Source organism: Paraburkholderia jirisanensis, from assembly GCF_054782355.1.
Genome location: NZ_BAAGSQ010000026.1, coordinates 506550 through 562424, shown reverse-complemented (window position 1 = coordinate 562424; position 55875 = coordinate 506550). Strand labels below are relative to the sequence as shown.

Genomic DNA, 55875 nt, shown 5'->3' with positions numbered 1-55875 from the left:
ACGCCGGCTACAACCGTCAGAACCAGCACGCAGGCCAGATCGCGCCGCATCGCGCGGCGACTCGTAGACGGCGATGACACGGCGGAGCGATCCATTGCGATGGGCGGCATGTCGGTGTCGGGTGGCGGCGGAAACCCATTCTACTCACGTCGCGCAAACCATTGCTTACGTTCAGGAAGGCTTCCTGACTGATTCAGGAAAACTTCCCGGGTGCATTTTCGGCCCAGCGTGCGACGCTATCGATGACAAGGCAGGCAGAACACATCAGCCATGATCGATGCGGCCGCAACCAGTTGTGTGTGTCATCTCATCCCCCGAAAAAAGAAAAACAGGCAGGAGACAGCAACGATGAAGAACATGCCACGTAAACGGCGGCACACGCAAGCGCCGAAACACCGGGTTGCCTTGCGGCTTTCGGTCGCCGCGGTGCTGGCGGCATTTGCCGCGGCGTCGTGGGCGCAGGGCCAGGATGCAAACCCGGCCAACCCGCCCGTGAATGCGCCGGCTGCGAATGCACCGGCCGACAATGTTCCGGCCGATACGTCAGGCAAGCCGCAAACCGCTACACCCGCCACCGCACAAACCGGTTCGGAAGGAACGGTGCTGCAGCCGATCGTCGTGATCGGCACCACACCGCTGCTTGGCGTCGGCACACCGATCGAACTGGTGCCGGCCAACGTGCAAACCATTCGCGGCCGCGATCTGGTCCGGCAGAATTCGCATACGCTGACCGACTACTTTGCAGCCAACCTGCAGAGCGTCGACATCAACGAAGTACAGGGCAATCAATCGCAGGTGGACATCAATTATCGCGGCTTTACTGCGTCGCCGGTGCTCGGCACGCCGCAGGGGTTGTCGGTGTTCATGGACGGCGTGCGCATCAACGAGCCGTTCGGCGACGTGGTGAACTGGGATCTGATCCCGCAGGCAGCCATCGACACGATCCAGCTGATTCCCGGCTCGAACCCGACCTTCGGCCTCAATACGCTCGGCGGCGCGATTGCGGTGACGACCAAGAACGGCCGCGACAACCCCGGCGGCGAAGCGGAAATCCAGCTCGGCTCGTGGGGCCGCAAGCTGGCGCAGATCCAGCAGGGCGGCACCATCGGCAGCAATCTCGACTACTACTTCACCGCCAACACGACCAACGACGACGGCTGGGCCGACCACAATTCGAGCCAGCTGCGCCAGGCGTTCGGCAAGCTGCGCTACATGGATTCGTCGACCACCCTCTCGGTGTCGGCGGGCGGCGCCGACAACACGTTAAACGGCTCGCAGACGATTCCGCGCTCGTTCCTCGATAACCGCTCGCAGGCGTACACGTTTCCGGATACCAACGAGAATACGGTCGGCTATCTGACGATCTCCGGCGAGCACTACTTCACGCCAGATGTCGAACTGAGCGGCAATGTGTACTACCGGCACTATCGCAACACGAACGTCAGCAGCAACGTGAACGACGATTTCGGCCAGCAGGAAGGCGACGACGATGACGATATCAACACGATACAGGCGAACAACGCGCAATCGGTGATCGTCACCGACAGCTACGGCGCGAGCCTGCAGTTGACGCTGCTGCAAAAGCTGTTCGGCAAGAAGAACCAGTTTGTCGCGGGCGTGGCAGCCGATATGGCGAATTCGCACTTCACGCAGTCGCAGCAAAACGCCTTCTTCACCGACTCGCGCGCGACCATCGGCGATGGCCCGTTCGTGCAGCAGACCGATGCGAAAACCCGCAACGCGAACTACGGCATCTATTTCAGCGATACGTTCTCGTTCAACGACCAGTGGTCGATGCTGGTGGCGGGTCGCTACAACTGGTCGCGCGCGACGATCGGCGACGAAAGCGGCATCCAGCCGCTGCTCGACGGCCGGCATACGTTCTCGCGCTTCAATCCGGCGGTAGGCATCAACTGGAATCCGACCAAGTCGTTTACCGCGTACTTCACGTATAACGAAGGCATGCGCACGCCGACGTCGATCGAACTGGCGTGCGCGGACCCAGCCTCGCCGTGTTCGCTGCCGAACGATTTCGTGGCCGACCCTTCGCTGAAGCCTGTGATCTCGAAGACTTTCGAAGTGGGTGCGCGCGGCAAGCTCGGCGCGCACACGCAATGGAGCGCGGCGGCCTACAACACCACGCTCGACGACGACATCCAGTTCATCAGCTCGAACGGCGCAGCGAGCACGCTTGGCTTCTTCCAGAACGTCGGCAAGACGCGCAGACAAGGCTTCGAACTGGCCGGGCGCACACAGTGGGGCCCCGTCGGCGTGGGCATGAGCTACAGCTACGTCAATGCGACCTACCGCTCGACGTGGACCGAGAACAGCGCGAGCAATTCAAGCGCCGATGGCGACGGCAACATCACCGTGAAATCCGGCGACCGCATTCCGGGCATTCCGGCCAATACCATCAAGATGCGGCTCGATTATCAGGCATTGCCGCGCTGGACGATCGGCGGCAACCTCACGTATCGCAGCAATATCTTCGCGCGCGGCGACGAAAACAATCAGGACGTAAACGGCTCGATTGCGGGCTATTTCCTGATCGACCTCGATACGACCTACAACGTGACCAAGCACTTTCAGGTATTCGGATCGATCCAGAACCTGTTGAACAAGCGTTATGCGAGCTTCGGGATTCTCGGGCAGAACTTCTTCAATGGTCCGAATCACACGTTCGACGGCGACAGCATTTCGAACGAGCAGTTTCTTGGGCTGGGGGCGCCGCGCGGGTTCTGGGTCGGGGCGCGCTATTCGTGGGATTGAAGCGGGAGCGGGAGTAAGAGTGCTGGGCGGCGGCACGCACCGCCGCCCAGGCTGTGCATCACGTCACTTCGCTGCAGCGATCGAACCGGCGCTCGGCGGCGACGTCACAATGCCCCACGCAAGCGGCAGATTGCCGATTTGCCCAACCGTCTGATAGTTAGTCGCATCGAGCACGTACACCGCGTTCGATCGGCCGCAGGCGAGCAGCAGCTTCGAGCCATCCGGCGTAAAGCTGAAGTGCCAGCAACGCTGGCCGATCGGCGCATCGGCAATGTGTTCGTAGGTCTTCGCATCGAACACCTGCAGCGTCTTGTCGCGCGCGGCCGCTACCAGCAGGTGTTTGCCGCTCGGATCGAACGCAACGCCATACGGCCCCAGCTTCGTCGCGACAGTCTTCACCGGTTTCAGCGTGTGCCCATCGAGCACGACGAACTTGCTGGTGTTCTCGAGCGTCACGACATACTGCTTGCCGTCCGGCGAAATCTTGATGCCGCGCGGCCGCGAGCCTGCATCGAGCTTCAGCGTGCGCACGGGCTTGCCGGTGCCGGTGCGGTAAACGGACACCGTGTCGTCGCCTTCGTTGGTGACGAGCATTTCGCTACCATCGGGCGAGAACTCGACGCCTTCCGTTTCGTGACCGCTCTTCACCGAGTGCACCACTTTCATCGTCTTCAGATTGACGATCGCGATCTCGGCTGGCGGCTCGTTGGCATCGTCGTCGTCCTTGCCGCCTTTACCTTTTCCACCCGCCTGCTGATCGCCTTTTTCCGCAGGCTTGCCGGCTTGATCGCCACCTGGCTGCGGCCCGCTGGCCTGCTGTCCGGCCTGGGCTTGCATGTGCGCGAGTGCCTCCGGCGGCGGCCCGCTCTCACCCGGCTCGTAGGTCACATACGCAAAGCCGCGATGCACGCGCACGAACTCAGGGTTTTTGCCGATCTTCACACGCTTGACCACCTCGCCGGTGGCCGTATCGATCGCGGAGAGTTCGCCGGACTTGCCCGCCACCAGCAGCAGCTTGCCGTCGTCGGTCAGGCTCAGGCCGCGCGGGCCGGCATTGCCGAGCGGAATGGTCTTGGTTAGCGTCATGCTGCCCAGGTCGATCACGCCGACACCGTTCGTTTCACTCGTCACATAGGCGATCGGCTCGGCAACGGCGTAGGCAGTGCTCGCGCTGAGCGCGGCCGCCACCCATAGCGCGGCGCGCGCGCTTGTTGTTGTGCGATGCATCGTGTGTCTCCAGCAGTTGTTCTTTGGTCGGCCCGAGAGGCGCAGGAGCGCCTGCCTGCGAGCAGGCACCCTGCATCCCAGTGTGCGCATTGTGCGAGCGGTTGACAACGGAAGCAGGCGGGAGTTTTTCCCGAATTGGACGTGTGCTGCGGGACTGCGGCGCATGGCCGCACGGGGTGCGTTACGCCTGCGCGAACATCGTCTGCCGGCGCCCTTGCGCCTTGGCCGCGTACATCGCGCGGTCGGCGCGCTGCAATGCCTGGCCGACATCGAGCGTGCGTGCGCGACGCGCTTCCGGGTACAGGCAGATGCCGATGCTGGCCGTCACGCTGACCGGCAACCCGATCGCGGCGTTGATCGATTCGATCGCCGCATGGATGCGTTCGGCAATCGCCATCGCGTCTGCCTCGTTGACGATACTGCGGGCAAACACCACGAACTCGTCGCCGCCTAACCGCGCCACCGCGTCGCCGCGCCGGCTCATGCGCGACAGTTCGTGCGCAAAGCGCCGCAGCATTTCATCGCCGGCAGCGTGGCCGAAGGAATCGTTGACGTCCTTGAAGCCGTCCAGATCGATGACCAGCAAGCCGACCTGGTTGGCCTGCTGCCGGCGCGACATATGCGCGTGGCCGACCGCCTGCACGAGACTCGTGCGATTGAGCAGGCCTGTCAAAGGATCGGTCGCCGCACGGCGCTCGAGCTTGTTGACGAGCACGAACAGATAAAACGAAGTGGCCACCACCGCCAGCAACAAACCGACGCCGACCGGCCGGTTCATGATCCACCAGGGCTCGTGCGCCATCAGACCGACAAAGCCCGTGACCGCCATCGCGCATGACAGGATCAGCGGCCGCTTGCCGTAACGGCAACCTGCGCCGACCAGGAACCAGAATACGATGAATAGCAGCGGCAACGCGGCGCGCCCGCCGAGCGCAAGCGCGGCGATCGCCATGCCCTGATCGACGAGCGTAGTGATGATCAGCCGCAGCGGCGATTTGCCCGGCTGCAGGCGAATGGCCAGCCAGCTGGCAAAACCGAAAAGTACATAAAGCGCCATCACCGCGATGGTGAGCCGGGCCGGGCGGTCCAGATCGGTCAACGCGAACACGCAATAAATGGCCAGCGCGACGCTTCCCAATGTAAAGCGAAAAACTGCTTGTTCTTTTTCTGGCTGGCTTTGATAACCGTCGATAACGGTCGTTCCATGCCACGCCCCCGTGCCTAGCCACGACATATTGCATCTCTCGACTTTCAAGCGACGCAGAATATTAGCGCGGTGACAGAAATCGAGGCTACAAATAAACTGACTTAATAAGAATTGAGATTCATCGGCATGAATCGCCCCTAAAGAGTTAACCGGTGTTGCGCTCAATACGCCGGATTTACCGGAAAAAGGTCCCGCCACCGGAAAACCGATTTCATATGCAACTTACAGAACGGTAATTCAGGCGCTCCAGATACCCGAGCTGCCGCGCCGATGGCTGTCGACCAGATGGGTGTCGATCATGCCGGTGGCTTCCATCAGCGCATACATCGTCGTCGGACCGACGAAGCTGAAGCCGCGCTTGCGCAGCGCCTTGCTCAATGCAATGGATTGCGCCGAGGTGGTCGGAATTTCCGCCATCGTGCGCGGCGTCGGCGTGACCTCTGGTTTGAACGACCAGATCAGCTCGGCAAGACCACCTTCGTTGCGCAGCGCGATGGTTGCGATCGCGTTGTTGATGGTCGCGACGATCTTCGCGCGATTGCGGATAATCGCGGCATCCGCCATCAGGCGTTCGATGTCCTGTTCGGTGAATTTCGCGACCTTGTCCGGATTGAATTGCCTGAATGCGCGCCGGAATGCCTCGCGCTTGCGCAAGATCGTGGCCCACGAAAGACCTGACTGAAACGCTTCGAGGCTCAGACGCTCGAACAGGCCGTGCTCGTCGTGGATCGGCATGCCCCATTCGGTGTCGTAATACTCCCTTAGCAGCGGGTCGGAAGCAGCCCATGGCGGTCGCGTCAGGCCATCTTCGCACCTGATTGCGTCGATCGGCTTCACGCGTTTGACGCGCTCGGCAGAGGCATCGGCCGATGAGGGTTTGCGGCGCGCAACGGCCGTAGAATCCGCGTTTTTCTTCATGACTTCACGATGGCTTGGAGGCAAGTGCCGCATGTATAGCGAGTCGGGCATGCGTCTGTCAACCGGCCATCGTTTGATGTGTCTATACACAATACGATTCGCCGGGCTTTCGCAGCGACACAGCGACGTTGCTCTTTCATTCGCAACGCACCTGGTGATGGACTTTCAGCGGCGCGTTCCGGTGTATTCTTTGACGTTCGCGAGAACAATTCCGCATTGGAGCAAGCAATGGAATGCGAATACACGTTTGTCGATTCACCGGTCGGCCAGCTGCAGCTGGTTGCGCGTGGTGACAAACTGGTCGCCATCCTGTGGGAAAACGATCGGCCGAATCGCGTGAGGCTCGGCACGCTGCGTGAAAACAGCACGCATCCGGTGTTGCTCGAAACCGCGCGGCAACTCGGCGAATATTTCGCAGGCAAGCGCGAGCGCTTTGACGTCGCGCTCGAATTCACCGGTACCGACTTTCAGAAGCAGGTGTGGGCCGCGCTGCTCACGATCCCCTACGGCGAGACCCGCAGCTATCTCGAGATCGCCGAACAGATCGGCAATCGCAACGCTGTGCGAGCGGTGGGCGCGGCCAACGGCCGCAATCCGATTTCGATTATCGCGCCCTGTCATCGTGTGATCGGCTCTTCCGGCGCATTGACCGGTTTTGCCGGCGGTCTCGCTGCGAAGGAACGGTTGCTGATGGTCGAAACGGGCAGCGAAAAGCCTGCCCTGCCGGCGCGAAAACCTAAAGCCGTCGACAAGCTGCGCACGTCCGCCGTCCAGCGCTCGTTGTTCTAGGCGATCTAGTGGTGGTGGAACAGGACGCTCGTCAAACTGCGGTCGAACTCCATCTGCCGTTCAAGCCACCGCTCGCGTGGTCCCGGTTGCTGGCGTTTATCGGCGGCCGTGCGTCCGCGGGCGTCGAATCGGTCGAAGACGGCATCTATCGCCGCGCGATTGGCTGGAACGGTGCGGAGGGTACCGTCGAAGTGCGGTTGCATCCGCGCAAGCACTGCCTCGTCGCGACCGTCGACGGCGGCTTGCGCGAGCATGCCGGCGAACTCGCCGCACCGCTCGCACGCATGTTCGATCTGCATGCCGATCCGCGCAAAATCGCCGCCTGCCTCGGCGCGGATCCCTGGCTGGCGCCGCTGTTGAAGCGCACGCCCGGCTTGCGCGTGCCGGGCGCGTGGTCGGACTTCGAACTGGTGGTCCGCACCATCGTCGGGCAACAGGTCAGCGTAAAGGGCGCGTCGACGATCATGAGCCGCATCGTGCAGCGTGCGGGAAAGCGCATCGACGGCCATCCTCACGAGGCCACTGCATGGCGCTTTCCGACGCCGGCGGAACTGGCCGTGGCCAATCTCGACAAGATCGGCATGCCGACCCGACGCATCGCGACGGTGCTGCGCTTTGCCGAGGCTGTCGCATCCGCTGCGCTGCCGCTAGACGATCCCGATGCAGACCCGTTCAAGCTGCAGCGCGATATGCTCGCGCTGCCTGGCATCGGGCCTTGGACAGTGGGGTATGTGGCGATGCGCGCGCTGCGCGATCCGGACGCGTGGCCCGAAGCGGATCTGGTGTTGATGCAGGCCATCAGCCAGCGCGATCCTTCGCTGGTGAAGTCCGCGCAGCAGCGCGCGCGCACCGACCTGTGGCGGCCGTATCGCGCTTATGCGGCGTTGCATCTGTGGAATGGTGTCGCGCTGGAAAGCGGCAAGGCCAAGGGCGGGTAGGGTTTGTGGCGCACGGCTAGTGGCGCACGGCTAGTGGCGCACGGCTAGTGGCGCACGGCGGCGATGCATCGTGCCGCCGCAGCCGCGTAAATCGTGCTGCCTGACGCGCATACGTCGCAGCGCACCTGCGTGTTTCAGGGCTTAAGCGCCGCGCACCAGATCGTTCACCACGGTCGCCAAAGGCACAACGCCCTTGACGATCTCCTCCTTGCGCCCCTCGAAGTCGATCCAGCCTTCGTTGAAGCCGTCGAGCATCTGGATGCGCGGCGCCGGATGTTTCATGCCCTGCCCTTTGAACAACGTTTCCCACGTTTCACGCGGCACTGCACGTGCATGCACCGCCTTGCCGAGCGCCTGCGCGAACGCTTCGGCAATGTCGTGCTGGCTGATACGCGCGGGCCCTTCCAGTTCGACGACGCGCTTGCCCTGCCAGTCTTCCTGCAATAGCTGCGCGGCGACGCGGCCAATGTCCGCGGTAGCAACCATCGGAATCGCGCGGTCAAGCGGCTGAAGAAACGCGTGGATCACGCCTTCATCGCGGGCCGACGCGACATCCCATGCGCAGTTCTCGAAGAACCAGCCGGGACGCAGGAACGTGACCGGAACCCGCTGCTCGCTGAGCGCCTGCTCCATCAGCGTGCGCTGCGTGAGCAGATTGGTTTGGGTGGCCTGCGCGCCGATCGTCGAAAGACAAAGAACCTTGTTCGGTTGCGCCCGGCCGATAGCAGCTACGACTGCGTCGATGACTTCGCGAGCCTCAGGAAAGCCCGGCGCGGGATCGAATTCGGACGGCGGCAGGATGAACACGCCCTGCACGCCTGCGAATGCATCGGTCAGTGCATCGGCGTCGCTCATGTCGGCCAGCGCGACGTCGCAGCCCCGCGCGGCCCACGATTCGCCCTTGCGCGGATCGCGCACCACCGCGCGCACCGGCTGCCCTGCTTCGAGCAGCGCCCTGGCCAGTGCACCTCCCACCTTACCGCTGATACCCGTAATTGCGTACATGTCCGCTCTCTCCATCAAATAGGTTGCGACGTGCATGCATCGTAGTCGCCGCCGTTTGTTGATGGAATGGCGCGGCTGTCACTACATTGATGACATCAAGTCACCAGTAGCGAATGACGGGTTGCTGTCGCGCGTCGACGAACTTCAGAACAACGTGCGAACGCCGCCGCCAACGGTGTAACCGGAAGAGAAATGCGTCGCGTGGTCGCCGAGCACCGCCGTATAGACGAGCGTGCGTTTCGACAGCGGATAATCGTAGCCAACCGACCAGGTATTGCGAAACTCATCACGCTGGCCACCGCTTTTCGACATGCCGTCCGACATCAACACCGTGCCGAGGCCAATACGAATCGCCGCGCCCAGTTCGCCGAAATTCACGTGATACCCGCCGCCCGCGATCGCATTCGACACATACTGATACTGCCCGTACAACTTGACGATGCCGACCTCGTAAGTTGCGCCCGCCTGCACCGCCGACTGCGTCGACAGACCCGGCACGCTCGCCGACAAATCGCCAGGCGTAGTGTTGAACTTGATCTGCTGATACACGACGTTCGCGTTCAACGGACCACCGCGATACTGCACCTGCCCGGCCCACTTGTTCTGCCCCGGTTCGCCGGCTGCGTTGCCGAACGCGTATTGCGCGTTCATCTGCCAGCCGCCAAACGGCGCAGACGAGTACGTCACCGCATTGCTCCACTCGCCACCCCCGCCACCGACACCTTGCCCGTTCACCGCCACGTAGGTATGAATCACCGCCGGCGAAAACACGAACGAATTGAAGAACGGGTTATAGAAGATCGTCGAGTTCCAGTACAGCGGACCGATCTGGCCGACTACCAGCTTGCCCCACGGCGCGTTGACGCCGACCCACGCGTTGCGCGAGAAAAACCCGTCGCCGGCGAAGCGTCCGAAGGTGCCGTTCTGCACCGAGAAGTAACTCTCGAGTTCGAACACGGCCTGATAGCCGCCACCGAGATCTTCAGCACCCTTGAGGCCCCAGAACGACGCGGTCGAGCCGCCGTTGCCGACCATCCACGCAGTCTTGCCGCCCAAGGCCTTTTTCGCGCCGACGAACGCGTCGACGTCGCCGTACAACTGCACGCTCGATTGCGCGGCGGCATGGCCGCTCCAGCACAAGGTGACGAGCGCCGCCGCAGGGAACGCGCGCAGCAGTTTCCTGTTCATCTGATACCTCCGTAGCGTATTGTTTTATCGTTGCGAAGCGGCTCAGTGCAACGCGGCGCGGTAGTAGGTCGAGTCGTAGTACTTCGACGGGTCCTTCAGCGTCTTGTGAGGCGTCGCATAGCGGCTGCGCAGCGCAAGCACGGTGCGGATGCCGGCCACGTTCATGCGGCCTTTGCGGAAGAAGCCCGCTTTCGGATCAAGCAGTTCGCCGTACGTCGTCGCCGCGAGTTCGGGCGACATCTGCGGCACGTTCTTCAGCAGGATCTGGATCGCTTCATCGTGGTTCTTCGGGTCGTACAGCCAGTCGATCGCTTCGACGTAAGCCTGAATGAAGGCCACCACCTTCGCCTTGTTATGGCGCGCCCACGAGCGGCGCGTCGCCGCGACGTTGCCCTGATACGGGCCGATCACGTCGGTAGCGGCGGCCAGTTGATGGAAGCCTTCATTGCGCGCGAGAATGTTGAACGGCGTCGACAGCAACGTCGCAACCTGCTTGTGCTGCTGCAGCGCAGCCCAGCGCTGCACCATGCCGCCTGCTGTTTCGATCTGGTAGTCGTCGGGCTTCAGCCCTTTGCGCGCGAGCATGTCGTACAGCACGAACGCGTAGCCGGTGGTGCGCGCATCGACCGACAGCGTCTTGCCGCGCAGATCTTCATAAGACTTGATGTCCGGCGCCGCAACCAGCGAAAGGAAGCTGCTGTCGCTGCCCATCACCGCGACGAAATCCGGTTGTGGACCGATCGGTGCCTCGCCCTCGCCTTCCACATACGCGACGATGTTGTCGATCGCCGTCATCGCGATGTCGAAGCGTCCTTGCGACAGATCCGTCATCTGGTTCACCGAACCGGTGGTGCCCTGCAGGATCACGTGAATCCCGTGGTTGGCGAACAAGCCTTTCTCTTCGGCCACGTAGCTTGGCCAATTGAAGCCGCCGGGGAATACGTTGACCGTCACGTCTCCGAGCGTGGGTGCGGCTGCCGACGCGGGTTGCTGTGCCGCTACGGGGTCTATGCCGCACGCGACGAATGCAGCGGCCACGAACGCCGCGGCGAATGTCTTTCCAAATGCTTTCATCGATCAACCATCCTAAGTATGTATTGCAACGAATTGCTGAAAAGAGGGATTCAGAGCTATTTCACAGTGACCGCGCCGGCGGCTGCCGCGTGGCCTGCGGGCTGCGCCATGCGCGACGGCTGCAGCGCGAGGGCCAGCAGCGCGCCGGCACAGGCCAGCAGCGAGATCTGCACGAGCCCGGCAGTCGACCAGCCGGCGGAAGTCGCGAGCCAGCCGATCGTGTAGCCCGCGATCGACGCCGAACCGTACAGGCTCGACACGAACACGCCGGAGGCCTTGTTGTTCAGATGGCTGCTGACCGAACGGATGTGATACCCCGCCAGATTCACGTAGATCACCCCGCTGACCACCAGACCCCACGCGAACGACAGCAGCGCCTGCGCAAGCAGCGTCGTCGCTGCATAGAAGAGCCCGTAGCCGAGCAATGCCGCAATCAGGAAGCTGACCGTCAGCACCTTGCGCGCCGATACACGGTCGCCGATCCAGCCGCCCGCGATCGATGCGAACACACCGAATCCGTACGCGCTCATCACACGGCCGGTCATCGCCGGCGAAAAGCCGAGGTGTTCGCGCAGGAAGGTCGGGTACATGCCCAGATAGCCGTAAATGATCAGACCGCCGATCAGGCTCAGCACGGTGAGCAGCACGCTATTGCGGTTCAGCAGCGTGTGCGCGGCCGCTGGCAGACCGCGCTGCGGGTCGAGCCGGGATTCGTTGCGATCTTCCGCTGCGCGCGTCTCGCTGAACCACGGGCGCACCGCGACGAAGATCAACGCGATCGCGACGAAACCCGACAGGCCGAACACGATCATCGGAAAGCGCCATACATGCTGGATTGCCAGCAATCCACTACCGGCAACCGGCCCGATAATCGCGCCCACGCCGAACGAAAAATTCACCGCACCAACCGCGGTCGAACGAAAACGCGTGAAATAGCTGGTGCCGATCGCGATGATCACAGTCAGTTGCATCGCTTCGCCGATGCCGGTCGCCGCGCGATACAGCAACATGTCGGCAAAGCCATGCGCGCTCGCCGTCAATACCGTGCCGACCGAAAAGATCGCGATGCCGATCACGGTGGCGGTGCGACGCGACAGTCTTGCAAGCAGAATGCCGGTCGGCACGCCGGCAACCGCCATACCGAGCGTGAAGATGGTCGACAGCAAGCCGATCTGCGCGAGACCAAAGCCGAACTCGTGACGCACGTCGGCGGCCAGCAGCGGGAAGATCTGACGGTCCATTGCATTGATCGAATACGACGCGAGCAATACGACGAAGATCGCGACCGCCGCCAGCGTCGAACCCGACGGACGTGACCCGGCCTGCAGCGCACGCTGCGAAGGAAGACTATTCATGAACGTCTCGAAGAATGCGGCCGCCGCGCGGGCGCCGCGTAACACGGGAGCGGCGCAGGCCCGCACGAGCCTGCGCGCGCGACGCTGCTGCGCTTAGCCCGGCTGCGGTGTCGACGCCGCGAACGCGTCGCAGATCGCGCTGCCGGTCGTGAACACCACGCCCTGACGCGCGCTGATATGCGCCAGTGCCTCGCGGAAGTAACGCAACCGGTGCGGCACGCCCATGATGTACGGATGCACCACCAGCGCCATCACGCGCGGCTCTTTCTGCGCGTCCGCATACAACTGTTCGAACTGGTCGATTGCGCGGTTGCGATATTCGGCGGCTGCGTGATGCTGGATCAGCATCATCGCGACGTCGTTGCATTCCTGCGTATACGGCACGCTGACGATCGGTTTGGTGCGCGTCTTCAGATACAGCGGCTGATCGTCGAGCACCCAGTCGCACACGTAGTCGTAGCCTTCTTCGACGAGGATGTCCGGGGTTTCCCAGGTTTCCGTCAGGCCCGGTCCGAGCCAGCCGCGCGGCGCCGTGCCGGTGAATGCGCGGATCGCCTCGGTGGTCTTGCGGATGTCGGCGCGTTCGTCTTCGACCTTCTGCATGTTCTTCTGGCTGTAGCCGTGGCCGACGAACTCCCAGCCGCGCTCGAGCGCCGCGCGCGAAATCGGCTCATAACTACGAATCGCCGAACCGTTGATCGCCAGCGCCGCGCGAATGCCGAGCGTGTCGAACACGTCGAGCATGCGCCAGAACGCCACGCGGTTGCCGTATTCGTGCCATGCCCAGTTCGGCACATCGGGCGTCGGCGAACCGCCGGCAGGCGGCGTCAGCACGGTGCGCGGCATCGTCTCGAGCGGGTTCCATTCCTCGATGTTGACGATCACCCACACGGCGAGCCGCGCGCCTTCCGGCAGCGCCAGCTTCGAGCGATCGACGATCGGCGAATAGGCGAGACGGTCGTTCGGTAGCATGTTCATGATTTCCTCGAGCCGATAGTGAAGTGGATCGTGTCGAGCCCTTCGATCGCCCCTTCGATGCGATCGCCAGGCAACACAGGGCCGACGCCGGCAGGCGTGCCGGTGAAAATCAGATCGCCGGCCTTCAGTTCATATTGCGTCGACAGGTTCGCGATAATCTCGGGCACGTTCCAGATCATCTGCGCGAGGTCGCCCTTTTGACGCGCTTCGCCGTTGACCGTCAGCGAGATCGCACCACGCCCGATATGTCCGACGCTCGCGACCGGATGCAGCGGGCCGCACGGCGCCGATTCGTCGAACGACTTACCCATCTCCCACGGCAGCATCCGTTCGCGCATTTCGCGCTGGCGGTCGCGGCGCGTCATGTCGATGCCGACCGCGTAACCGAACACATGCGCGAGCGCATCGCCCACTGCGACGTTCGCCCCGTCCTTGCCGATCGCGACAACCAGTTCGATCTCATGCTGGAAGTCTTCGGTGCACGGCGGATACGCAAGTTCAGCGCCATTTGCGACGATCGCATCGGACGGTTTCTGGAAGAAAAACGGCGGGTCGCGCTCGTCGCCCTCTTTCATCTCGCGAATATGCTCAACGTAGTTGCGACCGACGCAGTACACACGACGTACCGGAAACGCGTGGGCGTCGCCTGCGACCGCGAGGACGGGAGTGGCCAACGGAACGGCAAATGAAGCAGTCAAGCTTGTCTCCTGGTCAAGGTGGGTTGAAGCGATAGTCTGTGTACAATAACGCCTTGTCAACGACAAAGTGTATTCACTTTGGACTGCACCGCAACATTTCCCTCTATGCCTCAATCAGACGCACATGCACCAAAAAGTGGGATCAAGCCGTACTGGCGCGGCTATCGCGTGCTGAACGCGTTCGTGCTTTTGCATACTTTTAGCGCGCGATCCAGCCATAAGTGTGCGCAGCTGTCATCTATAATCGGGCTCGTCTCAAGTCCGAGGACCCTATGATCGAAAAAGCCGCTGCCGCCACACTGTCGGGCGAACTCGCCGAGCGCATCCGCCAGGATCTGCTCGATGGCCTGCTCCCGCCCGGATCGCGCATCAATGAGGTGTCGTTGAGCCGCGAGCTCGAGGTATCGCGCACACCGCTGCGGGCCGCGCTGCAGATGCTGGCGGGCGAGGGCCTGCTGAACTACACGCCGAATCGCGGTTTTACAGTGCGGGCATTTCCGTTGTCGGAAATCGTCGATGCATATGAGATGCGTGCACTGGCGGAAGGTCTCGCGGCACGGCTCGCGGCGGAACGCGGGCTATCGGCCGAGGCTTGCGTGGAACTGGAGAATGCGCTCACGCGCGGGGATCAGATTCTGTCGAGCAATGCAGAGCCGAATGAACAGCGCGCCGACTATGCCGAGGTCAACGAGGTCTTCCATTCGGTGATTCATGACGCAGCAAGCTCGCGGCTGGTGGCGGATGTGTTGCGGTTATGCCAGCAGATTCCGCAGGCTTCGGCGCACAACATCCTGGCCTTCGAGATCGACGACATTCGCGAGCGGCACCGCTTTCACCATCGCATCTACGACGCGATTCTCGCGCGCGAACCGCGTGAGGCAGAGAACCTGATGCGGCAGCACGTGGTGAGTGTGAAGACGTCGCTGATTCGCGCGACGAGCCGGCAGCTGACGGCGCATAGCGAGAGTGCGGCGAAGGAAAGGCGGCGGTGAGCTAGTGTTTGTGTCGAAGTAACCCAGCCTTCGCCGAGCTCCGACAGCATCGACTATTGGCCGAGGCTTTTCGGTGTCTAGTGCTCAAGAAGCGCGCCGAGCGCGAACTCGTCGGCGATCTTTTTCAGGCGCTTGTCCCGCGTCCAGATGGACACACCAGGCTGAAGCTTTGCAGATGCAAACAACGACGCATCGACGTAGCCGATGCCTCGACTAAATAACCGCTGCTGCTCGATCAGGTACAACACTTCGTCGGGTGTGGCGACCGGCACGCGAGGCAGGTCGTTCAACGCACGAAGTACGGTAGCGCGATTGCGCAAGCTGCCTAGCGACAACTCGCCGATTACATAGGGATGGATCCGGACACGGTCGTGAAGCAGGAGGTCGACCATGATCGGCTCGGAATGGTCGATGTGGTCGATCCACACGGACGTATCGACGAGGATCATTCGGCTTCCTGCCGACGGCGAGGCGCAGCGGTGATGCCAGGCTGGCTGCCGCCCAGGGCGGCGAGCCTGCGCGCGGCTTCGCGTTCGATAAGTGCCCTCAGCGCCTCGCGCACGAGAGCGGACTTCTCGCTCAAACCCGTGTAGTCCTGCGCCCGAGCAACCAGATCATCGTCGAGAGCGATTGTGGTTCGCATAATGTCTCCATTGGTTGAGCACGATAATAGCATCGTTTGATGTCAAAATATGTGCCTTCGTTTGATCATCCGTGTACCGGACATCATCTTTAAAATTGTACAGGTACTGTACAGGCTCACCCCGATAAACTGCGGTCACTCCCATCAGTACTGTGAGACGGCCCATGTCCTACGAACTCCTGAGCGCGTTGCCGGCCGGCATTCTGTTCGCGCTCGTCACCACCATCACGCCTGGCCCCAATAACACGATGCTGCTCGCATCCGGGGTTAATTTCGGCTTCCGCCGCACGCTGCCGCATTTGTTCGGCATTAGCGCGGGCGTCGTGCTGTTGATGCTTTCGGTAGGGTTTGGCCTCGGCGAAGTGTTTCATCGCGTGCCGCGTCTCTATACGTTGCTCGAAGTAGCCAGCGTCGGCTATCTGCTGTATCTCGCATGGAAGATCGGCACCTCCGGCGAAGTGCGTGCGCGGCAGGGCAAGCAGCGGCCGATGCGCTTTCACGAAGCGCTACTGTTCCAGTGGATCAATCCGAAAGCGTGGATGATGGTGCTCACCGCCGCAACCACGATCCATATGACCGAGGACGTCGGCATCAACGCGCTGTTGATGGCGGCACTGTTCTATCTGATCGGACTGCCTTGCATCTGTTTGTGGGCCGCGGGTGGCACAGCGTTGCGGCAAGTGCTCGCAAAACCGGTCTGGCTGCGCGCATTCAATATTTCGATGGCCTTGCTGCTGGTGCTGTCGCTCTATCCGATCGTGTTGCACGTGCTCGAATAAACCCGGGCGCTGTGCAAAAGCAGCATCAAACATGGCTTTATTCGCGCGGCAGTGGGCAAACGCGCAAAGCGCCGCAATTGGCGGATGCACACGGAATTCAAGCGTGCTAATGTTGGTTTGTCGTCGTGTACAGATCGCAATGCGTGCACGGCGTGCAACGTCGACATTCCCTGTATCCGTACTTCGCGTTACCGGCAGCCATGTTACGACTTCGACAACCGTCGCCGCACGACACAGTAACGGTGCTGCTCCGGCGCTTGAGCCGGCAGCACCATCTGGCCGAAAACAAGAATAGCTTCCTTACCCGCGTTCCCGCGAGTGACGGCCCTCCAGATGCAACCCTGCCAAGCCGCGTGCGCGCCGCGCGAGCCGCATTCGATCTGGTCGACCAACTCGACGAGCAGCAACAGCTTACCGAGTCCGACAAAGAAATTTTGATGTTCTGGTTGCTTGCGCATTCGACCCTCGAACTTCGCGACGCGATGCATGCGTTCGGCGTCGTGCCGCGCGCCACTGCAACCCGAATTACCGCAGCCGCCTTGCATTTACCCGACTATCTGGTTGAACTGGCTTACGCCGAGCAAGGCAATCTGCAACGCGCAGGTTTGTTGATCGTGAGTGGTACAGCCGGTACGTTGTTCGAAGTGATTCAGCTAAACGAAGGTCTCGTCGCCCGCGTTCAGCAATGACGGACTACAGCAACGCTGCAACGCGCGCGCGTAGCGTCGGCACGACTTGCGCGTCGAACCACGGGTTTCTCTTCAGCCATATCTGATTGCGCGGCGACGGATGGGGCAATGGCACACACGCCGTCGACTCATATTCTTGCCACGACGCCACTGTCTCGGTTAACGTCGTCTTGCGCCGGTTGCCGAGAAAGTACGCCTGCGCGTACTGGCCGATCACAAGCGTCAACTCTACGCTGCGCAGATGCGCGAGCAGCTTGTTCATCCACAATGGTGCGCATTCCGGCCGAGGCGGATTGTCGCCGCTCTTGCCGCGCCCCGGATAACAGAACCCCATCGGGATAAGTGCGAAATGGTGTGCGTCGTAAAAGACTTCCGGCGTCACACCCAACCATTCACGCAAGCGCTTGCCGCTCGCGTCGTTCCATGGCACTCCCGTCTCGTGCACTTTCGCGCCCGGCGCCTGCCCGACGATCAGGATTCGCGCGCGCGCCGCGACTTGCAGTACCGGGCGCGGACCGAGCGGCAAAAAAGGCGCGCATACATTGCATGCCCGCGCGCTGGCGAGCACGCTGTGAAGCGTCTTGCTGGGATCTGAATTCATACTGCCTGATTGATGGGCTGTGCAGCGCCTGCATGGCGCGCGAGGCTGGTGAATGCGCGTGCAGCGTGCAGTTGCGCGTTCGTGAACGAAGTTGCGCGCCTCACGCAAGCACGAACATGGAATATACCGCGTCGTCGTACGTCTTAGAGAAACAACCCTTTCGACGGAGTGCCTGATGAGATATGTGATGGCGGTGTATGACGGCTCTCCCTGCTCGTATCGCGGTGTGCTCGTTGCGGCGCAACTCGCAGCCAGTCATCAGGCGAGGCTGCATATCTTGTCGGTCGTGCCGCTGCCGAGGTACGCGCTCGACATCGCAACGGACGCCACAATGTCGGCTAGCGTCGACGCATACCAGCACCTGCTCGGCAAGCTGGAATCCGATCTGGCGCAACGCGGCCTGCAGTTTCAGCTAGCGCTCAAGTTCGGCAATCTGGTCGACGAAACGGTTCGCTATGCAGTCGACTATAGCGTTGGCCTGATCGTCGTGGGCTGTTCGTTCCGATCGCTGGTTAGCCGCTGGAAGGCACGCACCTTTATGCAAAGGTTGGTGTGGCTCGCGCCGTGTCCTGTCACGATGGTCAATGAAGCTCGTACGCCAGACCGGTAAGTCAGGCTGGGATGCCCGGAGGCACGTTTCAGGCTATGTTTTGTCCTGTTTGGTACACATCCGGCATTGACGGATTTCCCTAGCGTGATTAGCTCACGGTCTACGTAAACTCAAAATAAATATCAGGCCTGTCAAAAATAAGCGAAAATTCGGACTTGATAGAAAATGAGTTTATCGCGTGGAATAAGCCTCTTGGTGAAGTGTCTTTAGCAGGTGGTGGCGCGCCCGATCTCGCATCGAGACATCGGGCGCTATTAAATAACACCGCTTCCTTCACTACCAGGTGCTAAACGACACAATGAGAAAACTCACACAACAAATTTCAACTGCCGCCGCCATGACCTTCGCCTTGTATGGTGGCGCTCATGCGGATGAGACGGTGAAGATCGGTCACGTCGCACCGCTGACCGGTGAAATTGCGCATCTTGGCAAAGACAATGAAAACGGTGCACGCCTTGCGATCGAAGAAATCAATGCAAAGGGTTTGACGATCGGCGGCCAGAAGATCACGCTGCAGCTCGACTCGCAGGACGATGCGGCCGACCCGCGCACGGCCACGCAAGTCGCACAAAAGCTGGTCGACGACAAGGTCGTTGCAGTGGTCGGTCACCTGAACTCCGGCACGTCGATTCCTGCGTCGAAGATCTATAGCGACGCCGGCATCGTGCAGATTTCGCCTGCCGCATCGAATCCGGCGTACACGTTGCAGGGCTACAAGACCACCTATCGCGTGGTTGCAACCGATGCGCAGCAGGGGCCGGCGCTCGCGAACTACGCGGCGAAAAGCCTGAAGGTGAAGAAGGTCGCAATCGTCGACGACTCGACCGCATACGGCCAGGGCCTCGCCGGCGAGTTCGAGAAGACTGCGAAAGCGCTGGGCATGCAGGTCGTGTCGCATGATGCAACCAACGACAAGGCCGTCGATTTCCGCGCGATCCTGACCAAAATCAAGGGCGAGAGCCCGGACGCGATCATGTACGGCGGCATGGACGCCACCGGTGGCCCGTTCGCGAAACAGGCCAAACAACTCGGCCTGCGCGCGAAGGTGCTGGCAGGCGATGGTGCATGTACCGACAAGCTGTCGGATCTGGCCGGCAACGCGACCGACAACATCGTGTGCTCAGAAGTCGGCATGGCACTCGAAAAGATGCCGGGCGGCGCGGCCTTCGAAGCGAAGTACAAGAAGCGCTTCGGCCAACCGATCCAGATCTACGCACCGTTCACGTACGACGCGGTGTATGTCGTCGTCGATGCGATGAAGCGCGCGAATTCGACCGATCCGGCAAAGATCCTCGCGATGATGCCTAGCACCGACTACAAAGGCGTGTCCGGCGAAATCACCTTCGACGCTAAGGGCGATCTGACGCACGGCGTGATTTCGCTGTACGACTACCGGAACGGCAAGAAGATGCTCATCGACGTGGTCAAGATGTAACGTAAAGGCGGGATGGCCGTCGCGGCGCGCAACCAGGCGCCGCGACGGCCACGCGCAGCGGCCGCACGGTAGCCGTGTTCATCAAGCAACGCATATGCCTTGTTGCCGGGTACCGGCGCGCACGACGCTGCGCAATCGCGTACGAGCGTATCGCAGCATGCTGCATGCCCCTGCATTATGTGTAAATGCGCGTTGTTTCGGCATAAAACACATGGGAGCACGGAACAACGGGTGCATCTCACGCGACGACAGCGTATGTTTACGGCAAGCGTCGGCGCTTCGTGTCCGGCGCGCCGGGAGACGCCTCATGAAGACACCGTCAGTCAGGGCAGGCGCCCATATCGAAGGGATCCACTGGATCGCCGAGTACGCCGAAAACGTCCACGAGATCCGCATCTTTCGTGAAGGACTGGAAGTGGACGTGCACAATGCCCCGTCCACGCTGTTCGGCGACGAAGAGAACGCCGGGTCGAAGAGCTGTGCGGATCACCGTGCGGCGGAGGCTGCGGTGATCGCGTATTTGCGGCGCTTCGTCGCGGAGCACGACGCTGAAGAGTAGCGGTGGCGCGTCATTCGCCGGGCGAGCGTACGTTGCCCGAGCCGCCGCGCAGGCTACTTTTTCGCTTCGTCTTCCTCGCGGAAAATCCGGTCGGCCAGATGGAACGCCGAATTGGCCGCCGGCACACCGCAATAGATCGCCGTCTGCATCAGCACTTCCTTGATCTGATCGCGCGACACGCCGCTATTCTTTGCCGCGCGCAGATGCAATGCCAGTTCCTCACTGCGGTTTAATGCGACCATCATCGCGATCGTCAGCATGCTGCGCGTGTGGCGCGGCAGTCCGTCGCGCGTCCAGATCTCGCCCCACGCATAGCGCGTAATGAAATCCTGGAACTCTTCGGTCAGCTCGCTGCGGTTCGTCAGCGACCGGTCCACGTGCGCGTCGCCCAGCACGCCGCGCCGCACCTGCATGCCGGCGTCGTAGCGTTCGTTGTCGTTCATCGTTGCTCCTTCAGGAAATCGAGCACCGTCCTCGTGAACGTGTCCGCCAGCTCGATGTTGGAAATGTGCGATGCGTCGAGTTCGACGTAGCGCGCGCCGGGAATCGCCGCGGCCAGTTCCTGGCCTTGCGCGGGCGTGGCCGCGACGTCGTGCGTGCCCGAGATCACCAGTGCCGGCACCTTGATGCCGGGCGCTTCGGCGCGCAGGTCGGCGGCATCGATCGCTTCGCAGTTGGCCGCGTAGCCGTCCTTGTCGGTATGCACGAACACGTCGCGGATAAAACCGAGCACCAGCGGCTCCCGCGCGATGAAGTCCGCCGTGAACCAGCGCGGCAGCACCGCTTCGGACAGCGCAATCATGCCTTCGTTGCGCGCCCGCGCCGCGCGCGGCACCCATACTTCAGGCGAACCGATGCGTGCTGCGGTATTGGCGAGTACGACGCGCCCGATACGGTCACCGTGGCGTGCGGCCAGCGCCACGCCGGTCAGCCCGCCCATCGATACGCCGCAGAAATGCGCCCGCGCGATCTTCAGCGTATTGAGCAGGCCCAGCACGTCGCCGCTCAGTTGCTCGATCGTGTACGGCCCTTTGGGCGCCTCCGAGTGGCCGTGGCCGCGCGTGTCGTAGCGCAGCACGCGAAAGTGCTGCGCCAGTTCGGCGACTTGCGGCGTCCACATCGACAGGTCGCTGCCGAGCGAATTCGACAGCACGAGCCACGGCGCGCTGCCGTGCCGGTCGCCGTCGATCCGGTAGTGCAATTCGATGCCATTGACTGCAGCGTAAGGCATGCGGATTTACTCCTTGTCAGGGGTGCGCGCGGGGGTGCGCACGGGTGTGCTCAAATTAAGCGCGGAATGAAGCGCCAGCACCGCGTCCACGAACGCGTGTGCCTCGCCGACATAATGCGCCGGATCGAACAGGCTTCGCAGGCGCTCGGCCGGCAGGTGTCGCGTGACGGCGGGATCGGCGGCCAGCACGTCGTAGAGCGTGCGGTTCGATGCGACTGCCTGCTTCGATGCGTGCTCAACCAGATGATGTGCGTCGAGCCGGCCGATCTGTTCGCCCAGCGCGAGCATCACCGCTTCGCCGAGTATCAGGCCGTGCGTAGCGTCGAGGTTGGTCGCGAGGCGTTCGGTGTTGACGTCGAGCCCCGCCGCGATCTGTTCGATATGCGCGAGCGCGCCGCCGGCAAGACGCGCGAGGTCCGGCAGCGCATCCCATTCGGCCTGCCAGCCGCCCAGCGCGCGTTCGTGTTCCTGCACCATGCCGGCCAGCACCGTCGCGACGAGGCCCGGCGCGCGCGCTGCGGCAGTCAGCACCGCTGCGCAGCCGACCGGGTTGCGCTTGTGCGGCATCGTCGACGATCCGCCCTTGCCTGCGGCGGCCGGTTCACCGAGTTCGCCGAGCTCGGTCTGCATTTGCAGCGAGATGTCGCGCGCGATCTTGCCGAGCGTACCGATCAGCATGCCGAACAGGGATGCCGCTTCGGCAATGCGGTCGCGTTGCGTGTGCCACGGCAGCGCCGGTTGTGCGAGGCCGAGTTCGCTTGCAAGCGAGCGGCTTACCGCGGGCGCCGCACTGCGCAGGCTCGCCAGCGTGCCGGCCGCGCCGCCGAACTGCAGTACCAGCGTGCGTTCGCGCAATGCATCGAGGCGCTCGCGATGGCGCAGCAGTGCATCGAGCCATTGCGCGAACTTCAGGCCGAGTGTGATCGGCAGCGCCTGTTGCAGCCATGTGCGGCCGATCATCGGCGTCGCGCGGTGGGTGCGGGCGAGCACAGCGATCGCGTCGCAGGTCGCCGCGAGGCCGCGCTCGAGCAACGCGTAGGTATCGCGCAGCTGCAGCACCGTCGCGGTATCGATGATGTCCTGGCTCGTCGCGCCCCAATGCACGTACTTCGATGCTTCGGCGTCGAGCTCCTTGACGCGCGCCGTCAGTTGCTTGACGAGCGGAATCGCCAGATTGCCGCCAAGCGCGGCGTCGTGTGCCAGTGCATTCGCGTCGAGGCGATCCGCATCGCAAGCCGCTTCGATTGCGGCCACCGCTGCCTGCGGAATCACGCCGTGCGCAGCCGACGCGCGCGCCAGCGCGGCTTCCACATCGAGCATCCGCTGCAGCGTCGCGCGCGGCGACCAGATGTCGTTCATCGGTTGCGTGCCGCAAATCAGGCCGGTCAGACGGGCGCTTGCTTCGAGCATGATGACGTTGTTCGGGCGAAAGAGGAGGAAGGGTTGAGGCGTCTCGAATGCTTGTATGAGTCTTGTGAGCCGGCGACGGCAATCTCGCGCGAGGCCGGCACGGCCGGCCGATTTGCGTAGGCACAACGGCACGGCGGCGCGGCGTTCGTGCGGGCGCTGGCCCGTGAACGCCGCGCGGCGAGCGCGCTTACGCCGCGCGCGCCGCTGCGTTGCCGTCGATCAATGGCACGCCAGTCAGTTTCTGCAATTCGGCGAAGTCGATATCGGAGAAGATCTCGCGCACCACGAGGCCAGCGGGCGTCACGTCGATCATCGCGAGGTCGGTGTAGATGCGGTTGACGCAGCCGACGCCCGTCACCGGGTACGTGCATTCCGCAGCGATCTTGCTTTCGCCTTGCTTGGTCAGGTGCTCCATCATCACGAATACCTGCTTCGCGCCGATTGCCAGATCCATTGCACCGCCGACCGCCGGAATCGCATCGGGCGCGCCGGTGTGCCAGTTCGCCAGATCGCCCTTCGCCGACACCTGGAACGCGCCGAGCACGCAGTAATCCAGATGGCCGCCGCGCATCATCGCGAACGAATCGGCATGGTGAAAGAACGAGCCGCCCGTCAGCAGCGTGACGTGCTGCTTGCCGGCGTTGATCAGTTCGTCGTCTTCTTCACCGGCTGCGGGCGCCGGGCCCATGCCGAGTACGCCGTTTTCGCTGTGCAGGAAGATTTCCTTGCCGGCGGCGAGGTGGTTTGCCACCAGCGTCGGCACGCCAATGCCGAGGTTCACGTACGCGCCTTCCGGAATATCCTGTGCAACGCGTTTGGCCATTTCATCGCGGGTCAGTCGTTTCATGTCGGATCTCCTGTCAGGCGGCGGCCGTGCCGGAACGCGAAATCGGGTGGGCAGCTTGCGGCACTTCGATCACGCGCTGCACGAAAATGCCCGGCGTGACGATTGCTTCCGGGTCAAGCGCGCCAAGCGGCACTACTTCCGACACCTGCACGATGGCCGTTTTCGCTGCGCTCGCCATGATCGGGCCAAAGTTGCGCGCGGTCTTGCGGTAGATCAGGTTACCCCAGCGGTCGCCCTTGTATGCCTTGATCAGCGCGAAATCCGCATGCAGCGGCATTTCGAGCACGTAATGCCGGCCATTGATCTCGCGGGTTTCCTTGCCTTCGGCGAGTTTGGTGCCGTATGCGGTCGGCGTAAAGAAGCCGCCGATGCCGGCGCCGGCCGCGCGGATGCGTTCCGCCAGATTGCCCTGCGGCACGAGTTCCAGTTCGATTTCGCCGGCGCGGTAGAGCGCGTCGAATACGTACGAGTCGGTCTGACGCGGGAACGAGCAGACGATCTTGCGCACGCGCTTAGCCTTCAGCAGCGCCGCGAGGCCGATGTCGCCGTTGCCGGCGTTGTTGTTGACGATCGTCAGTTCGCGCGCGCCGTGTTCGATGAGGGCGTCGATCAGTTCAGACGGCATGCCTGCCGTGCCAAAGCCGCCGATCATCACGGTCGCGCCGTCGTGTATGTCGGCCACCGCCGACTGAAGCGATTCGAAGATCTTGTTGATCATGTCCGATTCCTGTTGCGACGCTGCGTGCCCAAGCCGCGAGCCGCTCTTCTGGCTATGCGCGGGGTGGTCTGCACCTCCAGTCGCCCTGCTTGCCCATGCAGCCTGCCTCAAATCGATGCCGGTTGCCCGAATGTTCGACATACGAACACAGATTCGTTTAGCGAACGTACCGGCGCATTATGGAAGGCGGCCGGATGGGTTGTCAAGGTTGCGGGCCCACAACCGTCCCGCATGCGATAGGCTTCGCTTATGTCGCGCGCGATGAACACATAACAGGAGCGAAGATGACCACAAGCAAGAAGAAGACGAAGTCGGCCGCCGACGTGCCGCCCCGCCCGACGCGCACAGAGGCCGAAGAAGCGGTACGCGTGCTGCTGCGCTGGGCCGGTGACGATCCGCGGCGCGAAGGGCTGGTCGATACGCCGGCGCGCGTGGTGCGCGCATACGAGGAATTCTTCGCGGGCTACCAGGTCGAGCCGCGCGACATCCTCGCCCGCACGTTTTCCGAGGTGGACGGGTACGACGAAATGATCGTGCTGAAAGACATCCGCTTCGAGAGCTACTGCGAACACCATATGGTGCCGATCATCGGCCGCGCGCATGTCGCGTATTTGCCTGAGCATCGCGTGGTCGGCATTTCGAAGCTCGCGCGGCTAGTCGATGCGTTTGCGAAACGCCTGCAGATTCAGGAGAAGATGACCGTGCAGATCGCCGATACGCTCAACGACGTGCTGCAGCCGAAGGGCGTCGGTGTGATCCTCGAAGCGTCGCATCAGTGCATGTCGACCCGCGGGGTGCATAAGGCGGGCGCCGAGATGGTCACGTCGCGGATGCTCGGCACGTTCCGCACCGATCCGTCGACCCGCAGAGAATTTCTTGCGATCGTCGGCCGTACGGCGGCGGTGAGCGTTACGCATACTTGAGCGGGCTTTGAAACGCGCTGCGGCCCCATGCGCCGTGCAGAGCTGCACCTGGGCGCGCGTCGACGCGCCATACCTGCAGTGCAGCGGCTAGCGCGCAAACACGCTCAACGCGCGCCGTCGTCACTGCGGTCGCGATTGCGTTCGCCTTCGCGCACCTTGCCCTGCGATACGCTGCTGCCCGGTGGCACGCTGTGCGTAAGCCACACGTTGCCGCCGATCACTGAACCGCGCCCGATCGTCACCCGGCCGAGAATCGTTGCGCCCGCATAGATCACCACGTCGTCCTCGACGATCGGATGGCGTGCATTGCCTTTCACGAGCGAGCCGTCGGCATCCGCGGCGAAACTCTTCGCACCGAGCGTCACCGCCTGGTACACACGCACGTGTTCGCCGATCACCGCGGTCTCGCCGATCACCACGCCGGTGCCGTGGTCGATGAAGAAGCTCGGGCCGATCTGCGCGCCCGGGTGAATATCGATGCCGGTGGCCGAATGCGCGATCTCGTTGATAAAGCGCGCGAGCAGCGGCACGCCGAGCCGATGCAGTGCGTGCGCGAGCCGATGATGCGTCATCGCCCACACGCCCGGATAGCACAGCAGAATCTCGGTGATGTGCTGCGCTGCCGGGTCGCCTGTGTACGCAGCCTGAATGTCGCTGACCAGCAACGCGCGAATTGCCGGCAGTTGCGTGCCGAACTCGCGCGCCACTTCGAATGCACGCTGGCCCATGTCCACGTCCGGCGTCTCGGCATATTCCGGCAGGAAGCGCAGCGCGCGGCGAATCTGCTCAGCCAGCAGCCGCAACGTGCTCTCCAGTGTGTGGCCGACATAGTAGTCGACGCTTTCGTCGGTCAGATCGGGCGCGCCCCAATGCGTCGGGAACAACGCCGCACGCAAACCTGCAACGATGTTGATCACCGCATCGCGCGACGGCAGTTCGCGAATCCCGCGCGGGTGGCGCGTGCGATGCAGTTGCTCGCGCGAAGCGCGCAACTCGCCGACGATGTGTTCAAGACCCCAGTTGTTCAACGGAACGTTTGACATGGCGCGACCACACCCGTGCACGTGCACGGTCAAAGTGAATTGTCCCCAGAGGTTACCGCGTTTTGCGCGGCACCGTGCACAGGCATGGCGCGCACGTCGGCGCTGCCTCAGATCGTCATGCTGCTCGCGTCGATCCAGCGCACGGCCCAATCGCGTGCGTGCGCGATTGCAGCGGCTTCGTCGGTAAAGCGGAGTTCAGTGGGAAAGAAACGGTTGGCAACCAGTTCGCCGTCGCTTGAACGCGAGACGACAACATACGGTTGCCAGCTTCCGTCGCCCGCGCGTGCCGGCGAGCAATTCAATAAATAGCCACGATGAGTGAATGCAGCATCGACATGCATGAGTCATCAGCTCCCGACTGCCTCATATGACGGTTCGAAAAGGTGCATTACCGCACTAGCGCATTGGCCAATATCGTTATTGTGTCGCCCCGAACGTTAGGAATATTACTAACCGCCAACACTGGGTCGAAGAAGGATCATACTCTGTAGAAAATCCTCGTCCATTAAAAAACGCAAAAAAATGGCGGACGTGGTTAGCTCGCGCACCAAGCGGATTTTTGTATCGTGAGTACCTGCCGGAACGGGTCTTGCTGAACTGTTCGTGAAGCCGATTCGTAAGGAGGTAATGCTCATGATGTCCACCAGGATGAACCCCGCACCGACCCAACGGTCCGCCGGCCTCAGCGCCGAAATGCACAACGACCGCACGCACGACAGCACGGTCGACACCGACGGCAAGAATCGCGAAGCCGCGCGCCTTGCCGGTCATGGTGCGATCGGTCCCGACGAAGTGACCACCAGCAATGCAACGCACGACAACAGCTTGCCAGAAGCACGCGATGGCCTCGCCGGCTTCGATAGCCGTGCCGGCGGCGGTAGCTTGCTGCTCGCGCTCACGCCAGGCTATACCGTGGTTGAGAAAGGCATGGCCGAGCCGCAATCGGATGGCTCTTTCACCACCGATCGCGAGCGGGTACGCGCGAATCAGCAATATGGCGGACGCGCGCACTTCGCGATCAATGACCGCAGGCCGACCCACATCATCGAGTTGCAGCGTATTGGATGATCGGTCGCGTGGTGTGCTTGTGCTTGCACTTGTACTTCGCTGAAGTGGCTGTGACAATCTGTGGAACGGTTCCACGTCAGCGGAGAAAACAGCCATGAAAAAAATTGTGGTGATCGGCGCAACCGGCACGCTCGGTCAAGCCGTCGTGCATGAACTGAAAGCGCGCCATGAAGTGATCGAAGTCGGCGCCACACGCGGTGCGCTGCGAGTCGACAGCAACGATGCTGCGGATGTCGAACGGTTGTTTAACCAGATCGGCAAAGTGGACGGTGTCGTCACGGCAACCGGCAAGGTCTTCTTCGGGCCGCTGTCGCAGATGAACGTCGCTCAGTTCCGCAAGGGGCTCGACGACAAGCTGATGGGCCAGGTGAACGTCGTGTTCGCAGCGCTGCCGCATATCAACGACGGCGGCTCGTTCACGCTGACGAGCGGCATCCTCGCCGATGAACCGATTCGCGAAGGCGTCAGCGCAACGACGGTCAATCTCGCGCTGGAAGGTTTCGTGCGTGGTGCCGCCATCGAAATGCCGCGCGGCATTCGTATCAACATCGTCAGCCCGACGGTGCTCACTGAAGCGATGGATAGTTACGCGCCGTATTTTCGCGGTTTCGAGCCGGTCAGCGCACAGCGCACAGCTCATGCGTATTTGCGTAGTGTCGAAGGTGCGCAAACGGGGCGGGTTTATCGCGTCGGGTATTGAGCTGCGTGCTCAGTGAATCTCCGGTTCGCCGTTGGTCGCCGCACCGTCGCGCTGCAGGAAATCGAAATCGCAACCTTTGTCGGCCTGCATCACGTGCACCTGGTACATCGCGCCGTAGCCGCGCGCAAAGCGTGGCGGCGGCGCGACCCATTGCGCCTTGCGCTGCGCCAGTTCGTCATCCGATATCAGTACGTTCAGTTTGCGCTGCGGCACGTCGAGTTCGATCATGTCGCCGTCGCGCAGCAGCGCAAACGGACCACCGATGAACGATTCAGGCGCGACGTGCAGTACACATGCGCCGTAGCTGGTGCCGCTCATGCGCGCATCGGAAATGCGCACCATGTCGCGCACGCCGCGCATCAGCAGCTTGCGAGGAATCGGCAGTTGGCCCCACTCCGGCATGCCGGGCGCGCCGACAGGCCCAGCATGCTGCAGCACGATTACGCAGGTTTCGTCGATATCTAGCGCATCGTCGTCGATGCGCGCCGCCATGTCGTTGTAGTCGCGGAACACCACGGCGCGGCCCGTATGTACCAGCAGCTTCGCTTCGGCGGCGCCGGGTTTGATCACCGCGCCGTTCGGTGCGATGTTGCCGCGTAGTACTGCAAGGCCATTGTCCGGCAGCAGCGGCGTTGCGCGGCGGCGAATCACGTCTTCGTTGAAGATGCGCACGCCTTCGAGATTCTCGCCGAGCGTATGGCCGTTTACCGTGCGCTGCGAGCGATCGATCAGGTCGCCCAGTTCGGCAAGCAGCGCGGGCAAACCGCCTGCGTAATAAAAGTCTTCCATCAGGTAACTGCCGGTCGGACGAATGTTCGCCAGTACCGGCGTGCGGCGCGATAGCGCGTCGTAGCGCTCAAGGGTCAACCCGATACCTGCGCGGCGTGCAAGCGCGATCATATGGACGATTGCATTCGTCGAACCTGACAGCGCAAGACACGTGGTCACAGCATTGTCGATCGACTGTGCAGTCAGAATGTCGGAGGGCTTCAGGTCTTCCCACACCATCTCGACGATCCGCATGCCGGTTTTCGCGGCCATCTGCGCGTGCCGCGAATCGGCCGCGGGAATCGATGCGAAACCAGGCAGCGTGAAGCCAAGTGCTTCGGCGGCGCTTGTCATCGTCGATGCGGTGCCCATCGTCATGCAGTGGCCGGGCGAACGTGCGATGCCGCCTTCGACGCCTTGCCAGTCCGCTTCGGTGATCTTGCCCGCACGCAGGTCTGCCCAGTACTTCCAGGTATCCGAACCCGAGCCGAGCGTCGTGCCGTTCCAGTTACCGCGCAGCATCGGGCCGGCCGGCAGGAAGATCGCCGGCAGGTCCATCGAGATCGCGCCCATCAGCAGTGCCGGCGTGGTTTTGTCACAGCCGCCCATCAGCACCACACCGTCGGCGGGATACGAGCGCAGCGTCTCTTCGGCTTCCATCGCGAGAAAGTTGCGATAGAGCATCGTGGTTGGCTTCTGGAACGGCTCGGATAGTGTCTGCACCGGCAATTCGATCGGAAAGCCGCCCGCTTGCCAGATGCCACGCTTCACTTCTTCGACGCGCTGCTTGAAGTGTGTGTGGCATGGGTTCATCTCGCTCCACGTGTTGAGGATCGCGATGACCGGTTTGCCTGCGTATTCCTCGCGGCTAAAGCCCATTTGCGCGGTACGCGAGCGATGGCCGAACGAGCGCATATCGTTGACGCCGTACCAGCGATGGCTGCGCAACTCTTCAGGGGTCTTTCTGTTTGCCACACTCGCTCCTGCATCGATCTGTTCAATGGACCAAGCTCAGCGACGGCGCGTGTATGCCGTTTTTGCGCAGGCTCAACCGCCTTTGACACCCTGAGTATTCACATACAACGCGTACAGCCCGTGGCTCGCCGCCATAAAGAGCCGATTGCGATGCCGGCCGCCGAAGCAGACATTCGCGCAGCGCTCCGGCAATGCGATATGCCCGAGCGGCTCGCCTTGCGGCGAAAACACGCGTACACCGTCGAGTTCATCGTTGCCCATGCCCCAGCCACACCACAGATTGCCCTGCACATCGACGCGAAATCCATCCGGCGTGCCACCCGGGCCTGCATCGATCAGCACGCGATTGTTCGCCAGTGCGCGGCCCTGCTGCACGACGTCGAAGACGCGAATCTTGCGCGGCTCACCGCGCGATTCGACGATGTACAGCAGCTTTTCGTCCGGCGAGAACGCGAGACCGTTCGGGCCGATCACGTCGTCGGCCACCATCGTTACTTCACCGGTGTGCGCATCGATCCGGTACACGCATTGCGGCAGTTCCGCTTCCTGTTGTTCGCCTTCGTAGAAGCCGGCGATGCCGAAGCTCGGATCGGTAAACCAGATCGAGTGATCGGATTTCACGACCACGTCGTTCGGCGAATTCAGGCGCTTGCCCTGGTAGCGCTCGGCCAGCACCGTGATCGTGCCATCGTACTCGGTGCGCGTGACGCGGCGCGTCAGATGCTCGCAGGTCACGAGACGGCCTTCGCGGTCGCGTGTATTGCCGTTTGCGTTGTTTGAAGGACGGCGAAATGGCGTCACCGCGCCGGTTTCTTCATCCCAGCGCAGCATGCGGTTGTTTGGGATGTCGCTCCACAGCAGGTAGCGTCCGTCGCCAAACCAGACCGGACCTTCGGACCAGCGCGTGCCTTGGTAGAGGCATTCGACCGAGGCCATTGCAAGGCGTAGCGCAGTGAAACGTGGATCGAGAATACGAACGGCCGGATCGGGATAGCGGCGGTTGGGGTCGGTCATGGCGGGTCGAGTGTCGCGTGTCGCGTGTCGCGTGTCGCGCAGAGAAGGCCGGGCAGCGCGCTGCCCGGCAGTTTGCAGAGGACTCTTGTTTTGCTGCACGGGCAGCGGCAACAACAATCGCTGCGCCACCGCGCGGGCGCTATGAACGCACGGCGGTAGCGGCAGCGACAGTGCGCGGCATCAGCCCTGCACGGGCTTGCCGTCGCGCAGGCGCCAGAGCGCAAGCGGATTATCGTCCTGCAGTGCTTGCGGCAGCAGTTCGGCCGGCAGATCCTGATAGCAGACCGGCCGCAGGAAACGGTCGATTGCCGTTGCGCCAACCGAGGTTGCACGCGCATCGGAGGTGGCAGGGAACGGGCCGCCGTGCACCATCGCGTGCGACACTTCGACACCGGTCGGGAAACCGTTCGCCAGAATGCGGCCGGCCTTGCGTTCGAGCGTCGGCAGCAGTTCGCGGGCGAGTTCGTAGTCGTCGGCTTCGAGCTGCAGCGTCGCAGTCAGCTGACCTTCGAGATGCTCGGCCACCTTCACCATTTCCGCGATGTCCGCGCAAGTGACGATCAGCGATGTCGGCCCGAAGATTTCTTCCTCGAGTTGCGCAGTGGCGAGGAATTGCATCGCCGTGGTCTGGAATAGCGCCGGCAACGCCGCGCATGACGCGTCCGATTGCTGGCCTCGCGCAATGCTTTGCACACCGTTCAGTTCGTTACGCTGCAAGACGCCATCCTTGTACGCATTCGCGATGCCGGCCGTCAGCATCGTCTGCGCGCCCTTTTGTGCCAGCGCTTTGGCAGCGGCGTCGATGAACGTCTGCTTGTTCGGCCCATCGAGCAGCAGCACGAGGCCCGGGTTGGTACAGAACTGGCCGACGCCGAGCGTTACCGAATCGATGAAGCCGTTGGCAAGCGCCTCGGCGCGCTTTGCCAGCGCGCCCGGCAGCACGAAAAACGGATTGATGCTGCTCATCTCCGCGAACACCGGAATCGGCTCGCGACGCTTTGACGCGATGTTCACTAGCGCCAGGCCACCACGCCGCGAACCGGTGAAACCAACCGACTTGATCGCCCGATGCGCAACCAGCGCCTCGCCAATCTCGTTGCCTGCGCCGACCATCAGCGAGAACACGCCTTCCGGCAAACCGTTGTCGGCCACGGCTTTCTGGATCGCGCGGCCAACCAGCTCCGACGTGCCCAGGTGTGCCGGATGTGCCTTCACGACGACCGGGCAACCGGCTGCCAGCGCCGATGCGGTGTCGCCGCCCGCCACGGAGAAGGCCAGCGGGAAGTTGCTCGCGCCGAACACGGCCACCGGACCCACCGGAATCTTCTGCAGGCGCAGATCCGAGCGCGGCAGCGGCTTGCGCTCGGGCAGCGCGGAATCCAGCGTTGCGGTGAGCCAGCGGCCTTCACGCGCGAGCGCGGCGAACAGTCGCAGCTGACCCACCGTGCGCCCCCGTTCGCCTTCGAGGCGCGCCTTCGGCAGCGCCGATTCGGCTTGCGCGCGTTCGATCAGCGCGTCGCCGAGTGCCATGATGTTGTCCGCGATAGCTTCGAGAAAACGCGCACGCGTTTCAAGCGGCGCCTGACGATACGGATCGAACGCCAGCGCTGCCAGTTCGCACGCACGGTCGACCTCGACCGTACCGCCACCGCCGAACTCAGGCTCGATCTCCATGTTGCGGGCCGGGTCGAACGCGCGCAGCGTGCCTTTAGTGCCGCGCACCGCGGACCCGCCGATCAGCATGTCTCCGGTAATCTGCATGTTGCAACTCCTCTCGTAGGCCGCGCGATTGTTGTTCGCGTTCGTTGGCGTGTTTACGCGCACGCGCGGCCAAAAAATTCACATAGTGGGTATGCGCCTTCAACGGCTCGCGGCAGTGTCCGCGAGCTGGCGCTCGAATGCGAGCAGGGCCTGCGTCGCAGCATCGATCTTCGCATGATGTTCGACCGGAGTCGAACTCAGCAGCGGTAGAAGCGGGCCCATGTCCGCGAGCTTCGACATCGTCACCGCGTCGTGCAGCACGCGGATCAGTGAGATCGCGTCGCGCAGTGTTTCGAGCGGCATGAAGGCGTCGTAGAGACGCCGTGCCTCGTCGGCACGATTCGCTTTGGCCGCGTTGAACAGCGCCGTCACCGCGTGCGGCGCGATGCAGCCCGAGCCGGTGGTCCATGCAGCGAGACCGAAATCACGCACATGCACGAGCGCGGGGCGCTCGCCCATCCCCGAAATCACCCGGGCGGAGCTCACACTCTGCAACAGCCGCTGCAAGTACGGATCTTGCGTAGGATTGTCGCGCACGATCGCGTACTTGACCGCAATCAGCGTACCCTGATCGACAAGGCGCGCGAGCGTCTCGACGTCGACGTAGTTTTCGCTCTTCACATACAACGTGAGCGGCATGCCAGCGAGCTGCGAAATGTGCGTCAGGCCGGCTTCGACGCCCTGCGGCGTGGTGAAACCGCTGAACGGCAGCACCATAGCAGTGCGATACGAAGTCTGCGCGAGGATGCGAGCCTGGTCGACCATCTTGCCGTAGTCGGCACCGATCGCCGGAATCACCCGCGTGTCGGGGCCGCTGCTTGCGGCGAGTAAATCGAGCAGATCGCGGTATTCGCTGATTGCGACGTGGTACAGATTTGCATTGCCGGCGTAAAGCAGCGTGCGTACTCCGCCGGCTTCGATATGGCGAATCAGCTTTTGATTCTGCGCCACATCGAGACTGAAGTCGGCGCGGCGCGCGAGTGGCGGTACGGCCATCACGCTGGCAGCGAATTCCTGCTGCTGGATGGGAGAAACGTTCATGGATGCTGGCGACGAGGCGGCGATGTCGAGCGCGAAAGTAGCATTCGCGCTCCAATGTTGTCAAACAACTTCATCCAGCGAACGCACGGCCGATACAGGCAAAAACCCTGATGCCATCGCCGCGGCGGTATGTTTCAATGCTGCTCGTCTGCCACATAGTTGCTTAACAGCCACACAGCATGATTGCATTCTCCCTACAGATGATGCGGTCTTTCTACGCAACCGACAGCGCTTCCCGACGCAATGAAATCGCTTCCGTTACCGACCGCAGATTTTTCTGCAGTTAGAGTTACCGTATTCGCGAAACGCGAATACCCTTAAATCACGGGAAAATGCTCTTATTGGCAGATTTTCTAAAGATTGGCGATGTTTTTATGAACAAATCGCAAATTGGTTTTCGCTGCACAGTTTTTCAGTGAAGAAATAATAATGATGCTAAATTAATGCAGAAGAATACGAGGGCCATGGCGCACGCTGGCAATAGCCAGCGGCATGGCTCCGTCATGACCTGAGAGAACTGCCTTGTCGCTACAATTTTTTGAGCAGATGTCGCCGATGCTCAACGCGGTCGACGACACGACCTGGTTCAGCGAGCTCGGCCGCCTTGCGGAAGGCTGGGGATTCAATCGCGTGCTGGTAGCCATCCTGCCCCGTCCGGGTATCCGGATGGAGGACGCGTTCGTGCGCAGCAGCTATGCGCCGGCGTGGCGTCAGTTCTATGACGCACATGGTTTCGCGCACATCGACCCAACGGTCGCGCACTGCACGACCAAATCGTCGCCGCTGGTATGGTCGCCGGCGTTGTTCAACACGAACCCGCAGCAACAGACAATGTATGAAGAGGCGCGCGCCCATGGGCTGCGCGCCGGTATCACGCTGCCAATTCACGGCCCGCAGCAGGAAAACGGCATGCTGTGCTTCGTCAATGACAGCAACCCCACCAGCGAATTCTGGCGGCACCTTGACGTCGTATTGCCGAATCTGGCGCTACTGCGCGACCTCGTGATCGACACGAGCCAGCCGTATCTGAAGCATCACACCCAAGGGCTGCTGCCCAAGCTGACGCCGCGCGAGCGGGAATGCCTGCAATGGACGGCGCGCGGCAAATCCACGTGGGAGATTTCGCACATCCTCGGATGTTCGGAAGCCGTGGTGAACTTCCACCTGAAGAACATCCGCACGAAATTCGGCGTGAACTCGCGGCGTGCTGCCGCCGTCATTGCAACGCAACTGGGACTTATTGATCCAGGTTGATCAGCTCTTTGGCTTCACCGGCGAGCAGGCGTCCAGCCTTGCCGAGGTCGCCGTCGCTGATGGTCTTGGAGAAGTAGAGCCCAAGCAGGATCGAAACGGGTGCGGGGATTTCCGCGCCGGACTCGAAGCGGCTGCCACGCGATTGCGTGACGCCGAAGCGGGCCCAGAATTGACGCTGACTTTCTTTTCTTTTCTTACGGTAAGCGATGATCAAAACACGATCGACAGCGGACGAAACGTCTGCAGCGCGGTTTTGTACTGCCGCTTGCCAATGATTTTCGAGCAGTTCCATGTTGAGTCCCCATCGGGTTGGCTATTGCTTGTCTCAATTTTGATGAGGAGGGCATCAACCCAACACCTATCCAGGTAGGTAGGTGCAAATTTGTATCCAAAATGCATAAGTTTTTCAGCGTACGGGACAGGCCCGGGCGAGGAGAGACGACCATGCACGCAGCGATTCGAGTTGGCAGCACCAGGGAATTCGACGATTCAGACATTCACGAAATGTACCGGCTACGCGCCCGGGTTTTTCACGGGCGAATGGGCTGGGACATTCCGATCATCGCGGGGATGGAGGTAGACGGCTATGACGCCCTTGGGCCGCATTACATGCTGATCCAAGACGCAGGGATGAAAATTCGCGGCTGTTGGCGCCTGATGCCAACCGAAGGCCCGAACATGCTGAAAGATACGTTTCCACAGCTGTTGCACGGCAAGGCCGCCCCGGTCGGACGGCACATCTGGGAACTGAGCCGTTTCGCGATCGAGACCGATCCTGAAAATGAACAGACGTTCGGCTTCGCCGACGTCACGATGCTGGCGATCCAGGAACTCGTTACGTTCGCGGACCGCATGGGCATCACGCGTTACGTAACCGTAACGACCACCCCTATCGAACGCCTGCTGCGCAGAACCGGTATCGAGATCGCCCGGCTTGGCCCACCGTTGCAGATTGGCGTCGAACGGGCGGTGGCGCTCGATATCGCGGTCAGCGAACAGACGCGCAATGCGCTGTTCGGACCGATGGCCGCGGCGGCCTGACGAGAAGACGAAAGCCGCGCCAGTGGCTTCATTACGCTCGTGTTTCGGCGCGAGAGGCTGGCTCTGCGGCAAGTAGGCCGGCCGCCGAGCCTACTTGCTACGATGGAAGGTGATATGCGAGATCTTCCGCACCAGCAAGGCCGCGGCAAGCGCCGCGCAGCCGGTCAGCAGTACGCCGATATGGATCGACTGCACGAGCACGTGTCGCGCTGCATCGACCAGCGCGGGGCCCTCAAGCCCCGCGCGCTTCAATTGGACCAAAAGCGCGTTGCGCGAGCCCTCGTCGACGAGAATGCGCGGATCGGCAAGCTGCGTACGCCACTGCGCCGCCACCGTTTCGCCGAGCACGTGTAGCGAATCGTCCACACCTGACGCGTAACGGCGGTTCACGATCGTCGCAACCACGCTGGTGCCAAGCATGCCGCCGACCATGCGCGTCGACTGCAGCAGCGCGGTCGTGATGCCCAGACGCTCGCGTCCGGCGATCTCTTGCCCGAACACGTTCAGGTTGTTGAGGATGAAACCCAGGCCGATACCGACCGCCGCCATCGACAATTCGAGGTAAAGATGCGGGGTAGCCGGCGACGCGAGCGCGATCCCCAGCGAAGCGGCAACCAGCAATGCGAAGCCGATCGACAGAATCGACGTAGGCCGCGACATGTGAAGCACGATGCGCGTATTGATGAAGCTGCCGAGCGCGATGCACGCGGCGATCGGCGTAGCCAGCAGGCCGGCCTGTTGCGGCGAAAGGCCAAATCCGCCCTGTAACAGCAATGGCGCGAAAAAGATCAGCGAAAACATCACGAAACCGGACAACACGGACAGCGTAAACAGCGTGACCAGATGCGCATCCTTGAACAGGTCGAGCGGGATGATCGGATGAGTCGCGCGACGCTCGCAGACCAGCAGCAACGCCGCGCCGGCCACGACCAGCACTGCAAGCAGCAGATTGGCGCCGTTCAGGCCGTCCTTCGGCACCGCCTCGATGAAGGTCTGCAGACCGCCCAGCACCAGCGCAACCAGCACTGCGCCGGCCCAGTCGATACGCACGTCGCCGCCACGCTCGCGCCGATAGTGCGGCAGATGTGCCCAGATAAAGTACAGCGCAAGCGCGCCGACCGGCAGATTGACCAGAAACGTCGAGCGCCAGCCGAAATGCTGGCTAAGCCAGCCGCCGAGCGACGGTCCGGCCGCCGTGCCGATGCCGTATGCGGCGGCCATCACCACCTGCCAGCGCACCCGCTGATGCGGGTCTGGAAACAGATCGGGAATCGACGCGAACGCCGTGCCCACCATCATGCCGCCGCCCACGCCCTGCAGTGCCCGCGCAAACACCAGAAACGGCATGCTCGTCGCCAGGCCGCACAACAGCGAAGCGGCTGTAAACACCAGCACTGCGGCGATCACGAAGCGCTTGCGGCCGAAGTAGTCACCGAGACGGCCGAACACCGGCACGGTCACGACGGAAGCAAGCAGATAGGCACTCGCAATCCATGCGTAATATTCGAAGCCGCGTAATTCGGAGACGATCGACGGCAAGGCGGTACTGACCACGGTCTGGTCGAGCGCAACAAGCATGTTGACCAGACCGATGCCGAGCATGGCCAGCAACGCGTCGCGGAAAGGCAGAGGACGGGAAGGATTCACTTCGAAAGGCACACGCAAGGCGCGCAAAGAACACAAGCTGATTGAAAGGCCGCGGCATACAACGCCGCACATAAAATTGACCGCCGATACGCGCGTTATGAGCCGAACATCCGGTCGCGCGCATTCTGCAGATGCGTCCGCATCGCCTGCTCCGCTGCTGCAGCATCGCCGAGCCGGATCGCGTCAAGCACCGCACGGTGCTCGGCCTGCACGAGCCGACGGCGCTCCACCGTTTTGACCAGCGACAGGTTGCGCGACAGATCCATGCTGAACACGATCTGCTCTTCGATGAACGACATCATCGTGATGAAGAACTGATTCTTCGACGCCCGCGCAACCGCGAAATGGAAGATGAAATCGTCCTTCGCGCCAAGCCCTTGCGTTTCGATGACACGCTCCAGTTCGAGCCACGCCTGTTCGATCGCAGCGATATCGTCGGCATCGGCCATCTGCGCGGCAAGCGCCGCCGCGCCTGCTTCGGTGACGATGCGAAAGTCGTAGCAGCGGCGGATATCGGACAAAGATTCAAGCGGTGCGAAGCGGCGCACATCCGGGTCGGGCCGGCGTGCGACCGTGGTGCCCGAGCCGTGCCGCGTCACGATGATGCCGTCGGCCCGTAGACGCGCGAGCGCCTCGCGCACCGTCGGACGCGAGGTGTCGAAGCGCTCCGCCAGTGCATGTTCGGTGGGCAGCCGCTCGCCCTCCTTGTACTCGCCTTCGAGAATCCGATTGAGGATATCGCCGTAGATCTTGTCCGGCAGCCCGGTCGATTTGCGCTCGTTCATCATGCCAGCAGGCGACTTGTCAGAGTAGGCTGCAATTGTAAGGCAACTGGCCCGTGACTAACCGGTTGCGACGCATCGATGCACCAGCCGCAGCCGCGCATCGCATGAATCTCGGCATCGCCCGACGCATCGCCGGCGCAGGGAAATTTGCTAAATGTTTGATTGACATCATGTCGGCGAGCGCGCTGACGCTCTACTTCTATTAAGCTTTCGGGTACGCATCACCGTCATCGCTGTCAAACATATGAGTCAGCGAATGCGTTCCTTCCATGCTGCAGCGGAACGCCCTCGCCGTTGACCCTTTCCGCGCGGAGCCATCATGTACACACGCATTCTCGTAGCAGTCGACGGTAGCCAGACTTCCCGCGGCGCCTTCAGGGCCGCGCTGCATCTCGCCGAGTCATTCGGTGCGGCATTGCGCGCGTATTACGTGATCGAGAACACGCCGATGTACTTCGAGGCACCCGGATACGACCCGTCGATTCTGCAGAAACAGTTCGTTCAGCAAGGCAAGGATCTGACGGCCGAACTCATGCAGGCGATGCGCGAGCACAACGTGAGTGGAGAAGTGACGGTGGGCGAAGCGACTCCGTCCGACGACGTACCGGAACTGCTGCTGAAGGCCGCCGCCGATTTCAAAGCCGACCTGATCGTGATGGGCACGCATGGCCGGCGCGGCATGCAGCGGCTGATTCTCGGCAGCGTGGCCGAACGCTGCGTACGCCAATCGACGCTGCCGGTGCTGCTGATCCCATCGGCAGCGAGCCGAGCAGCCGAAGCCAAAGACGTGGGCAAAGACGCGCAAGCGTAGCAAGCAGGCCGCAGGCGCGTCACTTTGACGCGAAGTTGTGCGCACACCGAATGGGACAATGGAGCTATCGAGACTTTCCGTTGTCCCGCCGCCATGCCAGGTCCTGCCGCCTCAACGCCTATCGTCGTTCACCGCGCGCGCGGCAACACCGTCAGCGCGCCGCCCATCCGCCACAGCGCACGTTGTTCGACTTGCGCGATGCGCCATCTGTGCATGCCACAAGGCTTGCGCGCCGAGGAGCTGCCCAAGCTCGAAGCACTGATCTGCACCGCGCGCACAGTGACACGGGGCGAGACGCTATACCGTGCCGGCGCACGCTTCGAAAACCTGTACGCGGTGCGCGCCGGCTCGCTAAAAACCACCATGGCGCACCGCGACGGCCGCGAACAGGTCACCGGCCTGCGGCTTGCCGGGGAAGCGCTCGGCCTCGACGGCATCAGCAGCGATGCGCACACTTGCAGTGCAATTGCACTGGAGGACAGCTCCGTTTGCATCGTCCCGTACACGGCACTGAAGCATATGTGCCGCGAAATCGATACGATGCAGGACCGTCTGCACCGGCTGATGGGCGAGCAGATCGTCCGCGAAGCCAGCCAGATGATGCTGCTGGGCTCGCTGAACGCGGACGAGCGCGTCGCAGCATTCCTGCTCGACGTATCGGAGCGCAATGCGCAGCGCGGTTATTCGTCGGCGGAATTCAATCTGCGTATGACGCGCGAAGACATGGGCAGCTATCTGGGCATGACGCTCGAAACGGTCAGCAGAACGCTGTCGAAGTTTCAGCGGCTGGGGCTGATCGGCACACGCGGCAAGTTCGTCCGTATCGTCGACCTCGAGGGCTTGCGAAAGCTTTAACCGGGCCGCGCAATATACGAATGGGCTGCAGGCTACGTCCCTTTGTTGACTTCACAGGGATGCCGTCACAGGTTACAGTCTTAGGTCTCCCGTTTCCCGCATGGAGACCCGGCCAAATGAACCGAGATCCCCGCCTGCAACACCCGTTAGTGCAGCGTCTGAAAGACGCTCGCGAGATTACCGACGAACTCTTTACCGTCGTCAAAACCGAGTACCTGTATGAACGACCGATCCGCGAACGGCACCGGATCGTGTTTTACCTTGGCCATCTGGAAGCATTCGACCGCAATCTGTTTGACGAGCGCCTGTGCAAACTGCCGGCGTTCAGCGCGGAACTCGACCAGTTGTTCGCATTCGGCATCGACCCGGTCGATGGCGGATTCCCTACCGATCAGCCTTCCGACTGGCCTTCGCCAGGCGTCGTACGCGACTACGCACAGCAGGCGCGCGAACAGATCGACTACGCACTCGCCACGCTCGAATTCGGCAGCGACGGCATTCGCACCGGCTCGGCCGAACAACTGTTGCAAGTCGCGATCGAGCACCGGCTGATGCACGCCGAAACACTCGCGTACATGCTGCATCAGTTGCCGCTCGAGCAAAAAACCGCACCGGCCGGCACGACGCCATACGCGGCACGCACGGGCGAGTTCGGCAAGGATGCCAGCACGGTTGCGCAGGCAACAATGGCGCAGATTCCCGCAGGACGCGTCGTACTCGGCATGAAACGGGAAGACGGCCAGTTCGGCTGGGATAACGAATTCGGCGCACAGCAGGTCGACGTGGACGCATTCGAGATGGACCGCCATATGGTGACGAACGGCGCTTTTCTGCAGTTCATCGAAGCGGACGGCTATCGGAATCGCGCGTACTGGAACGACAAGGACTGGGCGTGGAAAGAAGCCGAACACGTCGCGCACCCGGTTGGCTGGACGCAGCGCGACGGTACGTGGACGCTACGCACGATGTTCGAAGAAGTGCCGTTGCCGCTCGCCTGGCCGGTGTACGTGAGCCACGCGGAAGCGAGCGCTTACGCGAAGTGGGCCGGCAAGGCGCTGCCCACTGAAGCACAATGGCAACGCGCGGCACACGGTGTGTCGCAAGACGATACGCTGCCGGGCAACTTCGATTTCCGCAGCTGGGACCCTACGCCCGTACACGCGCATCCGGGCAATGTCAGCGCGTTCGGTATCGAAGGGCTGTTCGGCAATGGCTGGGAATGGACGGCTTCGCTATTCGAGGCGCTGCCCGGATTCGAACCGTTTCCGTTCTATCTCGGTTACTCCGCGAACTTCTTCGATGGACAGCACTATGTGATGAAGGGTGGCTCGCCGCGCACCGCACAGTGCATGTTGCGACCGACCTTCCGCAACTGGTTTCAGCCAAGATATCAATACGTGTACGCCGGGTTTCGGTGCGTGCGCAACTGACGAATGAGGCGGAAGCTGAAACAAAAATCCAGCTTCCGCTTGAATGAATATTGTCCGTACCTTACAAATTATTTCGCACGAAATGAACCAGACGGATCTCCGCGTCCGATCGTGCGACGACTTGACACTTTGAAATACGCTGACCGTTGTAGATAAGCGCCCCGCCTTGTCTCAACCTCTGCAAGCCTGAGCGTTCGCAGCATCCACCGCGCGACGCTGTTCCTTTCGAAATCCGTTTGCGCTGCCAGAAACGCGGCGAGATTCCACTCGTCCGTGCAACACAAAAACAGCCTGTTCCGAACCACGCCTGACGATCTCTCCGCCGTCGCGCACCGCGTCGACGCAAAGCTCGAAAGTCTTCGGCCGACCAGATCGAATACGACATCGACACCCTGTGACCCAATCGCGCGGATCTGATCGAGATACGCGGATCATTTGCAATGCTTGATGAGCGCCTCCGCTGACTTTCGCGAGCTTGCTCGCCGAACCAGCAACGCTTCACGCTGTTTCCCCGAACCGGGGCTCTCAGGTAGTGACGAGCGAAATCCACGATTCCCCAAACGAATCCAATACCGGGGCCAAGCTCTCTGCACCTGGCTACGCCTGTATGTCGCGTAACCGCTGCTCCGACGCCCGGCTGTTGGCACAAGGTCGGCGCGCCCTTGTTTGCGCTCCACGCGTCGTTGACGCTACGAGTCCTAGGTGATATCGTTGATTCTGTATTCAGAACATCGTTCCATATAAAGGAACCATACGAACCCCGACTTCGATTCGCGATTCAATTCGTGGGGCCTGAGATGCTAGGCAATATCGGCAAGCCCGATTCTTCGTCGTTGTCCCACGCGCACCGCATTCGTGAAGTAGTGCGCGCGAACTTCGAACTGGGGGCCGATATCGTGATCATGGTTTCGGAGATCGAGTGTCAGGCGCCCGGGTGTCCTCCGCTGGAAACCGTAGTTGCGTTCTGGACCAACGAGGGTCGCCATCGCTTCAAGGTCTTCAAGCCAATGTCGGAATTCGACGGCGAGGATGTGCCATGGAAATGGCTAAGACGCTCGTTGATCGTCCCTGACGATTATTTTGATGGCTGTTGCTAATGGCCATTGATAGGAGACGTGGTGAATGGCAACGCTAAAGACTTGCGTCCAGACCCTTGGACATACCGAGGCCCTGAAAACCGGCAAGGTCGACACCGGCCCATGGTCGCTGGAATTCGAAGAAGTACCGGCGATCATCAAGGCGTTCCGGCGCATGGTTCGCGGTACTGAGTTCGATGTCTGTGAGATGGCCATGACGACCTATCTGTGCGCCAGGGCATACGGCAAACCGTTTACGGCGCTTCCCGTTTTCATCGTGCGCGCGTTCCACCATGGCGGCATTCTGGTGAACCGCAATCTCGGCATCGAGCACCCGCGCCAGCTGGAGGGCCGCAAGGTCGGTGTCAATCGCGGCTATACGGTTACCGCGGGTGTGTGGGCCCGCGCGGTGCTCGCCCAACAATACGGTGTCGATCTTTCGAAAGTCACCTGGGTTCTTTCTGGCGACGAGCACGTGGCGGAGTACAAGGCACCGGCCAATGTGGTGCCGGTGGAACCGGGCCAAACGGTCGAAGATCTGCTGATCTCCGGTGACGTAGCGGCGGCCGTCGGCCTCAAGATCGAAAACCCGAATCTGGTTCCACTGATCCCCGATGCACAGAACGTGGCTTTTTCGGCGATGCGTGAATCGGGCTACTACCCGATCAACCATACGGTCGTCGTTCGCAACGAACTGCTTGAGCAGAACCCGGATCTGGCTCCCACGCTGTTCAACGCATTCGTGAATTCGAAGCGTCAGTGGCTCGAACGCCTGCAACGTACGCCAGCCGTAGAACGCCAACCCAGTGACAGCTTCTATGGCCGCGTGATGGACACGCTTGGCGGCGATCCGCTGCCATATGGTGTCGAGCCCAACCGTCAGGCGCTCGAGAGCGTTATTCGCATCGCGTCGGAGCAACGCATCCTGAGCCGCCAGGTTGCACTCGAGGACATCTTTGCCGCCGGTACGCTGGCGCTCGTGGGTTAAGCCCTGAGCCACAGATCCAGAATCGAAATCGAAAATCGAATCAGACATGCAAACTAACGATAGACAAGTCACGATCCCCGCGCTTGCCCAGATGAAGCGCGACGGACAGAAAATCATGGGCGTGGTGGCCTGGGATGTGCACATGGCGCGCATTGCCGAACGTGCGGGCGTCGATATGCTGATCGTCGGCGACTCGGTGGGCGTCAACGTCTGGGGCCACGCCAACCCGCTCGAGATCACCCTCGATGAAATGTTGATCGTATCCAAGGCAGTTCGTCGCGGCGCCACGTGTGCACTGGTATGCGCCGACATGCCTTTCGGTTCGCTGCAACGCGGCGTCCAGTCGACGGTAGAAGCCGGTATCCGTCTGGTCAAGGAAGCCGCGGTCGACATGATCAAGCTGGACGGCGCCGCAGACTATCCGGAAGCCGTCACCGCGCTGGTAAAGGCTGGCATCCCCGTGATGGCCCAGTTCGGCATCACGCCGCAAACGGCGCTGAAATACGGCATTCAATACCAGCATGCAAACGGCGCGCTGGTGTCCGATGCAATGGTTGCCCAGTTGATTCGCGACGCAAAGATCATGGAAGCCGCTGGCGCTTCGATGATCGACTTCACGAACTCGGGCCCCGTTGCCGGTGAGGCCGTGTGCAAGGCCGTCGATATCCCCGTCATTGGCGGTTTTGGCGGAGGCCCATGGCTCGATGGTCGCGTACGTATGGCCCATGCCGCCATCGGCTACGGTGCCGGCAATATCGACGCCGAACTGGAGCAGTACGCCAATGTGGCTCGTACGACGCTCGCCGCGTTCACCGAACTGTTCGCCGACGTTCGCGCCGGCAAGCAGATCAAGGGCACCCCGAAAGCCAAAGCCGCAGTCTGATCCCCGGGAGCAAAGCATGCCTTTCGTTACTGTTGATGGAATTTCCACGCGTTACGATGTAATCGGCGACGGCCCCGCGCTTCTTATGTACAGCCCGGGCGGTTTCAATGCCACGATCGAAACATGGACCACGCTCGGCGTCTATTCGCGGGTCCAACCTCTCGACTATCTGAGCAAGCGCTTCAAGTGCATCGTCTTTGACCGCCGCGAAACCGGCCAGTCGGGCGGCCGTATCGAGCGCGTCACCTGGCAACACATGGTTGCACAGGGTATCGGCCTCCTCGATCACCTGGGCATTGACCGAGCGTTTCTGATGGGCGGTTGCATGGGTGTTTCGCCCGTCATCGCATTGGCGACACAGCATCCGGAACGCGTGTTGGGCCAGGTCCTGTACTGGCCTGTCGGTGGCGCCCGCTACCGGATGAACAGTCATCAGCGCTTCTCCGAGCATCTGGCATTCGTGAACCAGAACGGAATGGCCGCAGTGGTGGAACTCGCGCGCTCGACCGGCAAGCCGTTCGGCGCGGATCCCAGGGGTGGCCCCTGGGCATCCGTGATCCAGACGAACCCCGCATTTGCGCAGGCATTCGCATCGTTCGACGTTGCAAAGTACCGGGCAATCACAACCGGCATGTGCCGAAACCTGTTCGACCGCGACACTGCACCGGGCGCCGAGCCGGAAGACCTGCTGGTGCTCGACATCCCGACGCTGATCATTCCTGGACAAGATGCATCGCATGCGACGTCGGCCGCCGTATACCTGCACGAGTGCATTCCGAATTCGCAGTACTGGGCCGTGAACGCAGCCGATCAGCAGGTGGCCAATACGGCGGAGCGTCTGGATGCGTTCTTCAAGTCCACACTCGACAAGCAGGGCCTGATTCCGGCCTGAAAACGACGTCGAGAACAATCTTACGAACGATTTTAAATGCGGCGCCCCCTATTGTGATTATCGATATCCACTGCCATTACACGACCGAACCGCTGCCCCTGCATGTCTTTCGCGACAAGCAGCTAGCCGGGTTGCTGGATCCGGCCCGCAAGCCCAAGGGCACGGACCTTGGCATCAGCAATGACGAGATTATCGCCAGCGTTCAGCCGCAACTGAAACTGCAACGCGAACGCGGTTCCGATCTCACGATCTTCAGCCCGCGTGCCGCCGGGATGGCGCATCACATCGGCAACGAAGCAACCTCGAACGAATGGACGCGCCTGTCCAACGATCTCATCCACCGGATTGCGACGCTGCTGCCGAACAACTTCGCTGGTGTCGCGCAACTACCGCAATGCCCGGGTGTCAGCCCCGCGAATTGCATCCCGGAGCTGGAGCGCGCAGTAAACGAACTCGGTTTCGTGGGCGTAAACCTGAACCCGGATCCGAGCGGCGGCAACTGGAGCGGCCCCCCGATGACCGACCGCCACTGGTACCCGGTTTACGAAAAGCTGGTGGAGCTTGACGTGCCGGCCATGATCCACGTCAGTTCGTGTTGCAATCCGAATTTCCATCACACGGGGGCCCACTACATCAACGCCGATACCGCTGTATTCATGCAGTTGATCCAGGGCAATCTGTTCAAGGATTTCCCGACGCTGCGTTTCGTGATCCCGCACGGCGGCGGTGCCGTTCCGTATCACTGGGGGCGTTACCGCGGCATGAGTCTCGCCATGCAAAAGCGCCAGTTGGTCGAGCACGTGATGCAGAACGTGTTCTTCGACACCTGTGTCTACCATCTGCCCGGGATCGAGCTGCTGACCCGCGTCGTTCCGGAAGACAACATCCTGTTTGCGTCAGAAATGCTGGGGGCCGTGCCCGGCATCGACCCGGAAACAGGTCACGCATTCGACGATACACGCCGTTATATCGAACAGGTTCAAGGCCTGAGCGAAGAGACCCGGTTCAAGATCTTCGAAGGCAATGCGCGCCGCGTCTACCCGCGCCTCGATGCGTTGCTGAAAGCCCGTGAAGCCCAGGCGCAGGCTGCCGTAGCTCACTAGCAACGACGGGGGCCCACCGGACACCCGTTCCACAAAAAAGGTTAGAACATGTCGCGTCTTAATGGTGTCATCCGCGCCCTCGAGACAGGGGGCCACGCATTCTCCCTGTTTGCGCCGTGCGAAATCGAAACCGCAACCGAACTGCAGGCGTCGCCCTACCATTCGGTGGTCTTCGAAGGCGAGCATCGTGGCTGGGATATCAAGAGTCTGCGCAACAGCCTGCAATATCTGATGAACCGTAGCCAGATCGCCAAAAACGGCCTCCCCCCTACGGTAACCCCGTTCGCCCGTGTTCCGGCTAACGGCTGCGAGATGAATCAGTTCCTGGCCAAACAGGCGCTGGATATCGGTTGCTACGGCATTGTGTTCCCGCACATCTCGACGGTCGAAGAGGCCTACAACGCGATTTCCGCGTGCCGCTATGCACGTCTGAAGGACAAGCCCCTCTACGAACCGGCAGGCATCCGCGGCGATGGTCCGATGCAGGCTGCGCGTTACTGGGGTCTTTCGATGGCGGAATACTACGCGAAAGCCGACGTATGGCCGCTGGCTGCCGATGGAGAAATCTTTGTCGTTCTGCAGATCGAAGACACGGCGGGGATCACGAACCTGCCGGACATGCTGAAGAACGTCCCAGGGATCGGCGCAATACTGATCGGAGAGGGCGACCTGAGCCAGGAATTGGGCGTTCCCCGCCAGACTGAGCACCCGGAAGTGTTGGCCGCGATGGCGCAAATCGTTTCCGCGTGCAAGGAACACAACGTGATCGTTGGCCATCCTCATGTTACGAAGGACAACGCGCAAAGGGTGATCGACGAGGGCTACCGGTTTCTGATGGCAGCAGCACCGCGCAACTTCGATACCGTGAATACCGTTCGCTCGAGGCTGGGCCATCAATAAGCCAGTCAATCGAAGCCTCATTAAAAAATAGACAGGCGACCGATAGCAGGCTGAATGGGCTGGGTCGCCCTTTTCCAAGGAGTATCTGAGATGGTGGACAAGGTCGTTGCACAGGTTCGGGTCGGCCCGAGCGAACTGGAATTGCGCGAATTCGACATGCCGGAGGTTGCGGACGATTGCGCGTTGATGCGTGTTGAAGTTGCCGGCATCTGCGGCACCGACGTCAAGATGTACAAGGAACAACTTAAGGGTGCGCCGGTCGTGATGGGTCACGAAAACATCGGAATTCTTGAGAAGGCAGGTCCCGAGTTTCTGAAGCGTACGGGCCTCAAGATCGGCGATCGCATTTTCCCGGAACACTACACGTCGTGCGGCAAGTGCGAACACTGCCACTCAGGCCAATACCGTCACTGCATCGGTACCGACTGGCGTTTCAATCCGAAGGGCATCCGCCTCGGCTATACGGCAATCGACAATGACCACTCGCCGCTGTTGGGCGGGCTATCGCAATACATCTATCTGCCGTCGAATGCAGTCGTTCATAAGGTTCCGGACGGTCTGGATCCGGAACTCGCAGGCGTCGTCACGCCGATGGCAAATGGCATCGAATGGGCACTGTTCGATTGCAATGTCGGCTATGACACATCGGTGCTGATCCAGGGCCCGGGGCAGCAAGGTCTTTCGCAAGTTGTTGCATGCAAGCAGGCTGGCGCTTCGATGATCATCGTTACCGGTACGGCGAAGGATTCGAAGCGTCTCGCAATCGCGAAGGAACTGGGCGCCGACGTCGTGATCGACGTGTCCAGGGAAGATCCGCTGGAAAAGATTCTGGCAGCGACGGACCACCGCGGTGTCGACGTCGCGCTGGACTGCACGGCAGGCGCAGGCACCAAGGCGATTCTGCTCGGTATCGAAGCACTGAAGCGCAAGTGCGGCACGCTGCTGATTCAAGGTGAGATGGCCGACTTCCCGAACTTCCCGATTGCGAAGGTGACCGTCAAGGCCATCACGATCAAGTCGGCTCGCGGCCACTCGTATAAGGCTTGCGAACTCGCGTTGAAGCAACTGGCATCGAAGCGCTTTCCGCTCGAAAAGATCACCACGCATCGCTTTGCCCTGAAGGACGCAGACGCAGCGATCAAGGCCGTGGGCGGCGCGGAGGATGCGATTCACGTGTCGATCATGCCGTGGATGTAATCGAAGCGAATCGGGGCCCTGGGGCCTGACGCAGTTATTTTTCAGACCCCACGGCGGGCTGAGCTGTGGGGTCGGCGGAGAGATGAGAATGAAAAAACCTATCCCGATAACAGTTCTCACGGGTTATCTGGGAACGGGTAAGACAACGCTGCTTAACCGCATTCTGTCGGAAGATCATGGCAACAAGTACGCCGTGATCGTCAACGAGTTCGGTGAGATCGGTATCGATAACGATCTGCTCGTGTCATCGGATGATGAGTTGTTTGAAATGAACAACGGATGCATCTGTTGTACGGTCCGGGCCGATCTGATCCAGGTGCTTTACAAGCTTCTGGCCACGGCGCAGACCTTTGACGCGGTCATTATCGAGACTACCGGTTTGGCAGCCCCAGGCCCCGTGATCCAGACGTTTCTGGTCGATCCATATTTGCAGGCCCACTTTAAACTCGATTCGATTATCACGCTGGTGGATGCGGTGCACGTCCATCAGCGACTGGCCGATAGTCGGGAAGCCGTGGAACAGATCGCCTTCGCGGATCAACTGATTATCAACAAGATCGAACAGATAGACAAAAAGCAGCTGCTTCGTATCGAGACTGCGCTTCGCGGGCTCAACCCGTTTGCGCGAATCTACAGGACATCGCGTTGCCAGATCCAGCTTGATGCGGTGATCGGTCGCGGGTCGTTCGACCTGTCCCGCGTTGAGGGCCTGCCCACGATAGCGGACGCGCCTGCTGCGGAGCACGTCCACGATGAATATTGCGGCCACGACCATGGGCACATGCATGACGAACACTGCGGTAGCGATCATGCCGATCACAATCAAGCGCACGATGTCGATAACCACATTCAGGCCGGCGGCATCCATAGCGTCGCGTTAACGACGGACAGGGCGCTGGATCTGCCCCGGCTGGAAGAATGGCTTGCGAACCTGGTGACCGTGCGGGGCACTGATATCTTGCGCAGCAAGGGGATCTTTCACATCTCGGGATACGAGCGCCGGTACGTATTCCAGTCGGTCCACATGCTGATGGAGGGCGACTTTCAAAACCCTTGGACCGACGCGAAGGCGCGCTATAGCCGGTACGTGCTGATCGGCCGAAATCTGGATCGTGAGGCCTTACGAGCCGGCTTTGAAGGCTGTATCCATGGCTAATGCCAGCGCCCGGACTGCAGGTAGAGAAAAGGATATTCAGTGATGCTCGTCCCCGCCCCACTCGGCCCCCAGGCAAAACTGGTGCTGCTCCGACACGGCGAATCCAAATGGAATGCCGGTTCCAGGTTTACCGGATGGGCGGATATCGATCTGACGCCGCAGGGCATCGTTCAGGCCCGGCAAGCGGGCGAGATGCTAAGACATGCCGATTGGACTTTTGACGATGGATTTTCGTCGATGTTGACCCGCGCCCTGCGCACCTACTGGGTCGTCGCCCAGCACCTCTATCCGGATCAGGAACCGCAGCCCGTCACCGATTGGCGACTTAATGAACGGCATTACGGCATGTTGACCGGCATGAGCAAAGCAGAAGTTTCGGCCCGCTACGGCCCGCTCGAGTTGGCGAATTTCCGCTTTAACGTGGATGCGCGTCCAGCGCCCGTACCGCCAGAGAACCCCTACAGTCCGGAGTCGGATCCCAGGTACCTGGCCTTCGCGCCTCGCTCATTACCCCGTGGCGAATCGATCGGCGACGCGGCAATCCGCGTGCGTGCGGCATGGTCTGAGCGGATATTGCCGCGCCTACAGGCTGGCAAACGCGTACTGGTATGCGCTCACGGGACCACCCTGCGGTCACTGATACAGATCATCGAAGGCCTGCAGGACGACAGGGTCATGTCAATGAAAGTCCCGAATGCCCAACCTGTGGCCTACAACGACTGAACAGACCGATCAAAGCAATCTTTATCTGAAAGATTGCCCTATACAAAGGAGAGACACGATGCCGCATGAAAAAGACCTTGCTCACTGGCACGAACCGGCTGGCCACAAGAAAGCGGGTTTCGGCGAATTCAAGAAGCAGCCGACGCCCTACGACCTGTTCATGGAAAGCGAAGGCGTGCCGGTTTTCCGCGATATCGGTATCAAGGACGTGCGCAATCTGCCGATGGTGCAATGGAAGCGCAAGGGCGGTCGCGGCCACTACATCCAGTTGCTGGGCACGGAAACGAAGTGGGGGTGCTACGTGGTCGAAGTGCCGGCAGGCAGCGCACTGAACCCCGAAAAGCATATGTTCGAGGAAATTTACTGGGTGGTCGAAGGACGCGGCACCACCGAGGTCTGGCTTGAAGGCGAAAGCCGCAAGCACGTGTTCGAATGGCAGGCCGGCTCGATGTTCTCGATTCCGATGAACGCCTGGTTCCGTATCGTCGACGGCTCGAACTCCGGTGCGATTCTGCTTGCAGGCAACACGGCACCGAATGTGATGAACCAGATCAACAATGTCGAAGCGGTGTTTAACAACCCGTTTGTGTTCCGCGATCGCTTCAGTGCAGACGAAGACTTCTACAAGCCGCGCGACGAGATCGAAACGGATCCGGTTCGCGGCCTCGCGCGGCGTCGTACCAACCTGATTACCGATGCGGTGAACTGCGAGCTGCCGCTGGACAACCGTCGTTCGCCGGGCTACCGCCGTGTCGAGCCGTTCATGACGGAGAACTGCTTCTACTTCTGGATCGGCCAGCACGAACAGGGCCGCTACTCGAAGGCCCACGCTCACACGTCGGCCGCCATCCTGATCTGCCTGAAGGGTGAAGGCTATACCTACACGTGGCCGGAACAATACGGCGAAACCCCCTGGGCCACCGGTCACGCAGACAAGGTCCGGCGCCTCGACTACGGTTACGGCGGCATGGTGACCGCAGCGCCTGGCGGCGCACGCTGGTACCACCAGCACTTCAGCACGTCCAGCGAACCGTTCCGTCTGACCGCATGGTTTGGCCCGCACAACCCGGGCCGGGATCCGGGTGCCCCGGGCGCGAAGCACAACGACTACACGGCTCAGGACGTCGGCGCTGGCGGCACCGCGATCCCTTACTGGATGGAAGACCCCTACATCCGTCAAGAGTACCAGTCGCGCCTCGCGAAGAACGGCGTCCAGAGCCGTATGGACCCGTCGTGGTACGTGAAGCCGGAAAAGCATGTCGGTGACTCGGTCGTCTGACGCGTTCGCGTAGTGGGTCCGCAGTCAGCAGGTCCAGAGGGCTGTGTTCTTTCAGGGACGCGGCCCGTCTTTTATGTACTGGAGACACGCATGAAAAGCGAGCCACAAGAAGGTCGCATCTTCTTTACCGATACCGGCCGGAGCCTGGAGGAAGAGGACGAAATCCAGCTGGTCAGCGTGGGAATCGATGTTGGATCCTCCACGTCTCACATGGTCATTTCGCGCATCGTGCTCGAACGAACAACCACGCGTTACATCGTTTCGCAACGCACGATCCTTCATGAATCGGATATCTTACTCACCCCCTATTCCGACGATCTGACGATCGACGAGGCGCGGCTGGGTGCATTCATCGATCAGCAATACCACAAGGCGGGCGTCACGCCCGACCAGATCGATACCGGCGCGCTGATCCTCACCGGCCTGGCAGTGCGCCGTCGCAACGCACGGGCGATCGCGGATCTGTTCGCCGCGCAGGCGGGCAAATTCGTTTCGGTCTCGGCGGGTGACGGACTCGAATCCATGCTGGCGGCATTCGGTTCCGGCGCGGTGTTGCGCGCACTGCGTCAAGATACGCGTCTGCTGCACCTGGATATTGGCGGCGGCACCACGAAGATCGCGATCTGCGAAGAAGGCGAGGTCAAAAGCGTGACCGCGATCGACATTGGCGCACGCATCATCACTGTCGACGCGGACGGTCGCATTGCCCGTGTCGAATCCGCGGGCGAACGGTTTGCGCAGGAGCTTGGCGTCACGCTCACCGTGGGTGTCAAGCCGGGCCCTGGCGTACTGGAGGCCATCGTCGAACGCATGGCCGAGCGCCTGTGTGAAGCGTCGATGAAGAACGGCGCGGAACTTAGTCCGCTCACGGCTTCGCTGCTCCGTCTGACGCCGCTTGAAGGCGCCCGGGTTCCCGATCTGGTCACGTTCTCGGGTGGTGTTTCGGAATACGTGTACGGCCGCGAAACGCGCGAGTTCTGCGACCTGGGCTTGTGGCTGGCCGCCGCGGTTCGCAAGCGCATCGAAGCTTCAGGAGCCGAAATCAGGGAAACCGACGAGGGTATCCGCGCCACCGTGGTCGGCGCCTCGCAATACACGGTTCAGGTGAGCGGTAGCACGGTGTTTGTTGAACCGCAGTCGGTTCTGCCGCTGCGCAACCTGCCGGTGGTGGTCCTCGATTGCGATCTCGAGCCGGATCAACTGGACCCCAACGACATCGAAAAAGCCGTGACCACCGCGCTTGGGCGGATGGACCTGCAGGCAGACACGAAGGCCGTTGCCCTCTTCCACCGGTTTGCTGGCACGGCCTTCTATCGTCGCATGGACGCGTTTGTGGCCGGTGTGATGAACGCCATGCGCACGCGGATCGAAGCCGGACAACCGATCGTCCTGATCGGTGAAGGCGATGTCGGCGGCCTGATCGGCATCCACTTCAAGCGGGAACGTGGTCTCCCGGTGCCCATCGTTTCCATTGACGGAATCTCGCTGAAGGAATTCGATTTCGTCGACATCGGTGAGCTGCTTCCCACGGCCTCGGCGGCACCCGTCGTGATCAAATCCCTGGTGTTCCCGACGTCAGGTGGTCTGGGCAGGAGCGCATTTGAACCCACAACCGAAGCCGCATCCGGATAACGGGCCAGCGATGATCTATCTGCGCGATCTCTATCCGCCAAGCACGGCCCGCGCATCCGGCTGGATCGATGTCAGTGGCGGCCATCGCGTCTACTGGGAGACGCATGGCAATCCGCTGGGTATTCCGTTGCTGCACCTATGCGGCGGCCCTGGCGGTTCCCCTGGTCGCCAGGACCCGCGATTTTTTAATCCCTTCGGTTATCGCATCGTGCTCATTCACCCTCGCGGCGCCGGTCGCTCGACGCCGGCGGCCAGCATCGAACACAACACAACGAACGATCAGATTGCCGATATTGAACAACTTCGCATGCTGCTCGATATCGAACGCTGGATTGTTTCCGGCGCATCCTGGGGGACCACGCTAGCCTTGGCTTATGCCCAAACCCACCCGCAACGAGTCCGCGCGCTGCTGCTGCGGGGTGTCTTTCTTTGCACCGCACGCGAACTGGAGTGGCTTTATGGCGGAGGTGCCGCTCGCTTGCATCCTGAGGCTTGGGAGCACTTCTCAACATGGACCGGAGCTTCTGGACGTCAGGGTCTTCTAAAGGCCTACGCACGGGCATTGAATTGCGGCGCCTCCGAAGAGGAATATGAGGCGGCCTATCAGTGGTGTGCCTGGGAAAATCATCTGGCCGGATGCCGGGACCCGCTACGCGGCACGGCTGCCGAAACGAAGCTGCAAGAACTGGCCATGGCTCGCATCTCCGTGCACTACTTTCTGCATGAGGGATTCCTGTCACCTGATCAGATACTCAACCATACAGACCGATTGCAAGACATTCCTGGCGCGTTAATTCACGGCACACGGGACGAAGTGACGCCGACCGGTGCCTACGCGTTGACTCAGGCATGGAAAAAATCCGAGCTTCACGCGATAGAAGGCGGAACCCATCTGGCCAGTGACCACGCCGGGATGATCGATTGCATCGTTCGCAACTCCAGCGAATTAATAAGTTTGCGATAGCAAGTAGATCGACCCCGATTCTTTTGAAGATCGTCCGCATGCGATACACGGTCACCTGCGCGTGTAGTGCGCGGACTGCAGCTGGAGACTAGCGACAATGAACCAAGCCGTAAATTCATCAACGATTCGCGTTGCGGAGCTTGTTGACGAGCAAAAGATCGGCCCATTTATCTGGAGCGTCGTATTCATTGGATTTATGTGTCAACTCTGCGATGGCTATGATCTTTCGGCCGCCGCATTTGCATCAATCGGTATTGCCCGCGAGTTCGGAATCGAAAGACACGCGTTGGTCCCCCTGTTCAGCGCCGGTCTTTTCGGCATGCTGTTTGGCGCCTTGGGGTTTGGCTACGTCGGCGATCGCTGGGGCCGGCGCGTAGCCATCCTCTCCTCGACATTGCTCTGCGGTGTGTTTACGCTGCTTAGCGCGACGGCCCATTCCTTTCCTGTGCTGATGGCCTTCCGCTTCCTTACCGGAATTGCGCTTGGCGGGCTGCCCGCCAATACCGTGGCGTTGACTGCCGAATACGCACCGCAGCGCATGCGCTCGCTGCTCATCACGACGATGTTTGTGGGGCTGACTTTCGGCGGCGCGCTACCCGGCCAGCTTGGAAGCTTGATTCACCCCACGCAATGGCGCCTGATTTTTACCATCGGTGGTCTTGCGCCGCTTGTGACCGCCGTCCTCGCGAGCATCTTCCTGCCCGAGTCGATCAAGTTTTTGTCGGTGCGTAACGCGTACGATCCTCGGATCGTGAAGCTTGCACGCAGGATCCGTCCGGAATTGAGCATTCCGGTCGATACGCGATTTCAGATCCTTCATCTTGCGGAAAAGAAATTCCACGTCAGGCAGCTTTTTGAAGGCAATCTGCGCATCATTACGCCCCTGATCTGGGTGATGTCAATCACGACGCTGTTCGCGAACTTCTTCATGAACAGCTGGATGCCGACGCTTCTGAATTCATTCGGCCTGAACCCGCACCAGGCCGAACACGCTGCCTCCATGTACTACCTGGGTGGCGTGCTCGGCGGCCTGCTGATGTCGTTGATGCTCGACCGGGGACGCCTGTGGGTCGTGCCTCTGTATATGGCGCTCGGCGCGCTGGCGGCCCTGCTGCTGGGGCTGCAAACCCACTCGATGACACTGGCCCTTGGCGTATTCGGCGTGGGCCTCTTCATCCTGGGGACACAATCGGGGACGAACGCGCTGATGGCGCTCTGCTACCCCACTCAGATCCGCGCCTCGGGTACGGGTTGGGCACATGGTCTGGGACGCCTTGGCGCCATTGCCGGCCCGATGACCGGTGGC

The 55875-nt window shown here is 61.5% G+C and carries 58 protein-coding genes (2 of these 58 running past the window's edge); 31 read left to right on the top strand and 27 right to left on the bottom strand.

All coding sequences use genetic code 11. The features are described 5' to 3' along the window. On the bottom strand, nucleotides 1–110 hold the 5' end (the start) of the coding sequence (locus ACYVNQ_RS18895; RefSeq protein ID WP_460904087.1) for a histidine kinase. The gene continues 949 nt to the left of window position 1, outside the view; the window shows 110 of its 1059 coding nt (coding positions 1–110); its start codon is at nucleotides 108–110; the stop codon falls past the left edge of the window. 238 nt (nucleotides 111–348) lie between these two features. Between ACYVNQ_RS18895 and ACYVNQ_RS18890 the strand changes: the two genes are divergently transcribed. Continuing rightward, nucleotides 349–2769: a TonB-dependent receptor gene (locus ACYVNQ_RS18890; protein ID WP_460904086.1), complete on the top strand. Its 2421-nt coding sequence runs from the start codon at nucleotides 349–351 to the stop codon at nucleotides 2767–2769. Nucleotides 2770–2832: 63 nt separating this feature from the next. Here the strand turns inward: ACYVNQ_RS18890 and ACYVNQ_RS18885 are convergent, their stop codons facing one another. From ACYVNQ_RS18885 to ACYVNQ_RS18875, 3 genes are all read right to left on the bottom strand, one after another. Continuing rightward, the gene (locus tag ACYVNQ_RS18885; protein ID WP_460904085.1) at nucleotides 2833–3996 is read right to left on the bottom strand and encodes a cytochrome D1 domain-containing protein; all 1164 of its coding nucleotides are present in this window, start codon (nucleotides 3994–3996) and stop codon (nucleotides 2833–2835) included. A gap of 181 nt (nucleotides 3997–4177) precedes the next feature. After that, complete coding sequence (locus ACYVNQ_RS18880) at nucleotides 4178–5104, bottom strand: GGDEF domain-containing protein (RefSeq protein ID WP_460904084.1); 927 nt, start codon at nucleotides 5102–5104, stop codon at nucleotides 4178–4180. Nucleotides 5105–5440: 336 nt separating this feature from the next. Continuing rightward, nucleotides 5441–6121, bottom strand: a complete 681-nt coding sequence (locus ACYVNQ_RS18875; RefSeq protein WP_460904083.1) for a DNA-3-methyladenine glycosylase I — start codon at nucleotides 6119–6121, stop codon at nucleotides 5441–5443. A gap of 228 nt (nucleotides 6122–6349) precedes the next feature. On the opposite strand from ACYVNQ_RS18875, the gene ACYVNQ_RS18870 reads away from it, so the two are divergent. Both ACYVNQ_RS18870 and ACYVNQ_RS18865 read left to right on the top strand, forming a co-directional pair. Then, complete coding sequence (locus ACYVNQ_RS18870) at nucleotides 6350–6910, top strand: methylated-DNA--[protein]-cysteine S-methyltransferase (protein ID WP_460904082.1); 561 nt, start codon at nucleotides 6350–6352, stop codon at nucleotides 6908–6910. Nucleotides 6911–6924: 14 nt separating this feature from the next. After that, on the top strand, nucleotides 6925–7848 hold the full coding sequence (locus tag ACYVNQ_RS18865; RefSeq protein ID WP_460904081.1) for a DNA-3-methyladenine glycosylase family protein: 924 nt from the start codon (nucleotides 6925–6927) through the stop codon (nucleotides 7846–7848). Between the two features lie 141 nt (nucleotides 7849–7989). On the opposite strand, the gene ACYVNQ_RS18860 is transcribed toward ACYVNQ_RS18865, so the two are convergent. From ACYVNQ_RS18860 to ACYVNQ_RS18835, 6 genes are all read right to left on the bottom strand, one after another. Further along, nucleotides 7990–8853: an NmrA family NAD(P)-binding protein gene (locus ACYVNQ_RS18860; RefSeq protein ID WP_460904080.1), complete on the bottom strand. Its 864-nt coding sequence runs from the start codon at nucleotides 8851–8853 to the stop codon at nucleotides 7990–7992. 144 nt (nucleotides 8854–8997) lie between these two features. Next, the gene (locus ACYVNQ_RS18855; RefSeq protein ID WP_460904079.1) at nucleotides 8998–10041 is read right to left on the bottom strand and encodes a porin; all 1044 of its coding nucleotides are present in this window, start codon (nucleotides 10039–10041) and stop codon (nucleotides 8998–9000) included. A gap of 42 nt (nucleotides 10042–10083) precedes the next feature. Next, nucleotides 10084–11115: an ABC transporter substrate-binding protein gene (locus tag ACYVNQ_RS18850; RefSeq protein ID WP_460904078.1), complete on the bottom strand. Its 1032-nt coding sequence runs from the start codon at nucleotides 11113–11115 to the stop codon at nucleotides 10084–10086. 56 nt (nucleotides 11116–11171) lie between these two features. Further along, complete coding sequence (locus ACYVNQ_RS18845) at nucleotides 11172–12470, bottom strand: MFS transporter (RefSeq protein WP_460904077.1); 1299 nt, start codon at nucleotides 12468–12470, stop codon at nucleotides 11172–11174. 93 nt (nucleotides 12471–12563) lie between these two features. Next, a complete protein-coding gene (locus ACYVNQ_RS18840; protein WP_460904076.1) occupies nucleotides 12564–13448 on the bottom strand; it encodes a polysaccharide deacetylase family protein in 885 nt (294 codons plus the stop codon). After that, the gene (locus tag ACYVNQ_RS18835; protein ID WP_460904075.1) at nucleotides 13445–14146 is read right to left on the bottom strand and encodes a fumarylacetoacetate hydrolase family protein; all 702 of its coding nucleotides are present in this window, start codon (nucleotides 14144–14146) and stop codon (nucleotides 13445–13447) included. The genes ACYVNQ_RS18840 and ACYVNQ_RS18835 overlap by 4 nt, the downstream gene beginning before the upstream one ends. A 272-nt stretch (nucleotides 14147–14418) precedes the next feature. On the opposite strand from ACYVNQ_RS18835, the gene ACYVNQ_RS18830 reads away from it, so the two are divergent. Next, entirely contained in the window at nucleotides 14419–15138 is a 720-nt protein-coding gene (locus tag ACYVNQ_RS18830) for a GntR family transcriptional regulator (protein ID WP_460904074.1), read from the top strand. A gap of 77 nt (nucleotides 15139–15215) precedes the next feature. On the opposite strand, the gene ACYVNQ_RS18825 is transcribed toward ACYVNQ_RS18830, so the two are convergent. Together ACYVNQ_RS18825 and ACYVNQ_RS18820 are read right to left on the bottom strand one after the other, a co-directional pair. Further along, nucleotides 15216–15587, bottom strand: a complete 372-nt coding sequence (locus ACYVNQ_RS18825; RefSeq protein WP_460904073.1) for a type II toxin-antitoxin system VapC family toxin — start codon at nucleotides 15585–15587, stop codon at nucleotides 15216–15218. Next, on the bottom strand, nucleotides 15584–15781 hold the full coding sequence (locus ACYVNQ_RS18820; protein ID WP_460904072.1) for a type II toxin-antitoxin system VapB family antitoxin: 198 nt from the start codon (nucleotides 15779–15781) through the stop codon (nucleotides 15584–15586). The genes ACYVNQ_RS18825 and ACYVNQ_RS18820 overlap by 4 nt, the downstream gene beginning before the upstream one ends. A 164-nt stretch (nucleotides 15782–15945) precedes the next feature. On the opposite strand from ACYVNQ_RS18820, the gene ACYVNQ_RS18815 reads away from it, so the two are divergent. Together ACYVNQ_RS18815 and ACYVNQ_RS18810 are read left to right on the top strand one after the other, a co-directional pair. After that, nucleotides 15946–16560 (top strand): LysE family translocator, encoded by a 615-nt coding sequence (locus ACYVNQ_RS18815; RefSeq protein WP_460904071.1) that lies wholly within the window; start codon nucleotides 15946–15948, stop codon nucleotides 16558–16560. A 257-nt stretch (nucleotides 16561–16817) separates the two neighbouring features. Beyond that, nucleotides 16818–17249, top strand: coding sequence for a hypothetical protein (locus ACYVNQ_RS18810; protein ID WP_460904070.1), 432 nt, complete (start codon nucleotides 16818–16820; stop codon nucleotides 17247–17249). Between the two features lie 4 nt (nucleotides 17250–17253). On the opposite strand, the gene ACYVNQ_RS18805 is transcribed toward ACYVNQ_RS18810, so the two are convergent. Next, nucleotides 17254–17850, bottom strand: coding sequence for a uracil-DNA glycosylase family protein (locus ACYVNQ_RS18805; RefSeq protein WP_460904069.1), 597 nt, complete (start codon nucleotides 17848–17850; stop codon nucleotides 17254–17256). 175 nt (nucleotides 17851–18025) lie between these two features. Here ACYVNQ_RS18805 and ACYVNQ_RS18800 point away from each other — a divergent pair, with 175 nt between their 5' ends. The 3 genes from ACYVNQ_RS18800 (at nucleotide 18026) to ACYVNQ_RS18790 (ending at nucleotide 20454) form a co-directional block, all read left to right on the top strand. Further along, nucleotides 18026–18460 carry a universal stress protein gene (locus ACYVNQ_RS18800; RefSeq protein ID WP_460904068.1) on the top strand — a complete coding sequence of 145 codons (435 nt, stop codon included), beginning with the start codon at nucleotides 18026–18028 and terminating at the stop codon, nucleotides 18458–18460. Nucleotides 18461–18758: 298 nt separating this feature from the next. Continuing rightward, nucleotides 18759–19895, top strand: coding sequence for a branched-chain amino acid ABC transporter substrate-binding protein (locus ACYVNQ_RS18795; RefSeq protein ID WP_460904067.1), 1137 nt, complete (start codon nucleotides 18759–18761; stop codon nucleotides 19893–19895). Nucleotides 19896–20202: 307 nt separating this feature from the next. Next, entirely contained in the window at nucleotides 20203–20454 is a 252-nt protein-coding gene (locus tag ACYVNQ_RS18790; protein ID WP_460904066.1) for a hypothetical protein, read from the top strand. A gap of 53 nt (nucleotides 20455–20507) precedes the next feature. Here ACYVNQ_RS18790 and pcaC read toward each other — a convergent pair whose 3' ends face one another. The 5 genes from pcaC to ACYVNQ_RS18765 all read right to left on the bottom strand — a co-directional run bounded on the left by pcaC (nucleotide 20508) and on the right by ACYVNQ_RS18765 (nucleotide 24660). After that, nucleotides 20508–20897: a 4-carboxymuconolactone decarboxylase gene (gene pcaC, locus ACYVNQ_RS18785; protein WP_460904065.1), complete on the bottom strand. Its 390-nt coding sequence runs from the start codon at nucleotides 20895–20897 to the stop codon at nucleotides 20508–20510. After that, complete coding sequence (pcaD, locus tag ACYVNQ_RS18780; RefSeq protein ID WP_460904064.1) at nucleotides 20894–21685, bottom strand: 3-oxoadipate enol-lactonase; 792 nt, start codon at nucleotides 21683–21685, stop codon at nucleotides 20894–20896. The genes pcaC and pcaD overlap by 4 nt, the downstream gene beginning before the upstream one ends. Nucleotides 21686–21691: 6 nt before the next feature. Then, nucleotides 21692–23095: a 3-carboxy-cis,cis-muconate cycloisomerase gene (locus tag ACYVNQ_RS18775; RefSeq protein ID WP_460904063.1), complete on the bottom strand. Its 1404-nt coding sequence runs from the start codon at nucleotides 23093–23095 to the stop codon at nucleotides 21692–21694. Between the two features lie 187 nt (nucleotides 23096–23282). Further along, nucleotides 23283–23942, bottom strand: a complete 660-nt coding sequence (locus ACYVNQ_RS18770) for a 3-oxoacid CoA-transferase subunit B (protein WP_460904062.1) — start codon at nucleotides 23940–23942, stop codon at nucleotides 23283–23285. Between the two features lie 13 nt (nucleotides 23943–23955). Then, nucleotides 23956–24660 carry a 3-oxoacid CoA-transferase subunit A gene (locus tag ACYVNQ_RS18765; RefSeq protein WP_460904061.1) on the bottom strand — a complete coding sequence of 235 codons (705 nt, stop codon included), beginning with the start codon at nucleotides 24658–24660 and terminating at the stop codon, nucleotides 23956–23958. A 284-nt stretch (nucleotides 24661–24944) separates the two neighbouring features. On the opposite strand from ACYVNQ_RS18765, the gene folE reads away from it, so the two are divergent. After that, nucleotides 24945–25583, top strand: coding sequence for a GTP cyclohydrolase I FolE (folE, locus tag ACYVNQ_RS18760; protein WP_460904060.1), 639 nt, complete (start codon nucleotides 24945–24947; stop codon nucleotides 25581–25583). 104 nt (nucleotides 25584–25687) lie between these two features. Here the strand turns inward: folE and epsC are convergent, their stop codons facing one another. Both epsC and ACYVNQ_RS18750 read right to left on the bottom strand, forming a co-directional pair. Next, nucleotides 25688–26626 (bottom strand): serine O-acetyltransferase EpsC, encoded by a 939-nt coding sequence (gene epsC, locus ACYVNQ_RS18755; RefSeq protein WP_460904059.1) that lies wholly within the window; start codon nucleotides 26624–26626, stop codon nucleotides 25688–25690. Nucleotides 26627–26733: 107 nt separating this feature from the next. Next, nucleotides 26734–26967 (bottom strand): hypothetical protein, encoded by a 234-nt coding sequence (locus tag ACYVNQ_RS18750; RefSeq protein WP_460904058.1) that lies wholly within the window; start codon nucleotides 26965–26967, stop codon nucleotides 26734–26736. Between the two features lie 292 nt (nucleotides 26968–27259). Here ACYVNQ_RS18750 and ACYVNQ_RS18745 point away from each other — a divergent pair, with 292 nt between their 5' ends. Together ACYVNQ_RS18745 and ACYVNQ_RS18740 are read left to right on the top strand one after the other, a co-directional pair. After that, the gene (locus ACYVNQ_RS18745; RefSeq protein ID WP_460904057.1) at nucleotides 27260–27694 is read left to right on the top strand and encodes a DUF3005 domain-containing protein; all 435 of its coding nucleotides are present in this window, start codon (nucleotides 27260–27262) and stop codon (nucleotides 27692–27694) included. Between the two features lie 94 nt (nucleotides 27695–27788). Then, a complete protein-coding gene (locus ACYVNQ_RS18740; RefSeq protein WP_460904056.1) occupies nucleotides 27789–28394 on the top strand; it encodes a short chain dehydrogenase in 606 nt (201 codons plus the stop codon). Nucleotides 28395–28403: 9 nt separating this feature from the next. On the opposite strand, the gene araD is transcribed toward ACYVNQ_RS18740, so the two are convergent. From araD to ACYVNQ_RS18720, 4 genes are all read right to left on the bottom strand, one after another. Next, nucleotides 28404–30137: an L-arabinonate dehydratase gene (gene araD, locus ACYVNQ_RS18735; RefSeq protein ID WP_460904055.1), complete on the bottom strand. Its 1734-nt coding sequence runs from the start codon at nucleotides 30135–30137 to the stop codon at nucleotides 28404–28406. Nucleotides 30138–30209: 72 nt separating this feature from the next. Then, a complete protein-coding gene (locus ACYVNQ_RS18730; RefSeq protein ID WP_460904054.1) occupies nucleotides 30210–31151 on the bottom strand; it encodes an SMP-30/gluconolactonase/LRE family protein in 942 nt (313 codons plus the stop codon). Between the two features lie 180 nt (nucleotides 31152–31331). Further along, complete coding sequence (locus ACYVNQ_RS18725) at nucleotides 31332–32912, bottom strand: aldehyde dehydrogenase (NADP(+)) (RefSeq protein ID WP_460904053.1); 1581 nt, start codon at nucleotides 32910–32912, stop codon at nucleotides 31332–31334. A gap of 99 nt (nucleotides 32913–33011) precedes the next feature. Next, a complete protein-coding gene (locus ACYVNQ_RS18720; RefSeq protein ID WP_460904052.1) occupies nucleotides 33012–33953 on the bottom strand; it encodes a dihydrodipicolinate synthase family protein in 942 nt (313 codons plus the stop codon). Between the two features lie 546 nt (nucleotides 33954–34499). On the opposite strand from ACYVNQ_RS18720, the gene ACYVNQ_RS18715 reads away from it, so the two are divergent. After that, on the top strand, nucleotides 34500–35207 hold the full coding sequence (locus ACYVNQ_RS18715; protein ID WP_460904958.1) for a helix-turn-helix transcriptional regulator: 708 nt from the start codon (nucleotides 34500–34502) through the stop codon (nucleotides 35205–35207). On the opposite strand, the gene ACYVNQ_RS18710 is transcribed toward ACYVNQ_RS18715, so the two are convergent. Continuing rightward, nucleotides 35191–35499 carry a helix-turn-helix domain-containing protein gene (locus tag ACYVNQ_RS18710; protein ID WP_460904051.1) on the bottom strand — a complete coding sequence of 103 codons (309 nt, stop codon included), beginning with the start codon at nucleotides 35497–35499 and terminating at the stop codon, nucleotides 35191–35193. The genes ACYVNQ_RS18715 and ACYVNQ_RS18710 overlap by 17 nt on opposite strands. Nucleotides 35500–35651: 152 nt before the next feature. Here ACYVNQ_RS18710 and ACYVNQ_RS18705 point away from each other — a divergent pair, with 152 nt between their 5' ends. Further along, the gene (locus ACYVNQ_RS18705; protein WP_460904050.1) at nucleotides 35652–36248 is read left to right on the top strand and encodes an acyl-homoserine-lactone synthase; all 597 of its coding nucleotides are present in this window, start codon (nucleotides 35652–35654) and stop codon (nucleotides 36246–36248) included. Between the two features lie 90 nt (nucleotides 36249–36338). Here ACYVNQ_RS18705 and ACYVNQ_RS18700 read toward each other — a convergent pair whose 3' ends face one another. Together ACYVNQ_RS18700 and ACYVNQ_RS18695 are read right to left on the bottom strand one after the other, a co-directional pair. Beyond that, a complete protein-coding gene (locus ACYVNQ_RS18700; protein WP_460904957.1) occupies nucleotides 36339–37850 on the bottom strand; it encodes an MFS transporter in 1512 nt (503 codons plus the stop codon). Between the two features lie 140 nt (nucleotides 37851–37990). Continuing rightward, nucleotides 37991–38680, bottom strand: a complete 690-nt coding sequence (locus ACYVNQ_RS18695) for a FadR/GntR family transcriptional regulator (protein WP_460904049.1) — start codon at nucleotides 38678–38680, stop codon at nucleotides 37991–37993. A gap of 53 nt (nucleotides 38681–38733) precedes the next feature. Here ACYVNQ_RS18695 and ACYVNQ_RS18690 point away from each other — a divergent pair, with 53 nt between their 5' ends. The 17 genes from ACYVNQ_RS18690 to ACYVNQ_RS18610 all read left to right on the top strand — a co-directional run. Then, on the top strand, nucleotides 38734–38886 hold the full coding sequence (locus ACYVNQ_RS18690) for a hypothetical protein (RefSeq protein ID WP_460904048.1): 153 nt from the start codon (nucleotides 38734–38736) through the stop codon (nucleotides 38884–38886). A gap of 113 nt (nucleotides 38887–38999) precedes the next feature. Next, on the top strand, nucleotides 39000–39491 hold the full coding sequence (locus ACYVNQ_RS18685; protein WP_460904047.1) for a universal stress protein: 492 nt from the start codon (nucleotides 39000–39002) through the stop codon (nucleotides 39489–39491). A 198-nt stretch (nucleotides 39492–39689) separates the two neighbouring features. Further along, a complete protein-coding gene (locus ACYVNQ_RS18680; protein ID WP_460904046.1) occupies nucleotides 39690–40346 on the top strand; it encodes a helix-turn-helix domain-containing protein in 657 nt (218 codons plus the stop codon). 116 nt (nucleotides 40347–40462) lie between these two features. Next, entirely contained in the window at nucleotides 40463–41776 is a 1314-nt protein-coding gene (locus ACYVNQ_RS18675; protein ID WP_460904045.1) for an SUMF1/EgtB/PvdO family nonheme iron enzyme, read from the top strand. Between the two features lie 797 nt (nucleotides 41777–42573). Continuing rightward, the gene (locus ACYVNQ_RS18670; protein WP_460904044.1) at nucleotides 42574–42873 is read left to right on the top strand and encodes a hypothetical protein; all 300 of its coding nucleotides are present in this window, start codon (nucleotides 42574–42576) and stop codon (nucleotides 42871–42873) included. A gap of 25 nt (nucleotides 42874–42898) precedes the next feature. Continuing rightward, nucleotides 42899–43840 carry an ABC transporter substrate-binding protein gene (locus ACYVNQ_RS18665; protein ID WP_460904043.1) on the top strand — a complete coding sequence of 314 codons (942 nt, stop codon included), beginning with the start codon at nucleotides 42899–42901 and terminating at the stop codon, nucleotides 43838–43840. Between the two features lie 46 nt (nucleotides 43841–43886). Further along, a complete protein-coding gene (locus tag ACYVNQ_RS18660) occupies nucleotides 43887–44723 on the top strand; it encodes a 3-methyl-2-oxobutanoate hydroxymethyltransferase (RefSeq protein ID WP_460904042.1) in 837 nt (278 codons plus the stop codon). 16 nt (nucleotides 44724–44739) lie between these two features. Beyond that, nucleotides 44740–45615 carry an alpha/beta fold hydrolase gene (locus ACYVNQ_RS18655; RefSeq protein ID WP_460904041.1) on the top strand — a complete coding sequence of 292 codons (876 nt, stop codon included), beginning with the start codon at nucleotides 44740–44742 and terminating at the stop codon, nucleotides 45613–45615. A gap of 53 nt (nucleotides 45616–45668) precedes the next feature. Further along, on the top strand, nucleotides 45669–46718 hold the full coding sequence (locus tag ACYVNQ_RS18650; RefSeq protein ID WP_460904956.1) for an amidohydrolase family protein: 1050 nt from the start codon (nucleotides 45669–45671) through the stop codon (nucleotides 46716–46718). Nucleotides 46719–46766: 48 nt separating this feature from the next. After that, complete coding sequence (locus ACYVNQ_RS18645; protein ID WP_460904040.1) at nucleotides 46767–47618, top strand: HpcH/HpaI aldolase family protein; 852 nt, start codon at nucleotides 46767–46769, stop codon at nucleotides 47616–47618. Nucleotides 47619–47708: 90 nt separating this feature from the next. Next, nucleotides 47709–48815: a zinc-dependent alcohol dehydrogenase gene (locus tag ACYVNQ_RS18640; RefSeq protein ID WP_460904039.1), complete on the top strand. Its 1107-nt coding sequence runs from the start codon at nucleotides 47709–47711 to the stop codon at nucleotides 48813–48815. Nucleotides 48816–48903: 88 nt separating this feature from the next. Continuing rightward, the gene (locus ACYVNQ_RS18635) at nucleotides 48904–49971 is read left to right on the top strand and encodes a CobW family GTP-binding protein (RefSeq protein WP_460904038.1); all 1068 of its coding nucleotides are present in this window, start codon (nucleotides 48904–48906) and stop codon (nucleotides 49969–49971) included. Between the two features lie 42 nt (nucleotides 49972–50013). Next, on the top strand, nucleotides 50014–50694 hold the full coding sequence (locus ACYVNQ_RS18630) for a 2,3-bisphosphoglycerate-dependent phosphoglycerate mutase (RefSeq protein ID WP_460904037.1): 681 nt from the start codon (nucleotides 50014–50016) through the stop codon (nucleotides 50692–50694). 58 nt (nucleotides 50695–50752) lie between these two features. Beyond that, nucleotides 50753–51973 carry a cupin domain-containing protein gene (locus ACYVNQ_RS18625; RefSeq protein WP_460904036.1) on the top strand — a complete coding sequence of 407 codons (1221 nt, stop codon included), beginning with the start codon at nucleotides 50753–50755 and terminating at the stop codon, nucleotides 51971–51973. 90 nt (nucleotides 51974–52063) lie between these two features. After that, the gene (locus tag ACYVNQ_RS18620; protein ID WP_460904035.1) at nucleotides 52064–53605 is read left to right on the top strand and encodes an ethanolamine ammonia-lyase reactivating factor EutA; all 1542 of its coding nucleotides are present in this window, start codon (nucleotides 52064–52066) and stop codon (nucleotides 53603–53605) included. Further along, nucleotides 53574–54569, top strand: coding sequence for a prolyl aminopeptidase (gene pip / locus ACYVNQ_RS18615; RefSeq protein ID WP_460904034.1), 996 nt, complete (start codon nucleotides 53574–53576; stop codon nucleotides 54567–54569). Before ACYVNQ_RS18620 ends, pip begins: the two co-directional genes overlap by 32 nt. Before the next feature lie 97 nt (nucleotides 54570–54666). Then, a protein-coding gene (locus tag ACYVNQ_RS18610; RefSeq protein ID WP_460904033.1) for an MFS transporter crosses the window boundary here: on the top strand, nucleotides 54667–55875 show its 5' portion. The gene runs 126 nt beyond the window's last position; only the first 1209 of its 1335 coding nucleotides appear in the window; the start codon lies at nucleotides 54667–54669; its stop codon lies beyond the right edge, outside the window.

Bases quoted from the DNA above. Each gene is read 5' to 3' on its own strand.
- ACYVNQ_RS18770 (WP_460904062.1), bottom strand. From the start codon at position 23,942: ATGAAACGACTGACCCGCGATGAAATGGCCAAACGCGTTGCACAGGAT.
- ACYVNQ_RS18885 (WP_460904085.1), bottom strand. From the start codon at position 3,996: ATGCATCGCACAACAACAAGCGCGCGCGCCGCGCTATGGGTGGCGGCC.
- epsC (WP_460904059.1), bottom strand. From the start codon at position 26,626: ATGTCAAACGTTCCGTTGAACAACTGGGGTCTTGAACACATCGTCGGC.
- ACYVNQ_RS18665 (WP_460904043.1), top strand. From the start codon at position 42,899: ATGGCAACGCTAAAGACTTGCGTCCAGACCCTTGGACATACCGAGGCC.
- ACYVNQ_RS18630 (WP_460904037.1), top strand. From the start codon at position 50,014: ATGCTCGTCCCCGCCCCACTCGGCCCCCAGGCAAAACTGGTGCTGCTC.
- ACYVNQ_RS18855 (WP_460904079.1), bottom strand. From the start codon at position 10,041: ATGAACAGGAAACTGCTGCGCGCGTTCCCTGCGGCGGCGCTCGTCACC.
- pcaD (WP_460904064.1), bottom strand. From the start codon at position 21,685: ATGCCTTACGCTGCAGTCAATGGCATCGAATTGCACTACCGGATCGAC.
- ACYVNQ_RS18675 (WP_460904045.1), top strand. From the start codon at position 40,463: ATGAACCGAGATCCCCGCCTGCAACACCCGTTAGTGCAGCGTCTGAAA.
- ACYVNQ_RS18685 (WP_460904047.1), top strand. From the start codon at position 39,000: ATGTACACACGCATTCTCGTAGCAGTCGACGGTAGCCAGACTTCCCGC.
- ACYVNQ_RS18850 (WP_460904078.1), bottom strand. From the start codon at position 11,115: ATGAAAGCATTTGGAAAGACATTCGCCGCGGCGTTCGTGGCCGCTGCA.
- ACYVNQ_RS18745 (WP_460904057.1), top strand. From the start codon at position 27,260: ATGATGTCCACCAGGATGAACCCCGCACCGACCCAACGGTCCGCCGGC.
- ACYVNQ_RS18620 (WP_460904035.1), top strand. From the start codon at position 52,064: ATGAAAAGCGAGCCACAAGAAGGTCGCATCTTCTTTACCGATACCGGC.
- ACYVNQ_RS18750 (WP_460904058.1), bottom strand. From the start codon at position 26,967: ATGCATGTCGATGCTGCATTCACTCATCGTGGCTATTTATTGAATTGC.
- ACYVNQ_RS18700 (WP_460904957.1), bottom strand. From the start codon at position 37,850: ATGCTCGGCATCGGTCTGGTCAACATGCTTGTTGCGCTCGACCAGACC.
- ACYVNQ_RS18645 (WP_460904040.1), top strand. From the start codon at position 46,767: ATGTCGCGTCTTAATGGTGTCATCCGCGCCCTCGAGACAGGGGGCCAC.
- ACYVNQ_RS18660 (WP_460904042.1), top strand. From the start codon at position 43,887: ATGCAAACTAACGATAGACAAGTCACGATCCCCGCGCTTGCCCAGATG.
- folE (WP_460904060.1), top strand. From the start codon at position 24,945: ATGACCACAAGCAAGAAGAAGACGAAGTCGGCCGCCGACGTGCCGCCC.
- ACYVNQ_RS18655 (WP_460904041.1), top strand. From the start codon at position 44,740: ATGCCTTTCGTTACTGTTGATGGAATTTCCACGCGTTACGATGTAATC.
- ACYVNQ_RS18840 (WP_460904076.1), bottom strand. From the start codon at position 13,448: ATGAACATGCTACCGAACGACCGTCTCGCCTATTCGCCGATCGTCGAT.
- ACYVNQ_RS18670 (WP_460904044.1), top strand. From the start codon at position 42,574: ATGCTAGGCAATATCGGCAAGCCCGATTCTTCGTCGTTGTCCCACGCG.
- ACYVNQ_RS18705 (WP_460904050.1), top strand. From the start codon at position 35,652: ATGCACGCAGCGATTCGAGTTGGCAGCACCAGGGAATTCGACGATTCA.
- ACYVNQ_RS18845 (WP_460904077.1), bottom strand. From the start codon at position 12,470: ATGAATAGTCTTCCTTCGCAGCGTGCGCTGCAGGCCGGGTCACGTCCG.
- pcaC (WP_460904065.1), bottom strand. From the start codon at position 20,897: ATGAACGACAACGAACGCTACGACGCCGGCATGCAGGTGCGGCGCGGC.
- ACYVNQ_RS18875 (WP_460904083.1), bottom strand. From the start codon at position 6,121: ATGAAGAAAAACGCGGATTCTACGGCCGTTGCGCGCCGCAAACCCTCA.
- ACYVNQ_RS18765 (WP_460904061.1), bottom strand. From the start codon at position 24,660: ATGATCAACAAGATCTTCGAATCGCTTCAGTCGGCGGTGGCCGACATA.
- ACYVNQ_RS18860 (WP_460904080.1), bottom strand. From the start codon at position 8,853: ATGTACGCAATTACGGGTATCAGCGGTAAGGTGGGAGGTGCACTGGCC.
- ACYVNQ_RS18790 (WP_460904066.1), top strand. From the start codon at position 20,203: ATGAAGACACCGTCAGTCAGGGCAGGCGCCCATATCGAAGGGATCCAC.
- ACYVNQ_RS18775 (WP_460904063.1), bottom strand. From the start codon at position 23,095: ATGCTCGAAGCAAGCGCCCGTCTGACCGGCCTGATTTGCGGCACGCAA.
- ACYVNQ_RS18830 (WP_460904074.1), top strand. From the start codon at position 14,419: ATGATCGAAAAAGCCGCTGCCGCCACACTGTCGGGCGAACTCGCCGAG.
- ACYVNQ_RS18825 (WP_460904073.1), bottom strand. From the start codon at position 15,587: ATGATCCTCGTCGATACGTCCGTGTGGATCGACCACATCGACCATTCC.
- ACYVNQ_RS18870 (WP_460904082.1), top strand. From the start codon at position 6,350: ATGGAATGCGAATACACGTTTGTCGATTCACCGGTCGGCCAGCTGCAG.
- ACYVNQ_RS18640 (WP_460904039.1), top strand. From the start codon at position 47,709: ATGGTGGACAAGGTCGTTGCACAGGTTCGGGTCGGCCCGAGCGAACTG.
- ACYVNQ_RS18820 (WP_460904072.1), bottom strand. From the start codon at position 15,781: ATGCGAACCACAATCGCTCTCGACGATGATCTGGTTGCTCGGGCGCAG.
- ACYVNQ_RS18720 (WP_460904052.1), bottom strand. From the start codon at position 33,953: ATGAACGTTTCTCCCATCCAGCAGCAGGAATTCGCTGCCAGCGTGATG.
- ACYVNQ_RS18715 (WP_460904958.1), top strand. From the start codon at position 34,500: ATGTCGCCGATGCTCAACGCGGTCGACGACACGACCTGGTTCAGCGAG.
- ACYVNQ_RS18800 (WP_460904068.1), top strand. From the start codon at position 18,026: ATGAGATATGTGATGGCGGTGTATGACGGCTCTCCCTGCTCGTATCGC.
- ACYVNQ_RS18635 (WP_460904038.1), top strand. From the start codon at position 48,904: ATGAAAAAACCTATCCCGATAACAGTTCTCACGGGTTATCTGGGAACG.
- ACYVNQ_RS18625 (WP_460904036.1), top strand. From the start codon at position 50,753: ATGCCGCATGAAAAAGACCTTGCTCACTGGCACGAACCGGCTGGCCAC.
- ACYVNQ_RS18695 (WP_460904049.1), bottom strand. From the start codon at position 38,680: ATGAACGAGCGCAAATCGACCGGGCTGCCGGACAAGATCTACGGCGAT.
- ACYVNQ_RS18680 (WP_460904046.1), top strand. From the start codon at position 39,690: ATGCGCCATCTGTGCATGCCACAAGGCTTGCGCGCCGAGGAGCTGCCC.
- ACYVNQ_RS18740 (WP_460904056.1), top strand. From the start codon at position 27,789: ATGAAAAAAATTGTGGTGATCGGCGCAACCGGCACGCTCGGTCAAGCC.
- ACYVNQ_RS18795 (WP_460904067.1), top strand. From the start codon at position 18,759: ATGAGAAAACTCACACAACAAATTTCAACTGCCGCCGCCATGACCTTC.
- ACYVNQ_RS18725 (WP_460904053.1), bottom strand. From the start codon at position 32,912: ATGCAGATTACCGGAGACATGCTGATCGGCGGGTCCGCGGTGCGCGGC.
- ACYVNQ_RS18815 (WP_460904071.1), top strand. From the start codon at position 15,946: ATGTCCTACGAACTCCTGAGCGCGTTGCCGGCCGGCATTCTGTTCGCG.
- ACYVNQ_RS18710 (WP_460904051.1), bottom strand. From the start codon at position 35,499: ATGGAACTGCTCGAAAATCATTGGCAAGCGGCAGTACAAAACCGCGCT.
- ACYVNQ_RS18805 (WP_460904069.1), bottom strand. From the start codon at position 17,850: ATGAATTCAGATCCCAGCAAGACGCTTCACAGCGTGCTCGCCAGCGCG.
- ACYVNQ_RS18890 (WP_460904086.1), top strand. From the start codon at position 349: ATGAAGAACATGCCACGTAAACGGCGGCACACGCAAGCGCCGAAACAC.
- ACYVNQ_RS18730 (WP_460904054.1), bottom strand. From the start codon at position 31,151: ATGACCGACCCCAACCGCCGCTATCCCGATCCGGCCGTTCGTATTCTC.